The sequence below is a fragment of the Sulfitobacter sp. THAF37 genome, from assembly GCF_009363555.1.
GTDB lineage: Bacteria > Pseudomonadota > Alphaproteobacteria > Rhodobacterales > Rhodobacteraceae > Sulfitobacter.
Genome location: NZ_CP045372.1, coordinates 1065905 through 1122086 on the forward strand (window position 1 = coordinate 1065905; position 56182 = coordinate 1122086).

General features: G+C 60.9%; 57 protein-coding genes (2 of these 57 cut by a window edge). 23 read left to right on the plus strand and 34 right to left on the minus strand.

The features are described from left to right. Both pcaH and pcaC read right to left on the minus strand, forming a co-directional pair. Nucleotides 1-96 carry the 5' end (the start) of a protocatechuate 3,4-dioxygenase subunit beta gene (gene pcaH / locus FIU94_RS05290; protein ID WP_152464782.1) on the minus strand. Its footprint begins 648 nt before the window's first position, so 96 of the gene's 744 nt are visible here — the first part of the coding sequence; its start codon is at nucleotides 94-96; its stop codon lies off the left edge, out of view. Next, a complete protein-coding gene (gene pcaC, locus FIU94_RS05295) occupies nucleotides 93-473 on the minus strand; it encodes a 4-carboxymuconolactone decarboxylase (protein WP_152464783.1) in 381 nt (126 codons plus the stop codon). The genes pcaH and pcaC overlap by 4 nt, the downstream gene beginning before the upstream one ends. Before the next feature lie 82 nt (nucleotides 474-555). On the opposite strand from pcaC, the gene pcaQ reads away from it, so the two are divergent. Together pcaQ and msrA are read left to right on the plus strand one after the other, a co-directional pair. Then, the gene (gene pcaQ, locus FIU94_RS05300; protein WP_152464784.1) at nucleotides 556-1521 is read left to right on the plus strand and encodes a pca operon transcription factor PcaQ; all 966 of its coding nucleotides are present in this window, start codon (nucleotides 556-558) and stop codon (nucleotides 1519-1521) included. Nucleotides 1522-1598: 77 nt separating this feature from the next. Next, a complete protein-coding gene (gene msrA / locus FIU94_RS05305) occupies nucleotides 1599-2264 on the plus strand; it encodes a peptide-methionine (S)-S-oxide reductase MsrA (protein ID WP_152464785.1) in 666 nt (221 codons plus the stop codon). Here msrA and FIU94_RS05310 read toward each other — a convergent pair. The 3 genes from FIU94_RS05310 to FIU94_RS05320 form a co-directional block, all read right to left on the minus strand. Then, nucleotides 2261-3142 (minus strand): ribokinase, encoded by an 882-nt coding sequence (locus tag FIU94_RS05310; RefSeq protein WP_152464786.1) that lies wholly within the window; start codon nucleotides 3140-3142, stop codon nucleotides 2261-2263. The genes msrA and FIU94_RS05310 overlap by 4 nt on opposite strands. Beyond that, the gene (locus FIU94_RS05315) at nucleotides 3139-5397 is read right to left on the minus strand and encodes an NADP-dependent malic enzyme (protein WP_152464787.1); all 2259 of its coding nucleotides are present in this window, start codon (nucleotides 5395-5397) and stop codon (nucleotides 3139-3141) included. Before FIU94_RS05315 ends, FIU94_RS05310 begins: the two co-directional genes overlap by 4 nt. 76 nt (nucleotides 5398-5473) lie before the next feature. Then, complete coding sequence (locus tag FIU94_RS05320; RefSeq protein ID WP_152464788.1) at nucleotides 5474-7228, minus strand: glycosyltransferase 61 family protein; 1755 nt, start codon at nucleotides 7226-7228, stop codon at nucleotides 5474-5476. A gap of 140 nt (nucleotides 7229-7368) precedes the next feature. Here FIU94_RS05320 and mutS point away from each other — a divergent pair, with 140 nt between their 5' ends. Further along, the gene (gene mutS / locus FIU94_RS05325) at nucleotides 7369-9990 is read left to right on the plus strand and encodes a DNA mismatch repair protein MutS (protein ID WP_152466954.1); all 2622 of its coding nucleotides are present in this window, start codon (nucleotides 7369-7371) and stop codon (nucleotides 9988-9990) included. 47 nt (nucleotides 9991-10037) lie between these two features. Here the strand turns inward: mutS and FIU94_RS05330 are convergent, their stop codons facing one another. Together FIU94_RS05330 and hrcA are read right to left on the minus strand one after the other, a co-directional pair. After that, nucleotides 10038-10601, minus strand: a complete 564-nt coding sequence (locus FIU94_RS05330) for a nucleotide exchange factor GrpE (protein WP_152464789.1) — start codon at nucleotides 10599-10601, stop codon at nucleotides 10038-10040. 9 nt (nucleotides 10602-10610) lie between these two features. Continuing rightward, nucleotides 10611-11675: a heat-inducible transcriptional repressor HrcA gene (hrcA, locus tag FIU94_RS05335; protein ID WP_152464790.1), complete on the minus strand. Its 1065-nt coding sequence runs from the start codon at nucleotides 11673-11675 to the stop codon at nucleotides 10611-10613. A gap of 96 nt (nucleotides 11676-11771) precedes the next feature. Between hrcA and rph the strand changes: the two genes are divergently transcribed. From rph to hemW, 3 genes are read left to right on the plus strand one after another with little or no spacing between them, the layout of a single operon-like run. After that, a complete protein-coding gene (gene rph, locus FIU94_RS05340; RefSeq protein WP_152464791.1) occupies nucleotides 11772-12485 on the plus strand; it encodes a ribonuclease PH in 714 nt (237 codons plus the stop codon). Next, nucleotides 12482-13093: an RdgB/HAM1 family non-canonical purine NTP pyrophosphatase gene (gene rdgB / locus FIU94_RS05345; RefSeq protein ID WP_152464792.1), complete on the plus strand. Its 612-nt coding sequence runs from the start codon at nucleotides 12482-12484 to the stop codon at nucleotides 13091-13093. The genes rph and rdgB overlap by 4 nt, the downstream gene beginning before the upstream one ends. Further along, a complete protein-coding gene (gene hemW, locus FIU94_RS05350) occupies nucleotides 13086-14243 on the plus strand; it encodes a radical SAM family heme chaperone HemW (RefSeq protein WP_152464793.1) in 1158 nt (385 codons plus the stop codon). Before rdgB ends, hemW begins: the two co-directional genes overlap by 8 nt. Here the strand turns inward: hemW and FIU94_RS05355 are convergent. The 7 genes from FIU94_RS05355 to FIU94_RS05385 form a co-directional block, all read right to left on the minus strand. After that, complete coding sequence (locus FIU94_RS05355) at nucleotides 14240-15139, minus strand: ParB/RepB/Spo0J family partition protein (RefSeq protein WP_152464794.1); 900 nt, start codon at nucleotides 15137-15139, stop codon at nucleotides 14240-14242. The genes hemW and FIU94_RS05355 overlap by 4 nt on opposite strands. Nucleotides 15140-15148: 9 nt before the next feature. Continuing rightward, nucleotides 15149-15949: a ParA family protein gene (locus tag FIU94_RS05360; protein WP_152464795.1), complete on the minus strand. Its 801-nt coding sequence runs from the start codon at nucleotides 15947-15949 to the stop codon at nucleotides 15149-15151. Further along, nucleotides 15942-16550 carry a 16S rRNA (guanine(527)-N(7))-methyltransferase RsmG gene (gene rsmG / locus FIU94_RS05365; RefSeq protein ID WP_152464796.1) on the minus strand — a complete coding sequence of 203 codons (609 nt, stop codon included), beginning with the start codon at nucleotides 16548-16550 and terminating at the stop codon, nucleotides 15942-15944. Before rsmG ends, FIU94_RS05360 begins: the two co-directional genes overlap by 8 nt. Beyond that, nucleotides 16547-18409 (minus strand): tRNA uridine-5-carboxymethylaminomethyl(34) synthesis enzyme MnmG, encoded by a 1863-nt coding sequence (gene mnmG / locus FIU94_RS05370; RefSeq protein ID WP_152464797.1) that lies wholly within the window; start codon nucleotides 18407-18409, stop codon nucleotides 16547-16549. Before mnmG ends, rsmG begins: the two co-directional genes overlap by 4 nt. A gap of 13 nt (nucleotides 18410-18422) precedes the next feature. Next, the gene (mnmE, locus tag FIU94_RS05375; protein ID WP_152464798.1) at nucleotides 18423-19709 is read right to left on the minus strand and encodes a tRNA uridine-5-carboxymethylaminomethyl(34) synthesis GTPase MnmE; all 1287 of its coding nucleotides are present in this window, start codon (nucleotides 19707-19709) and stop codon (nucleotides 18423-18425) included. Between the two features lie 31 nt (nucleotides 19710-19740). Next, a complete protein-coding gene (gene rho / locus FIU94_RS05380) occupies nucleotides 19741-21012 on the minus strand; it encodes a transcription termination factor Rho (protein WP_152464799.1) in 1272 nt (423 codons plus the stop codon). A gap of 128 nt (nucleotides 21013-21140) precedes the next feature. Then, nucleotides 21141-21590: a CopD family protein gene (locus tag FIU94_RS05385; RefSeq protein WP_152464800.1), complete on the minus strand. Its 450-nt coding sequence runs from the start codon at nucleotides 21588-21590 to the stop codon at nucleotides 21141-21143. Between the two features lie 404 nt (nucleotides 21591-21994). Here FIU94_RS05385 and FIU94_RS05390 point away from each other — a divergent pair, with 404 nt between their 5' ends. Genes FIU94_RS05390 through dnaQ form a run of 4 tightly spaced genes read left to right on the plus strand, consistent with a single transcriptional unit; the run spans nucleotide 21995 to nucleotide 24693 of the window. Continuing rightward, entirely contained in the window at nucleotides 21995-22594 is a 600-nt protein-coding gene (locus FIU94_RS05390; RefSeq protein ID WP_152464801.1) for a nucleoside triphosphate pyrophosphatase, read from the plus strand. Further along, a complete protein-coding gene (locus FIU94_RS05395; protein ID WP_152464802.1) occupies nucleotides 22591-23424 on the plus strand; it encodes a shikimate dehydrogenase in 834 nt (277 codons plus the stop codon). Before FIU94_RS05390 ends, FIU94_RS05395 begins: the two co-directional genes overlap by 4 nt. Next, the gene (coaE, locus tag FIU94_RS05400) at nucleotides 23424-24014 is read left to right on the plus strand and encodes a dephospho-CoA kinase (protein WP_152464803.1); all 591 of its coding nucleotides are present in this window, start codon (nucleotides 23424-23426) and stop codon (nucleotides 24012-24014) included. The genes FIU94_RS05395 and coaE overlap by 1 nt, the downstream gene beginning before the upstream one ends. Beyond that, nucleotides 24007-24693: a DNA polymerase III subunit epsilon gene (gene dnaQ / locus FIU94_RS05405; RefSeq protein WP_152464804.1), complete on the plus strand. Its 687-nt coding sequence runs from the start codon at nucleotides 24007-24009 to the stop codon at nucleotides 24691-24693. Before coaE ends, dnaQ begins: the two co-directional genes overlap by 8 nt. Here dnaQ and secB read toward each other — a convergent pair. After that, a complete protein-coding gene (gene secB, locus FIU94_RS05410; protein WP_152464805.1) occupies nucleotides 24690-25175 on the minus strand; it encodes a protein-export chaperone SecB in 486 nt (161 codons plus the stop codon). The two genes, dnaQ and secB, sit on opposite strands and share 4 nt — an antisense overlap. Before the next feature lie 73 nt (nucleotides 25176-25248). Beyond that, on the minus strand, nucleotides 25249-25758 hold the full coding sequence (locus FIU94_RS05415; protein ID WP_152464806.1) for an FxsA family protein: 510 nt from the start codon (nucleotides 25756-25758) through the stop codon (nucleotides 25249-25251). Nucleotides 25759-25862: 104 nt separating this feature from the next. Here FIU94_RS05415 and FIU94_RS05420 point away from each other — a divergent pair, with 104 nt between their 5' ends. From FIU94_RS05420 to FIU94_RS05430, 3 genes are all read left to right on the plus strand, one after another. Next, on the plus strand, nucleotides 25863-26522 hold the full coding sequence (locus FIU94_RS05420) for a Tim44/TimA family putative adaptor protein (protein WP_152464807.1): 660 nt from the start codon (nucleotides 25863-25865) through the stop codon (nucleotides 26520-26522). Nucleotides 26523-26602: 80 nt separating this feature from the next. After that, entirely contained in the window at nucleotides 26603-27556 is a 954-nt protein-coding gene (locus FIU94_RS05425) for a murein transglycosylase A (protein ID WP_152466955.1), read from the plus strand. Continuing rightward, nucleotides 27553-28146, plus strand: coding sequence for a Smr/MutS family protein (locus FIU94_RS05430; protein WP_152464808.1), 594 nt, complete (start codon nucleotides 27553-27555; stop codon nucleotides 28144-28146). Before FIU94_RS05425 ends, FIU94_RS05430 begins: the two co-directional genes overlap by 4 nt. Here the strand turns inward: FIU94_RS05430 and FIU94_RS05435 are convergent. The 3 genes from FIU94_RS05435 to hslV all read right to left on the minus strand — a co-directional run bounded on the left by FIU94_RS05435 (nucleotide 28143) and on the right by hslV (nucleotide 31508). Continuing rightward, the gene (locus FIU94_RS05435; RefSeq protein ID WP_152464809.1) at nucleotides 28143-29360 is read right to left on the minus strand and encodes an MFS transporter; all 1218 of its coding nucleotides are present in this window, start codon (nucleotides 29358-29360) and stop codon (nucleotides 28143-28145) included. The two genes, FIU94_RS05430 and FIU94_RS05435, sit on opposite strands and share 4 nt — an antisense overlap. A gap of 48 nt (nucleotides 29361-29408) precedes the next feature. Next, nucleotides 29409-30716 carry an ATP-dependent protease ATPase subunit HslU gene (gene hslU, locus FIU94_RS05440; RefSeq protein WP_152464810.1) on the minus strand — a complete coding sequence of 436 codons (1308 nt, stop codon included), beginning with the start codon at nucleotides 30714-30716 and terminating at the stop codon, nucleotides 29409-29411. Nucleotides 30717-30950: 234 nt separating this feature from the next. Further along, nucleotides 30951-31508 carry an ATP-dependent protease subunit HslV gene (hslV, locus tag FIU94_RS05445; protein ID WP_152464811.1) on the minus strand — a complete coding sequence of 186 codons (558 nt, stop codon included), beginning with the start codon at nucleotides 31506-31508 and terminating at the stop codon, nucleotides 30951-30953. 105 nt (nucleotides 31509-31613) lie between these two features. Here hslV and FIU94_RS05450 point away from each other — a divergent pair, with 105 nt between their 5' ends. Continuing rightward, nucleotides 31614-32519 carry a hypothetical protein gene (locus tag FIU94_RS05450; RefSeq protein WP_152464812.1) on the plus strand — a complete coding sequence of 302 codons (906 nt, stop codon included), beginning with the start codon at nucleotides 31614-31616 and terminating at the stop codon, nucleotides 32517-32519. Nucleotides 32520-32566: 47 nt separating this feature from the next. On the opposite strand, the gene trxA is transcribed toward FIU94_RS05450, so the two are convergent. The 8 genes from trxA to regB form a co-directional block, all read right to left on the minus strand. Beyond that, nucleotides 32567-32887 carry a thioredoxin gene (gene trxA, locus FIU94_RS05455; protein ID WP_152464813.1) on the minus strand — a complete coding sequence of 107 codons (321 nt, stop codon included), beginning with the start codon at nucleotides 32885-32887 and terminating at the stop codon, nucleotides 32567-32569. Between the two features lie 50 nt (nucleotides 32888-32937). Next, a complete protein-coding gene (gene addA, locus FIU94_RS05460; protein WP_152464814.1) occupies nucleotides 32938-36306 on the minus strand; it encodes a double-strand break repair helicase AddA in 3369 nt (1122 codons plus the stop codon). After that, nucleotides 36303-39260: a double-strand break repair protein AddB gene (addB, locus tag FIU94_RS05465; protein WP_152464815.1), complete on the minus strand. Its 2958-nt coding sequence runs from the start codon at nucleotides 39258-39260 to the stop codon at nucleotides 36303-36305. The genes addA and addB overlap by 4 nt, the downstream gene beginning before the upstream one ends. Continuing rightward, nucleotides 39253-39939: a nucleotidyltransferase family protein gene (locus tag FIU94_RS05470; protein ID WP_152464816.1), complete on the minus strand. Its 687-nt coding sequence runs from the start codon at nucleotides 39937-39939 to the stop codon at nucleotides 39253-39255. The genes addB and FIU94_RS05470 overlap by 8 nt, the downstream gene beginning before the upstream one ends. After that, a complete protein-coding gene (locus FIU94_RS05475; protein ID WP_254702619.1) occupies nucleotides 39936-40952 on the minus strand; it encodes an aminoglycoside phosphotransferase family protein in 1017 nt (338 codons plus the stop codon). The genes FIU94_RS05470 and FIU94_RS05475 overlap by 4 nt, the downstream gene beginning before the upstream one ends. Next, on the minus strand, nucleotides 40925-41392 hold the full coding sequence (gene tsaE / locus FIU94_RS05480; protein WP_152464817.1) for a tRNA (adenosine(37)-N6)-threonylcarbamoyltransferase complex ATPase subunit type 1 TsaE: 468 nt from the start codon (nucleotides 41390-41392) through the stop codon (nucleotides 40925-40927). The genes FIU94_RS05475 and tsaE overlap by 28 nt, the downstream gene beginning before the upstream one ends. Nucleotides 41393-41438: 46 nt before the next feature. Next, a complete protein-coding gene (locus tag FIU94_RS05485; protein WP_152464818.1) occupies nucleotides 41439-42920 on the minus strand; it encodes a PAS-domain containing protein in 1482 nt (493 codons plus the stop codon). Nucleotides 42921-43022: 102 nt separating this feature from the next. Beyond that, nucleotides 43023-44396 (minus strand): sensor histidine kinase RegB, encoded by a 1374-nt coding sequence (regB, locus tag FIU94_RS05490; protein WP_152464819.1) that lies wholly within the window; start codon nucleotides 44394-44396, stop codon nucleotides 43023-43025. A 99-nt stretch (nucleotides 44397-44495) separates the two neighbouring features. Here regB and FIU94_RS05495 point away from each other — a divergent pair, with 99 nt between their 5' ends. Together FIU94_RS05495 and FIU94_RS05500 are read left to right on the plus strand one after the other, a co-directional pair. Next, a complete protein-coding gene (locus FIU94_RS05495) occupies nucleotides 44496-45107 on the plus strand; it encodes an SCO family protein (RefSeq protein WP_152464820.1) in 612 nt (203 codons plus the stop codon). A 62-nt stretch (nucleotides 45108-45169) separates the two neighbouring features. After that, complete coding sequence (locus FIU94_RS05500; protein ID WP_152464821.1) at nucleotides 45170-45721, plus strand: ActR/PrrA/RegA family redox response regulator transcription factor; 552 nt, start codon at nucleotides 45170-45172, stop codon at nucleotides 45719-45721. Nucleotides 45722-45767: 46 nt separating this feature from the next. Here the strand turns inward: FIU94_RS05500 and FIU94_RS05505 are convergent, their stop codons facing one another. Further along, on the minus strand, nucleotides 45768-46253 hold the full coding sequence (locus FIU94_RS05505) for a GNAT family N-acetyltransferase (protein ID WP_152464822.1): 486 nt from the start codon (nucleotides 46251-46253) through the stop codon (nucleotides 45768-45770). Further along, complete coding sequence (locus FIU94_RS05510) at nucleotides 46250-46846, minus strand: HD domain-containing protein (RefSeq protein ID WP_152464823.1); 597 nt, start codon at nucleotides 46844-46846, stop codon at nucleotides 46250-46252. Before FIU94_RS05510 ends, FIU94_RS05505 begins: the two co-directional genes overlap by 4 nt. Before the next feature lie 76 nt (nucleotides 46847-46922). Here FIU94_RS05510 and FIU94_RS05515 point away from each other — a divergent pair, with 76 nt between their 5' ends. From FIU94_RS05515 to FIU94_RS05530, 4 genes are all read left to right on the plus strand, one after another. Continuing rightward, on the plus strand, nucleotides 46923-47240 hold the full coding sequence (locus FIU94_RS05515; protein ID WP_254702620.1) for an S-adenosyl-L-homocysteine hydrolase: 318 nt from the start codon (nucleotides 46923-46925) through the stop codon (nucleotides 47238-47240). Nucleotides 47241-47317: 77 nt separating this feature from the next. Beyond that, a complete protein-coding gene (gene ahcY, locus FIU94_RS05520; RefSeq protein WP_152464824.1) occupies nucleotides 47318-48706 on the plus strand; it encodes an adenosylhomocysteinase in 1389 nt (462 codons plus the stop codon). A 155-nt stretch (nucleotides 48707-48861) separates the two neighbouring features. Beyond that, a complete protein-coding gene (locus tag FIU94_RS05525) occupies nucleotides 48862-49566 on the plus strand; it encodes a PRC-barrel domain-containing protein (protein ID WP_152464825.1) in 705 nt (234 codons plus the stop codon). Between the two features lie 169 nt (nucleotides 49567-49735). Then, a complete protein-coding gene (locus FIU94_RS05530; protein ID WP_152464826.1) occupies nucleotides 49736-50077 on the plus strand; it encodes a DUF2853 family protein in 342 nt (113 codons plus the stop codon). Between the two features lie 233 nt (nucleotides 50078-50310). Here the strand turns inward: FIU94_RS05530 and FIU94_RS05535 are convergent, their stop codons facing one another. From FIU94_RS05535 to tsaD, 5 genes are read right to left on the minus strand one after another with little or no spacing between them, the layout of a single operon-like run. Further along, nucleotides 50311-50706 carry a DUF1761 domain-containing protein gene (locus FIU94_RS05535; RefSeq protein WP_152464827.1) on the minus strand — a complete coding sequence of 132 codons (396 nt, stop codon included), beginning with the start codon at nucleotides 50704-50706 and terminating at the stop codon, nucleotides 50311-50313. 37 nt (nucleotides 50707-50743) lie between these two features. Further along, complete coding sequence (locus tag FIU94_RS05540; RefSeq protein ID WP_152464828.1) at nucleotides 50744-51163, minus strand: EVE domain-containing protein; 420 nt, start codon at nucleotides 51161-51163, stop codon at nucleotides 50744-50746. Further along, entirely contained in the window at nucleotides 51163-51435 is a 273-nt protein-coding gene (locus FIU94_RS05545) for a YciI family protein (protein WP_152464829.1), read from the minus strand. The genes FIU94_RS05540 and FIU94_RS05545 overlap by 1 nt, the downstream gene beginning before the upstream one ends. 1 nt (nucleotide 51436) lies before the next feature. Then, complete coding sequence (locus FIU94_RS05550; protein ID WP_152464830.1) at nucleotides 51437-52390, minus strand: NAD(P)H-dependent glycerol-3-phosphate dehydrogenase; 954 nt, start codon at nucleotides 52388-52390, stop codon at nucleotides 51437-51439. Continuing rightward, complete coding sequence (gene tsaD / locus FIU94_RS05555; protein ID WP_152464831.1) at nucleotides 52387-53475, minus strand: tRNA (adenosine(37)-N6)-threonylcarbamoyltransferase complex transferase subunit TsaD; 1089 nt, start codon at nucleotides 53473-53475, stop codon at nucleotides 52387-52389. The genes FIU94_RS05550 and tsaD overlap by 4 nt, the downstream gene beginning before the upstream one ends. 72 nt (nucleotides 53476-53547) lie before the next feature. Here tsaD and FIU94_RS05560 point away from each other — a divergent pair, with 72 nt between their 5' ends. The 3 genes from FIU94_RS05560 to FIU94_RS05570 all read left to right on the plus strand — a co-directional run. Next, on the plus strand, nucleotides 53548-54252 hold the full coding sequence (locus FIU94_RS05560) for a uroporphyrinogen-III synthase (protein WP_172975855.1): 705 nt from the start codon (nucleotides 53548-53550) through the stop codon (nucleotides 54250-54252). 207 nt (nucleotides 54253-54459) lie between these two features. Beyond that, nucleotides 54460-55695: a COG4223 family protein gene (locus FIU94_RS05565; protein ID WP_152464833.1), complete on the plus strand. Its 1236-nt coding sequence runs from the start codon at nucleotides 54460-54462 to the stop codon at nucleotides 55693-55695. A 13-nt stretch (nucleotides 55696-55708) separates the two neighbouring features. Beyond that, on the plus strand, nucleotides 55709-56182 hold the 5' end (the start) of the coding sequence (locus FIU94_RS05570; RefSeq protein ID WP_152464834.1) for a heme biosynthesis protein HemY. It continues 1020 nt past the right edge of the window; 474 of the gene's 1494 nt are visible here — the first part of the coding sequence; it begins with the start codon at nucleotides 55709-55711; the stop codon falls past the right edge of the window.

Sequence of the window (56182 nt, forward strand, 5' to 3'; positions counted from 1 at the left end):
CACGCTGGTCTTGTAGGCCGGTGTCAGCGCGTCTGGCTGCCAGCTGCGGTCGCGGGGGACAAAACCGCCGGTGGTGGGCTTGCGTCCGGTGTTCATAGGTCGACTCCCAGTTCGGCGTAGGTCTGCTTGGCCAGCTTGATGGCATGGTTTGCCTTGGGCACGCCAGCATAGATCGCCACGTGCATGAACGCCTGCAGAACATCACGCGGTTCTGCACCGGTGTTGCGGCTGGCGCGGATATGCATCGGGATCTCCTCGAAATTGCCCATCGCCGCCAGCAGCGCCAGTGTCAGCATCGACCGCTCTCTGTGGGTAATCGTATCGTCCGCCCAGACCGTGCCCCAGGCCCCTTCGGTAATCAGCGTCTGAAACGGCGCGTCGAAATCGACCTTGGCCGCCTCTGCCCGGTCCACATGCGCATCGCCCAACACCTGGCGGCGTGTCTTCATACCGGTTTCGTGTCTGTCTTGCATGGTCTTCTCCAACTCTTCACCAGCGGTATAGACTGCCAAAAGACGCATTCAAAATGATAAAACTGGCGTTATACTTTCCATTATGGAACTTAACCGCACCCGACAGATCAAGATGCGCCACCTCGCGGCGTTTGTAGAAACGGTGCGCTGCGGCAGCCTCAAGGCCGCGGCGGAACGGATGTTCCTGACCCAGTCAACCTTGTCCAAGACCCTCGCCGATCTTGAAAACATATTGGGCACCACCCTCATGCACCGGGGACGCGGAGGCATCTCCCTGACCCGGGAGGGGGCCGTGTTCCGTCAGTTCGCAGAGCAGGGGCTGGCAGCCGTCAGTCATGGGCTGACCAGCCTCGATGCGCTCAGCGCGGGGCGCGCGGCCCCGCTGCGAATCGGCACGCTGCCCTCTGTTTCCGCAGACTTGCTGCCGGATGTGATCCTGCGGTTCGAAACCCTGGCCCCCTCCACGCCCGTTACCGTGGTCGAAGGACCCGTGACCACCCTGACCGATGGGTTGCGCGCCGCGGATTTCGACCTCGTGATCGGGCGCATGGGGCCTACTGACCGGATGACCGGTCTCAACTTCACGCATCTCTACTCGGAACGCGTGATATTTGCCGCGGCCACCGGTCATCCGGCAGCCGAGATAAACGACGCCGGGGCACTGGCGGCGTATCGCGTGCTTTACCCGCCGCCAAACGCCGCAATCCGGCCTCTGGTCGACCGCTTCATGATAGAACGGGGCATAGGGATCTTTCCGCGTTATATAGAGACTGTTTCAACTGCCTTCGCCCGCGCCATGACGCTGGGTTCGGCGCAGGCGGTCTGGATCATCAGCCAAGGGGTTGTTGCGCGTGACATCGCGGCGGGGCGAATGACGGCCCTGCCCATCGAAACCGACAGCATGTCCGGACCCGTCGGCATCATGACCCGGTCAGAGGAGGACCCGGCACCGGCACTGCGGTTGTTCCGACAGGCGCTTTTCGAAACCACCACAGACACCCGCGAGGGTGCAAAAACGCCAGCCTCACGCGCTTTCACCACACCGTGACATTGACCGATCCCTGCTTGTACTCGTCCCGGTGCGGGTCCAGCATCGTTTCAACACGATGGACGAGGGAGATGACCATGAAGCGACTGACACAGCTGAAGGCACTGGCGCTTGGCGCATTGATCGCCGTCGGCCTGGTGGTGCAATCCGGCACGGCCCGGGCCGCCGAGACCCGGACACTGACCGTCGCGGGCGGCTGTTTCTGGTGCGTCGAGGCCGATTTTGAATCGGTGCGCGGTGTGAAAGAAGCAATCTCGGGCTTTGCGGGCGGCACGGTTGAGAATCCCACCTACGAACAGGTCACTGCCGGCGGCACCGGTCACTACGAAGCCGTGCAGATCAGGTTCGACCCTGACGTGGTGAGCGTGGACAGCCTGCTGAACCTGTTCTTCCGCTCCATCGACCCGACAGATGCGGGCGGTCAGTTCTGCGATCGCGGCAACAGTTACCGCACCGCAATCTTTGCTGACGGGCCACAGCAAAAGGCAGCGGCGGAGAAAGCCAAGGCCGAAGCGCAAGCCGCGTTGGGTCAGAATGTTGTGACACCGGTGCTCGGTGACGTGCCCTTCTATCCTGCCGGGGACTACCATCAGGACTATTACAAGAGCAGCGACCGGCTGGCCTTCAGCAGCGTCGGCATCGGCGTCAAGAAATCCGTCGCCTACAAACGCTATCGCAACGGCTGCGGCAGGGACCAGCGGGTAAAGGAACTCTGGGGCAGCAACGCGCCTTTCGTCGGCTAGGCGCCCTGCCCGAAATCGTGATCCAGGACATCCTTTAGATCTGGGATCACGTCGGCGGTGCCCTGCCGTGCGACCATCAGTGCACCGGCCTTTTGCGCCAGTTCTATCGCCTCCGGCATCTTCATCCCGCGGTCCAACCCCGCGACGAGGTATCCGGTGAAAGTGTCCCCCGCGCCTGTGGTGTCCACCACATCGCTCCGGAAAGCGGCAAAGCTGCGCTCGGCCTCATTGGTTGCCGAAATCCAGCGGCATCCATCCGCGCCAAGGGTTACGACGATATCTGCAATCGGCAGATCGCCCAGAGCTATTCCCGTGGCGTCCTCCAGCTGTTGTGCCTCCACCGCGTTCAGAATCAACAGGTCGACCTTGTCCATCAGCCGGGTCACGCTGTCGGCTCGGAAGGGCGCCGCAGCATAGGCGACGCGCATTCCCAGAAGCTTGGCGGTTTCGGCGGCAAAGGGTTGGCCCAAAGTTTCGTTCTGCATCAACAGGAAATCCCCCGGCGACGCCTCGGCCAGGGCCGCGCCGATCATCTGGTCTGTGACCATGTGATTGGCACCGGGAAACAGAACGATGTTGTTCTCTCCATCCGCATCAATGTGAATATTCGCATGACCCGTCGTCGTGTCGATCACGGTGATATGCGCGGTTTCCACACCGTATTCCAGCAACCGCTGCAGCGCCCAGGTCCCGTCCTGCCCCACGGCGCCGATGTGCATCACCCGCGCCGCCGCCCGCGCGGCCGCCACGGACATGTTCGCGCCCTTGCCGCCCAGGCCCTGACGAAGGTCGGTCGCAGCGATCGTCTCACCTGGTCCGGGCAGATGCGGCAGACGGTAGAAGTTGTCTGCATTGATCGACCCGAGGTTCCAGATCATTCGCCAACCTTGCAGGCCGCGAGGATCGCCATGTTCAGGATGTCATTTGCCGTGGAAGTGGTCGAGCAGATCTGAATGCTCTTGTCCAAGCCTGTCAGGATCGGCCCGATCACCGTGGCGCCTGCCATCTCCTGCATCAGCTTGACCGAGATACTGGCCGAATGGCGCGCAGGCACGATCAGGATGTTCGCAGGGCCGGTCAGACGCGAAAACGGATATTGCTTTTGAGCGTTGGCGTTCAGCGCGACATCGACGGTCATCTCGCCTTCGTACTCGAAATCGACACCCCGCGCGTCCAGGATCTCGGGGGCGAGGTGCATCTTTTCCGCCCTTTCAGAGACCGGATAGCCGAAGGTCGAGAAGCTGACAAAGGCCACCCGAGGCTCCAGCCCCATGTGCCGCGCCACCGTTGCACCGCTTTCCGCGATATTGGCAAGGTCGGTCTCGTCCGGCCATTCGTGGACCAGCGTGTCGGCAATGAAAACAATCCGTCCCTTGTGCAGCAGCGCGGTAAAACCGGCGGCGCCGTGTTCGGCGTTTGCCTCGAACACGTGGTTCAGACGTTCAAGCACATGCGCCGATTTTCGGGTAACGCCAGTGACCAGCCCGTCGCCGTGCCCATGCGCCAGCATCAGCGCGCCGAATACGTGACGATCCCGCGCCGCGAGCCGGTGAATGTCCTTGTTGTCGAATCCCCGGCGCTGCAGCCGCTGGTAAAGGAAATCCTTGTAGGTATCCAAATGCTGCGTATTGGCCGCGTTCACGACTTCCAGTTCGCGCACCGCGTCCTCCATGCCCGCCGCCTGCAGCTTGGCCTTGACGTCGGCCTCCCGGCCCACGACCAGCGCCTTGCCCAGTCCGGCGCGCTGGTACATCACTGCCGCCCGCAGCACCCGCGGGTCGTCGCCTTCGGCAAAGATCATCCGCGCCTGGTTGTTGCGTGCCCGCGCATTGATGCCCCTCAGTATGTTCGCCGTCGGGTCCATCCGGGATTTGAGGTTCAACTCGTAGGCGTCCATGTCGATGATGGGCCGCCGCGCTGCGCCGGTATCCATTCCGGCCCGCGCGACAGCAGGCGGGATCCGGTGGATCAGACGCGGATCGAAGGGTGTCGGAATGATGTAGTCGCGGCCAAAGGTCAGCGTCTTGCCATAGGCGACCGCCACTTCATCGGGCACGTCCTCGCGGGCGAGGTTGGCCAGCGCATGGGCGCAGGCGATCTTCATCTCGTCGTTGATGGCGCGGGCGTGAATGTCCAGCGCCCCTCGAAACAGGTAGGGAAAGCCAAGGACGTTGTTCACCTGGTTCGGATAATCGCTCCGGCCCGTGGCCACGATGGCATCCATACGCACGGCGTGGGCTTCTTCCGGCGTGATCTCGGGATCAGGGTTGGCCATGGCAAAGATCACCGGGTTGTCCGCCATGCTTTCGACCATCGCGGGCGTCACGGCACCCTTGACGCTGACGCCCAGGAAAACGTCCGCACCTTTCATGGCTTCTTCCAGCGTGCGCAGCTCGGTATTGGCGGCATGGGCCGATTTCCACTGGTTCATGCCTTCGGTGCGGCCCTGATAGATGACGCCCTTCGTATCGCACATGATGCAGTTGTTGTGCCGCGCACCCATCGACTTGAGCAGTTCAAGGCAGGCGATCCCGGCGGCCCCGGCCCCGTTCAGCACGATCCGCACGTCCTCGATCTTTTTCCCCGACAGATGCAGCGCGTTGATCAATCCTGCGGCGCAGATCACCGCAGTTCCATGCTGGTCGTCATGGAAGACCGGGATGTCCATCTCTTCCTTGAGGCGCTGTTCGATAATGAAACACTCGGGCGCCTTGATGTCCTCAAGGTTGATCCCGCCAAAGGTCGGCCCCATCAGGCGCACCGCGTTTATGAACGCTTCGGTGTCCTCCGTGTCCAGTTCGATGTCGATGGAGTTCACATCCGCGAACCGCTTGAACAGAACCGACTTCCCCTCCATCACCGGTTTCGATGCCAGTGCGCCGAGGTTTCCAAGGCCCAGCACCGCCGTCCCGTTCGAGACCACGGCAACGAGGTTCCCCTTGTTGGTGTAGTCATAGGCCGTCTCGGGGTTTTGCGCGATCGCCTCGCAGGGCACAGCCACACCAGGAGAATACGCCAGGCTCAGGTCCCGCTGGGATGTCATCGGAACGGTCGCGGTAATCTCGAACTTGCCCGGGCTCGGCTCAAGATGGAACGCAAGTGCTTCTTCGGAGGTGATACGGTTGCTTGACACTGAAAGGGCCCTTTGGAGTTTTCACGACTAATAGACATGAAACGTTCCGCGCACAATCGCGCGGCACGCGACGGAATCACGCGACGTAGCGCACCCATTCGTGATTTTTGACAAAGGCGTCATGCCGTTCGGGGAAATCGGACTTCAACCGCGACAGCGCCCAACGGATGACCTGCGGACGTTCGACGCGGTTGGCGCACCAGATGATGCGGATCAGGGTCCGCCAGCGCGCCGTATCAGCTTTGAACGCCTTGTCGAGCGCGACAAGCTCTGACTTGGGCTCGTCCAGTTCCTTATGGCAATCTGCCTGCAACAGACACAGCTCCACATCCTCGATCACCAGCTTCGCATGTTTCTCCAGCACGGCCACCGCCCGATCCGCCGCCCCCGCCTGCAGAAGTTCGCGGGCAAGTCGGCCGACGGCATCGACGGATTTCAGTTCGGGCACATGGCCCAGGACACTGACGACAAAGGCCATGATCTGCGCCACGGCCCGTTCGGACAAAGCAACGGGGACGATCCCGTCCTTCGAGAAATGCGGCTCTGACAAAGGGTCTTCGGTATTGAAATCAGCGAAAAAGTTGATGTACCGACACTGCGACGCATGCGCCAATGGCCAAAAATCGCCCCACCGGAACTGTGCGGTCTGCAACGTCCCGATTTCGATGACATATGCGCCGGGATCGGCAAAGAGCATATTGGCAAACCCGGCACCATGGTACGAGATCATGACCTCGGCACGGGCCATCAGCGCGATCTGCTCGATCGGATGCAGGTTCTCGAAAACGACATATTCGAAACCGAACAGGCTCAGGTGCTCGAACAGCAGATCTTCGCCTGCCATATGCCTTTCGCGGCTTTGCCGACTGTCTCGGCCCACGAAGAACCTTTTGGGCAGATGCGGAAACTCTTCGCCTTCGATTGCGGCCAGCGCCCGGCTGCGCAACGCCAGCAACATGCTGCTGACAGAGTTCATGGCGAGGGTCGCGTTATGGCGGGTGTTCAGCCAGTCTTCATCCTCTACCAGACCCGGCGGAGCGAAGGACATGATACCGTCCAGCATCTTTTCCGGCATCTGCGCATGACCGCCGTTGAAATCATAGGCGGTGAGAACCCGCGCGTATTCCTTGGGTGCCCTCTCGAAAAAGACGCGCCCGGCATATTCGGGAAACAACGCCTCGACGAAAGCTTCGGTGAAGGGGCGGTGCTTTTCTTCGGAATTCGGAAAGTGAAAATAGATGTCGCCCTGAAACGCCAAACCGTCCAGCACGGTCAGCTGCGGCAGCGCCTCGGTCAGGAAGTGATAGAAATTGAACGTGTTACGGCATTCGACCGCAAAAGGCATTTCAGGATCCAACACGTCCGAAATTACCGGAAGCTGGCGCGCTTCATTGGCCTCTCGGCAGCCCGCCAGAAAGGCTTCCAAAGTGATGTCCACCGCGGGATCGGCATCCTCGTTTTCCCAACGATAGCGATTGATCAGCCGGGTTCCCGCCGCACCACTCAGCAGCAGACGGTCCGACGCCATGACATAGGATTTGCGAAAACTCGCCTGTTCCAGCAGGGCCGGTACCGCATTGAATTCCAGCGCCTCGCGAAACACTTTCTGCTTCTTCGTCACCGACAGGAACGACGTGATCTTGCGGTTGATCTCCTCGTGCGCGCTGGCGGCAAAGCCTTCGATCACCGCGCGCGGCATCGGCCGCCAGATGAACTCCGGCTGCCACAGAACGCTGAACCCCGGATCGGCCCAGGGGTTCAGGAACAAGGCGTCCGGGGGAAGCTGTAGTTCGATCTTGTTGCGCAAGGGATCGACTTCTTTCTGCCACATGAGTGTCGACGTCTTTTTTAGCACGCCAGATCAACCCGTCTAGCGTGAAGGCCCACACCGGCCCTTTCGCTGTGCGACCTGTTTTTGTACAGACACACAATCAGGGGAGAGTTCCGGTGAGCAGCGAAAAAACAACGCCGATGATGGCGCAATACCTTGAGTTGAAGGCGGATTACGCCGATGCCCTGCTGTTCTACCGCATGGGCGACTTCTACGAGATGTTTTTTGACGACGCCGTCGCCGCCGCAGAGGCGCTGGATATCGCGCTTACAAAGCGCGGCAAACACGGCGGCGACGACATCCCGATGTGCGGCGTGCCCGTTCATGCCGCAGAGGGCTATCTGCTGAACCTGATCCGCAAAGGATTCCGCGTGGCTGTTTGCGAACAGATGGAAAGCCCCGCAGAAGCGAAGAAACGCGGCCATAAATCGGTTGTGAAACGCGACGTGGTACGGCTGGTGACACCCGGCACATTGACCGAGGAAACACTGCTGGAAGCGCGGCGGCACAACTACCTCGCCGCCTTTGCCGAGGTCCGGGACGAGGCTGCGCTGGCCTGGGTCGATATCTCGACTGGATTTTTTCACGTGATGGTCCTGCCCGCGATCCGCCTGGGCCCGGAACTGGCCCGTCTGGCCCCGGCAGAGCTGATCGTGTCCGAAGCGCGAGAACCCGAACACCGCCATCTCGAAGCGGAGTTCGGGGTTGCCCTGACCGGGGTCGCGCGGTCCGCCTTCGACAGCACAAACGCCGAAAAACGCATCTGCGCGCTGTACGAGGTCGGCACGCTGGAAGCCTTTGGCAGCTTCACCCGTGCTGAAATTTCCGCCATGGGCGCATTGATCGACTATCTGGAAATCACGCAGAAAGGAAAACTGCCGCTTCTGCGCCCCCCTCAGAAAGAGAACGAAGCCCGCCATGTTCAGATCGACGCGGCAACGCGGCGCAATCTTGAATTGACGCACGGATTGAACGCTGGCCGCGCCGGTTCCCTGCTGGCCATCATGGACCGGACCTGCACTGCTGGCGGCGCGCGCCTGCTGGAACGCCGCATTTCGAGCCCCTCGCGCGTGTTAGAGACGATTCAGCGTCGTCTGGATGCGGTATCGTTCGGCTATGACGACATGCGTATCAACCGTGAGGTCAGGGATATACTGCGCAAGGTGTCCGATCTGGACCGCGCGCTCTCGCGCCTCTCGCTCGACAGGGGCGGCCCGCGCGACCTTGCTACCATCCGAAACAGTCTCTCCCAGGGCGCGATGCTCTCCCAGACGCTCGGAAAACAGACGCTGCCCCCGCTCCTGGCAGATGCGGTCAGCGGGCTGGACGGCCACGACGATTTGACCGATCTGCTGGATCAGGCCCTGATCGCCGAACCGCCGCTATTGGCGCGCGATGGCGGCTTCATCGCTTCGGGCTACAACGACGATCTCGACGAGGCGCGCAAGCTACGCGACGAAGGGCGCAGCGTGATCGCGGCCATGCAGCAGCAATACGTCTCTGACACCGGGATTTCCTCACTCAAGATCAAGCACAACAACGTGCTGGGCTATTTCATCGAAACGACCGCAACCCACGCGGAACGAATGTTATCGGCACCGCTGTCCGAGAAATTCATTCACCGTCAAACCACCGCCAATCAGGTCAGGTTCACCACTGTTGAGCTGTCGGAACTGGAGACCAAGATCCTCAACGCCGGCAATCACGCGCTGGAGATCGAGAAGCGTCTGTTCGCGGAACTCAGGCAAACGGTGCTGGATCACGCCGCCCGGATCGGTGTCGCCGCGTCCGGATTGGCGGAAATCGACCTGGCATTCGGGCTGGCCGACCTGGCGCAGGCCGAGAACTGGATCAGGCCGACGGTGGACGAAAGCCGCGCCTTCGATATCCGCGGCGGTCGGCACCCCGTGGTCGAACGGGCTTTGCGACAGCTATCCGGCGATCCTTTCGTTGCCAACGACTGCGACCTCAGCATCGACGGAAACGGCGCGCACATCTGGTTGCTGACCGGTCCGAACATGGCCGGTAAATCGACATTCCTACGCCAGAACGCCCTGATCGCCCTGATGGCGCAGATGGGCAGTTTTGTTCCCGCAGACAGCGCACACATTGGCCTGATCAGCCAGCTGTTCAGCCGCGTCGGTGCCTCTGACGACCTGGCGCGCGGGCGCTCCACCTTCATGGTCGAGATGGTGGAAACCGCCGCCATCCTGAACCAGGCCGACGACCGGGCGATGGTGATCCTCGACGAGATTGGCCGCGGTACCGCCACCTACGACGGGCTTTCCATCGCCTGGGCGACGCTGGAATACCTGCATGACGTGAACCGTTGCCGTGCCCTTTTTGCCACCCACTACCACGAGATGACCGCCCTTTCCAACAAGCTGGAGGGTGCGGACAATGCCACGGTCGCCGTGAAGGAATGGGAAGGCACGGTCGTTTTCCTGCATGAGGTCCGAAAGGGCGCGGCGGACCGGTCCTACGGCGTGCAGGTCGCCCAACTTGCCGGGCTGCCGGAAACCGTCATCGCCCGCGCACGGGTTGTGCTTGATGCGCTGGAAAAGGGCGAACGCGAAGGGGGTGCGACGCAAAAGACCCTGATCGACGATTTGCCACTCTTCTCGGTCAGCCCGACACCCGCCCCAAAACCGCAACAGAAATCCGTCGTGGACGAACAGCTCGCCACGATAATCCCGGACGAACTGACACCGCGCGAGGCGCTCGACCTGCTGTACAAATTGAAAGAGGCGGCCAAGAACTGACCGCCTCTTCATTGTTCACTAAATACACGAAAGCAACGATTGCCAGCCTAACCGCCCGTCATGGATGACACGCCGACCTGCGCCGGACGCAACAGGCGATCGTGCAGCATGAAACCTTCGGCAGCGACCTGAATGATGTCGCCCGCCTTGGTCTCCGGCACCGGCGCTTCGAACATGGCCTGATGCAGTTTCGGATCGAACCGGTCGCCGACTTCGGGTGCGATGATCTCGATCCCGTGTTTCTTGAAGACGTTCAGCAGCTCGCGCATCGTCAGTTCGACACCTTCCAGAAGCGGGCCGGAAACCTCTCTCTGTTCGTCCGTGGCGGCTTCAAGTGCGCGTTTCATGTTGTCGTACACCGGCAGCATGTCCCGGGCCAGCTTGGAGCCACCATAATTCTCGGCCTCGCGACGATCCTTGTCGGACCGCTTGCGCGCGTTCTCCGCATCGGCGAGCGCCCGCATGAAGCGATCCTTCAGCTGGTCGCGTTCCGCCCGCAACTGATCCAGTTCCAGCGCCTCGTCGTCGATTTCCGCAATGGTATCCGCGTATTCATCTTCTTCCGCCGCATCAATATCGTCGAGAAAATCATCGTTCTTTGGCTCAGCCATTTTTCCCCTCTAGCTCCGGTCGGAAATCAACTTACCGACCAGTTGCGCAGTGTAGTTTACAATCGGCACAATACGACCGTAGTTCAATCGGGTGGGACCGATCACACCGACGGCCCCGATCACCTTTCGATCAGCGTTCATATAAGGGGAAACGACGAGAGAGGAACCCGAAAGTGAGAAAAGTTTGTTCTCTGAGCCGATAAAAATGCGTACGCCCTCGCCCGCCTGGGCCAGTTCCAGGAATTCGGCGATGTCACGCTTGCGTTCCAGGTCATCGAACAGGGATCGAATACGCGCCAGGTCCTCTTCCTCTGCATCCGTTCCCAGCAAATGCGACCGTCCTCTGACGATCAACCGTTCGGAATTCTCGTCGTCCCCCGTCCACAAGGCCAGCCCGCTCTCCACCAGTTGCTGGGCCAACACGTCTATTTCCTGTCGGCGCGCCGCAATGGTCTGCGCGATGCTCCGTTGCAGTTCGCTCAGCGTCTTGCCCTCCACCAGGGCATTCAGAAAGTTCGCCGCCTCCCGCATGGAACTCGGCGTCTGACCGGGAGGCGGGGCGAACAGACGGTTCTCCACGTGCCCGTCGGAGAACACCAGAACCACGAGCGCGCGATCGTTCGACAGCGAAACGAATTCGATATGTTTGATCGGCGCTTCGTGCTTGGGCGTAAGTACCAGTGAAGCGCCCTGTGTAACGCCGGACAACGCCGACCCCACGCGGTCGAGCAGCCCGCTGACATCCGATGCATTGTCACCAAGCGTGGCGTCGATCTTTTCGCGGTCGGTCTCTGTCGGGTCGCCAAGCTCTATCATGCCGTCCACGAACATCCGCAGCCCCAACTGCGTGGGTATTCGACCGGCGCTGACGTGCGGGGACCCCAGAACGCCCATGTATTCCAGATCCTGCATGACATTCCGAATCGTCGCGGCGCTGACCTTTTCGCTGAAATCGCGGGTCAGCGTGCGGGATCCGACGGGGTCGCCACTGGCAAGATAACCTTCAACGACCCGGCGAAACACCTCGCGGGATCGTTCGTTCATCTCTTTCAGAAGATCCGAAGTCTCGTTCATGCCCCTAATAAAGGTAGGCTTTGGGCAAACGTCAATCGGGGTTGCATCCAGCGGCACCACGACGCTATGCCGAAGGCAGTTCAAAAAGGATGATACATGCGACCCTCTGGCCGGAAACTCGATGAAATGCGCGCTGTCTCTGTTGATGTCGGCTTTACCAAACATGCGGAAGGTTCCGCGCTGATCAAGGTGGGCGATACCCATGTGCTGTGCACCGCCACGATCGAGGATCGGGTGCCGCCTTTCATCAAGGGCTCGGGGCTCGGCTGGGTCACAGCTGAATACGGCATGCTGCCCCGCGCGACGAACACGCGGATGCGCCGCGAATCCGCCACGGGCAAGCAAGGGGGCCGGACAGTCGAAATCCAGCGTCTGATCGGCCGTGCCCTGCGCGCCGGAGTGGACCGTGTCGCGCTGGGCGAACGCCAGATCACCATCGACTGCGATGTGCTTCAGGCCGATGGCGGCACGCGCTGTGCCTCGATCACCGGGGGCTGGATCGCCCTGCGGCTTGCCGTCAACAAACTGATGAAGGCTGGCGATGTCGTCTCCGACCCGCTGGTCGATCCGGTTGCGGCGGTCAGCTGCGGGATCTATGCGGGCCAGCCAGTGCTGGATCTGGATTACCCCGAGGATTCCGAAGCCGGTGTGGACGGCAACTTTATCATCACAGGCTCGGGCAAGCTGATCGAGGTTCAGATGAGCGCCGAAGGATCGACCTATTCCCGTGACCAGATGAACCAGCTTCTGGACCTCGCTGAAAAAGGCGTGTCCGAACTGGTAGCGATCCAGAAATCCGTGACGGCATGACCCGCAAGTTCACAGAGGATCGCATCCTCTTTGCCACGCATAACGCGGGCAAGCTGGAGGAACTGCAACAGCTGTTTGCGCCCCACGGCGTCAGCGTTGTCGGCGCGGCAGAAATGAACCTGCCCGAACCGGAAGAGACCGAAAATACCTTTGTCGGCAATGCCCGCATCAAGGCGCATGCCGCAACCAAAGCCACAGGCATCCCCGCGCTTTCGGACGATTCCGGGATCGAGGTCGAGGCGCTGGACAACGCGCCTGGCGTCTATACCGCCGACTGGGCCGAGACACCCAAGGGTCGCGACTTCATGATGGCGATGCAAAAGACGCAGGATCTGCTTGAAGAGGTACAGGCCCCCCACCCTCGCCGCGCGCGTTTCCGCGCCACAATGGTTCTGGCCTGGCCTGACGGTCATGACGAGGTTTTCGAGGGCAAGGTCAAAGGCACGCTGGTCTGGCCGGTCCGCGGCGCCCTCGGTCACGGCTACGACCCGATGTTTCAGCCGGACGGGCATGAACAGACATTCGCGGAGATGACCGCCGAGCAGAAGAACGCGATCAGTCATCGGGCCGATGTTTTCGCCAAACTGCTCAGCGGCTGCTTTGACTGAAGACTGGCAAAACGGCGGGTTCGGCCTCTACATCCACTGGCCGTTCTGCGAAGCGAAGTGCCCGTACTGTGACTTCAACAGCCATGTAAGCCGCAGCATTGACCAAACCGCCTGGCGGAACGCGTATCTTGCCGAACTGGAACGCGCCGCAGGGGAAACGCAAGGTCGGGTGCTGAATGCCGTTTTCTTCGGCGGCGGAACCCCGAGCCTGATGGCGCCTGAAACGGTGGCCGCTATCATCGCCGCAATTCGGCATCATTGGCCCACCGCGAACGATCTCGAAATCACGCTAGAGGCGAACCCCGGATCGGTCGAAGCCGGACGGTTCGCCGCCTTCCGACAAGCCGGGGTCAATCGCGTCTCGATGGGGATTCAGGCGCTGAACGATCCGGACCTGCGGCGACTTGGCCGTTTGCACAGCGTGTCCGAGGCGCTGACCGCGTTCGACATCGCCCGTAACCAGTTTGAGCGTGTCAGTTTCGATTTGATATATGCCCGACAAGATCAGACATTGGAAGCTTGGCGGAAGGAACTCAATCAGGCACTGTCCCTCGCGATAGATCATCTTTCGCTATACCAGCTGACGATCGAGGGGGGCACCGCGTTTGCTGATCGCTATGCGCGCGGCAAACTCCGTGGGCTGCCAGACGAGGATCTCGGCGCGGACCTGTATGCCCTGACGCAGGATATTTGCGAAGACAGGGGTATGCCGGCCTATGAGGTTTCGAACCATGCCCGTGACGGTGCCCAGTCTCGGCACAACCTGATATATTGGCGCTACGGTGATAATGTCGGCATTGGTCCGGGTGCGCATGGACGCCTGACCATCTCGGGCCGCAAATGGTCGACGGAATGCTATGGACAACCCGATCGCTGGCTGAACGGCGTCCGGGATGGCACCGCCGAGAAACCCCGCGCCGCTCTGTCCCGCGCGGATCAGGCTGCTGAGTTTCTATTGATGGGTCTTCGCCTGAAAGAAGGGATAGACCCGGATCGGTACGCGACGCTGGCTGGCGCGCCGCTCGATCCGGGGACACTTGATCATCTGTCGGACATTGGCATGATCAACGCTACCAGAGATAGAATTACCGTTACAGATCAAGGGTTTATGGTTCTAAATGCGGTAATTGAGGCGCTGTTGTCGGATTAATTTCCACCCAGGATCCGGCAAAGCTCATCCAGCTGGTCGAGCGACTCATACCTCACCGTCAATTGCCCTGATTCCTGACCAGGCTTGTGGTCCAAGCTGACTTTCATGCCCAGAGATGCGGACAGGTCCCCTTCCAACGCTTTGGTGTCGGCGTCTTTCTCCTGTTTGGTTGACCTGGCCGCCGGGGCCTTTGTCGTGTCGCTTCCCTGCTGCTGCTCTTTCTTCACCAGGGCCTCAGTCGCACGAACGGACAGGCCACCTTTTACGATGGCTTGTGCCAGCTTCAATGGATCGGATGCCGGGATCAGTGCCCGCGCATGTCCAGCGCTCAGATCGCCCGACCGCACCATTTCGATAACCCCTTCGGGCAGGCTGAGCAAGCGCAGCAGGTTGGCAATATGGCTACGGCTTTTTCCCAGAGCTTCGGCCATCTTTTCCTGAGTGTGGCCGAATTTATCCATCAATTGTCTGTAGCCTGCCGCCTCTTCAATGGCATTCAGATCGGCGCGCTGGATATTCTCAATGATCGCGACTTCCAGAACTTCCACGTCGGAGAATTGCCGCACAATCACAGGAAGTTCGTGCAGCTGGGCAAGCTGGGCGGCCCGCCAACGACGCTCACCCGCGACGATCTCGAAACTATCGTCGTCTCGCGCCCGCACGATCAAGGGCTGGATGACGCCTTTTTCCTTTATCGACGATGCCAGATCGTCGAGATCGGACTGCGCAAACCGCTTCCTTGGTTGCTCCGGGTTCGGCGAAATCTGCTCGATCGGAACAAACCGTTCCGCGGCCTCGATCCCCTGGGCTGCCACGCGCTCTGTTTCCGTGACATCCGACATCAGGGCAGATAGCCCACGCCCCAACCCACGCTTGCGTTCCTGTTTATCCGACATGCCGTACCCTCATATTGAATTGTTCTTTATCAGCTCTTTCGCCAACGCCCTGTAGGCGGATGCGCCCTTGGACGTGGTATCATAAGACAATACGGGCATCGCAAAACTGGGCGCCTCGCTGACTCGGACGTTCCTGGGAATGACCGTTTCGAACACGAGATCACCCAGATTGCTGCGGGCATCGTTCTCAACCTGTTGGGAGAGGTTATTCCTGCGATCATACATTGTCAGGACGATGCCCTCGATGCGAAGATCCTTGTTTCCACTTTGCCGTACCTCACGGATCGTCAGCATGAGTTGGGACAGACCTTCCAACGCGAAAAACTCGCTTTGCAGCGGCACGAGGATCGAATGGGCCGCAATCATCGCGTTGACCGTCAGAAGGTTCAGTGACGGGGGACAGTCGATCAGGATATAGTCCAGGGCGAATGCATCCATCGCTGTCTGGCGCAGTGCATCATGCAGGAGAAAGCTGCGTTTCTCGTTCGAGATCAACTCAATATCCGCCGAGCTCAGATCGACTGTGGCCGGGACAATGAAAAGGCCGTCGAACGCTGTTCTTTGGACAACATCATCCAGCTCGATGTCTTCGAGCAACAGCTCGTAGGTCGTGTATTCCCGGTCGTTACTTTCAACGCCAAGCCCGGTCGATGCGTTTCCTTGGGGATCAAGATCCACCAACAGAACGCGCTTGCCTTGCTCTACCAGAGCGGCAGCGAGGTTAATGGACGTCGTCGTCTTGCCAACGCCCCCCTTCTGATTGGCTACAGCGATTATTTTCGGCCCTTCGGGACGGGACAAGTCAGACACGCTTAATATCCTTGATCAACAAAACGGCGGCGGCGGCGCTGGTTTTACTTTTAACGGGATCGAGGGAATATGACCATGTTTTGCGGGCCTCTTCATCCTCTTTCCGCCAGTTCTGCCCCTTGGGAAAAACAGCGGTACCGTGGTTGACCAGATGACGTTCTGCAAATGTCAGAAGCGTAGACAGATCAGATAGCGCGCGCGCAGACAAAGCATCCGCATTCAGCGGCGGCACTTTTTCAATACGCTCGGTCAGAACGATCGCGTTCAAATCCAGCTCTCTGATCGCCGTTTTCAAGAATATCCCCTTTCGTTGATCGCTTTCAACCAAAGTGATCTGGCCAGCCGGGTTTTGTTCTTTCGCCAAAATGGCCAAGACAATACCGGGAAGGCCACCACCGCTTCCGAGGTCCGCCCAATGATCAAAGGACGGCACCAGATCGAACAGCTGCGCCGAGTCAAGAATATGCCGTCGCCAAATATCGTCCAAGGTGCTCTTGGATATCAGATTGATTTTCACGGTCCAACGCGCAACGAGCGATGAGAACTGCTCAAGACGTTCCAATGTTTCACGTGAAACATTCAAATCTTCCAATGAACTCATGCCTTCAACCGGCTGCTCAAACGCCGCAACCGCGACAGAAGCAACGTGAGCGCCGCCGGTGTCATACCCTCGATCCTCGAGGCTTGCGCCAGGTTCGACGGTCTTGCGGCGATCAACTTGCTTTTGAGTTCGTTGGAAAGCCCGTCCAGACCGGCATAATCAAAATCATCCGGGATGGCGAAGCCCTCGTCCTTCCGAAGGGTATCAATATCCTTTTGCTGGCGCGCAAGATAGTTCGCGTAAAGCGCATCATATTGCACTTGGCGCTTAAGCGCAGGATCGAGCGCCTCAAGCTCTGGGAACAAGGGTGCGATGTCAGAGAATTCTGTTTTTGGAAAAGACAGGAGCTGTGTTCCCGTCTTGCGGCCGCCATCTTGGCTGGCGGTTATCCCGACCGCTTTGATCTCCTTCGGCGTAAATGACCGCGCGTCCAACATCGACCTCGCACTCTTCAGCGCAGCCAGCTTGCGGTTGAATATCTCGATCCGTTTCTCGGAAATGCAACCGATAGAAATGGCGCGCGGCGTCAGTCGTTGGTCCGCGTTATCCGCCCTGAGCGACAACCTGAATTCCGCCCGCGAGGTAAACATACGGTAGGGTTCCGTTACCCCCATCGTGGTCAAATCATCAATCATCACACCGATATAGCTTTCCGCGCGGCTAAACAGGATTTCCTCTTCTCTTCTGACCAGGCGCACGGCATTCAGGCCCGCGACCAAACCCTGTGCTGCGGCTTCCTCGTAACCCGTGGTCCCGTTGATCTGCCCCGCCAGGAAAAGCCCCCGAACATCCTTCAATTCAAGGGTCGGTTTTAATGACCGCGGATCAACGTAATCGTATTCGATAGCATACCCCGGTTGCAGAATAACCGCGTCTTCCAGTCCCTTTATGGAACGAACGTAAGCCTCCTGAACGTCTTCGGGCAAAGACGTAGAGATGCCATTCGGGTAGACTGTATGATCATCAACGCCTTCCGGCTCCAAGAAGATCTGATGCGAGGTCTTCTCGGCAAACCGAACGACCTTGTCTTCGATAGATGGGCAGTACCTGGGGCCTGTGCCGTCGATCATGCCACCGTACATCGCAGACCGATCCAGATTTCGCCGGATGATCTCGTGGGTGTTTTCATTTGTGTGCGCGATACCGCAGGCGATTTGCGGAGCGGTGGGACGATCCGAAAGAAAGGAAAACAGGACCGGATCATCATCACCCGGCTGCATCTGAAGCTCAGACCAATTGATTGTGCGCCCGTCCAAGCGCGGTGGCGTGCCGGTCTTCAGGCGGCCCATACGTAGCTGGAACTGGTCCAGGCGCTCAGCAAGTTTGACCGAAGGCCGATCCCCCATCCGCCCACCGGAGTAGGATACGTCACCGACATGAATGAGGCCCCGGAGAAATGTCCCGGAAGTAAGAATAACAGCGGCGGCCCCTAGCCTTTCGCCGTTGCCCAGCTCCACTCCGGTCACAGTCTGACCGTCCAGCAGCAAATCAACCACCTCCCCTTCGACGATGTCTAGGCTGGGCTGGTCCTCTGTCATTTTCAGCATGGCTTGCCGATACAGCTTTCTGTCAGCCTGGGTGCGCGGACCTTGCACAGCCGGTCCCTTCCGGCGATTCAGCAACCGGAATTGTATACCGGCCGCATCGGCGGCGCGGCCCATAACCCCGTCCATCGCATCAATTTCGCGGACAAGATGCCCTTTACCCAGTCCGCCAATGGCCGGATTGCAAGACATCACGCCGATATCTTCCCGGCGCATCGTGACCAGCGCGGTTGCGGCACCCATCCGGGCAGCTGCGTGCGCGGCTTCGGTACCAGCATGGCCGCCGCCAATGACAATCACATCAAAATGTTTCACGTGAAACACTCCATCATTTTCCGATGCAGAAGTTCGCAAAAATCTCATCGAGGAAATTCTCAACACCGACGCGACCAATCAGACTTTCCAACGCCTGAATCACCAACCGCAATTCCTCTGCTGCAAAATCATACTGGTCAGGACCGGCAGATGCCATGGCAATTGCGGAAATGAGGGATTCCCGCGCATGCAGTAAGGCTATGCGATGGCGTTCCTGTGTCGCAAGGCCAGCATCCTGTACGCGAACCGACAATATGCTCTGAATATCCCCGATCAATTGCGATACGCCCTCGCCCGTCTTTCCAGATACGGCGCCCGCTTTGTCCTTGCGCATGTCGGCCTTGGGCTTCAGATGAATGTCGCCAGGTTCCGGCGCCACGATCAGGTCCTCGCCCTCTTCCGACAGAAAGATACGAAGATCCGCTGCGCTGCTGCGTTCAACAGCGCGCTGTACGCCGATCTTTTCGATAGAATCCTCTGTTTCCCGCAGGCCCGCGGTATCCAGAAACGTCACCGGCAATCCGCCCAGATCCATGCGCACTTCAATCACATCACGAGTCGTACCCGCGACTTCAGAGGTGATCGCAGCATCCCGTCCCGCAAGCGCATTGAGCAGTGTCGACTTACCCGCATTTGCCGGTCCGATGATTGCAACTTCAAACCCGCTGCGAATGCGCTCTGCCGCGTTTACACCGGCCAGTTCCTCATCGACGCTCTTCAGCACACCGTTCAGAAGCTGTGCAACTTCAGGAGACACATCAACCGGCACGTCCTCGTCGGCAAAGTCGATCGTGACCGTCAGAAGAGAGGCGGCCCGTATCAGATCAGACCGCCATTGCTCCACCCGTTCAGTCAATTTACCGGACAAGCCACGCATCGCCTGCTTGCGCTGCGCCTCGGTCTCGGCCTCGATCAGATCACCTAGACCTTCGATCTGGACGAGGTCCATCCGACCGTTTTCAAGCGCCCGCCGGGAAAATTCACCAGGTTCGGCGAGACGGCATTCCGGAAATTCACCGATGTAGCGCAAGACGGCCCGAAGAACCGCGATGCTCCCATGCAGATGGAATTCGACGACGTCTTCACCTGTAAAGCTATGCGGTCCCTCAAAGCATAGAACCAATGCACGGTCGAGCAGAGCCCCCTCTGCATCGCGCAAGCTCCGAACCGCGGATTGCCGCGGCGCAGGCAGCGATCCTGCCAGGGACCGACCCACCTCAAAGGCCGCCGGACCGGACACGCGCACAACCGCCACGCCGGCCCGCCCCATGACTGTCGCCTGGGCAAAAATCGTGTCCATTTCACGTAACCTGTTGTTATTGTTTAATAACTTAGGTGTTCATCGAGTCGAAGAAGTCAGAGTTCGATTTGGTCTGCTTCAACTTGCCGATCAGGAACTCGATCGCGTCGGTGGTTCCCATCGGGTTCAGAATGCGGCGAAGGACAAAGGTCTTCTGAAGATCGGTTTTTTCGACCAGCAGGTCTTCCTTCCGCGTGCCCGACTTGAGGATGTCGATAGCTGGGAACACCCGCTTGTCCGCGATCTTACGGTCGAGCACGATCTCGGAGTTGCCGGTACCCTTGAACTCTTCAAAGATCACCTCGTCCATCCGGCTGCCGGTGTCGATCAAGGCGGTTGCGATAATGGTCAGCGATCCGCCTTCTTCGATATTCCGCGCGGCACCGAAAAACCGCTTGGGCCGTTGCAGCGCATTCGCATCCACACCACCGGTCAGCACCTTACCCGAGGACGGGACCACCGTGTTGAAGGCGCGGCCGAGGCGCGTGATGGAATCGAGCAGGATGACCACGTCACGCTTGTGTTCGACCAGCCGCTTTGCCTTTTCGATCACCATGTCGGACACCGCCACGTGCCGGGTTGCCGGTTCGTCAAAGGTCGAAGAAACGACTTCACCCTTCACCGACCGCTGCATGTCGGTCACTTCCTCCGGTCGTTCGTCGATCAGAAGAACGATCAGGTAGCACTCAGGGTGGTTCTTTTCGATCGAGTTGGCGATGTTCTGAAGCAGAACCGTCTTGCCGGTCCGTGGCGGCGCGACGATCAGCGACCGCTGCCCCTTGCCGATCGGCGACACCAGGTCGATGATGCGCGCCGACCGGTCCTTGACCGTGGGATCTTCGACTTCCATGGTCAGCCGTTCGTCCGGGTAAAGCGGCGTCAGGTTCTCGAAAGCCACCTTGTGGCGGGCTTTCTCGGGTTCTTCGAAGTTGATCTTGGTCACTTCGGTCAGGGCAAAGTACCGTTCGTTATCGTCCGGCGCCTTGATCAATCCCTCAATGGTGTCCCCGGTTCGCAAAGACCACTGCCGGATCATGTCGGGCGAGACATAGATGTCGTCCGGGCCGGGCAGATAGTTCGCCTCGGGCGAGCGGAGAAAGCCGAAACCGTCTTGCAGCACTTCCAATACACCGTCGCCGGAAATCTCCCATCCCTCGTCCGCGCGTTCCCGCAGGATCTGGAACATCATTTCGCCTTTGCGCATGGTCGAGGCGTTTTCAATTTCCAGTTCCTCGGCCATGGCCAGCAGGTTCTTGGGCGTCTGCGCCTTAAGGTCGGCGAGGTTCAGTGTGTCGGTTGTCATGGAAAATCCCGTGCAGCTGCGACGCATTGCGCGTCGGCCGGTCATCTTTGCAATGTTGAAGCTAGGCAATCACCCCGGACGGGGCGTTGCGACGGATATAGGCGGCAGCGCAGCCCAAGTCAATCGGATCAGAACTTCACGACCACGGATATGACGATCAGGATCATCAGAACAGTCGGCACCTCGTTCATCAGGCGGTAGTGCCGCCCGGTCAGGGAATTGCGACCTTGCCCGAAATCGCGCATGCGCACCACCAGCCATTCGTGAAAACCGGTCATGGCGATGACGCCAGCGGCCTTCGTATATGGCCAGATCGCCGACCAGTCGACGATCCCCGGCGTAAGGACCAGCGCAAGACCGAAAACCCATGTCCCGATCATCGCGGGGCGCATGATCACCGTTGCCAGCTTGTATTCCATCATCGTGAAAATATCGTGGGTGGCCCCGCTCAGACCTGCTTTTTCGGTATGATGAACGAAGAGCCGCGGCAGATAGAACAGCGCCGCCATCCAGGAGATCACAGAGATGATATGGAACGCCTTGATCCAGGGATAGGCGACAGAAAGAAGGTCAGACATGTTCTGCTCCGGTTTCGATGACCTTCTATTAATAATAAAAAAAAGAAGAAAGATGATGTTGTTTGTAGGGCCAGCCAAAACTGTGGATTACGGTGTTTTACCCTGTTTTGTCCCCAACCCGTATCAGGTCCTTCAGCCCTGTGCATAAGATCGGGTCAAGCCGAAAAATTCCGGTCGGAACCAGTGCAAGAACGGCTTTTCGCCCGATATGCCATGTGGATAGCCGGAGGGATAAGACCGTCAAAACTCGATTCCTCCCGGCTGGCGACTTGTTCTTTTGCACGCGTGTACTTCTGTGGCATATCACGGCGAAATTGTCGAAACTCGGAGATAGTTCCAGCGGGGTGTCCCTGCCGGGGAACAGTCCTTAATTACTCCGGAAGGTCCTGCACAGGTTTATCCCCATGTCCCAGCCGATCATTCTAGCGTCCGGATCGTCGATCCGCGCCAAACTGCTTCAACAGGCCGCCGTTCCTCACCGGGTCGAAGTCCCGAGGATCGACGAAGAGATGATCAAGAATGCCCTGATCGCCGAGGGTGCAAAGCCACGCGATATCGCGGACACCCTGGCCGAGATGAAGGCACGCCGGATCAGCGAAAAGAACCCCGAGGCATTGGTCATCGGCTGCGATCAGGTCCTGGATCACCAGGGCATGATGTTGTCGAAGCCGCAGGATGAACAAGACGCGCTTTCCCAGCTTTCTGCGCTGCGCGGCGATCGGCACGCGCTTTTGTCGGCGGCGGTGATTTACGAGAACGCCGAACCGGTCTGGCGCCATGTCGGGCAGGTCCGGTTGCGGATGCGCGATCTCTCGGATGGCTACCTGCAGGACTATGTCGCCCGAAACTGGGACAGCATCCGCCATGCCGTCGGCTGCTACAAGCTGGAGGAAGAAGGCGCACGCCTTTTCACCTCTATCGAAGGGGATTACTTTCACGTTCTGGGTATGCCACTTTTGGAACTGCTGAATTACCTGGCCCTGCGCGGAGACCTTGCCACATGACCTTGTCCAAAATCCCGCTGGCGGGGGTGATCGGATCGCCGATCGCACATTCCAAATCGCCCCAGTTGCAGGCGCATTGGCTCAGAACCTATGGTCTTGCGGGTTACTACATCCCTATGGATGTCGCACCGCAGGATCTGGAGACGGTGATACGCACCTTACCCAGCATGGGCTTTGTCGGCGTTAACGTCACAATTCCCCACAAGGAAGCGGTAATGTCTATCGCGGATCTAGTCACCGACCGGGCTATCCTGATCGGCGCGGCCAACACCTTGATCTTTCGCAAGGACGGTAAGATTCATGCAGACAATACAGATGGTTACGGCTTCATTGAGAACCTGAAAAGCGGTGCGCCGAACTGGAACCCGCGTTCCGGCCCTGCGGCGGTGCTGGGTGCGGGGGGCGCCGCGCGTGCGGTCATTGCCTCGTTGCTGGATGCCGGGGTGCCCGAGATCCTGCTGTCCAACCGAACAAGGGTCAGGTCCGACAAGTTGAAAACCGATTTCGGCAGCAGAATTCGGGTCTATGACTGGGTACAGGCAGGCAACATGCTGGATCATGCGCACCTGGTGGTGAATACGACATCGCTTGGCATGATTGGCAAAAGCGAGATGCGGGTTCCGCTGGACGGGCTCCAACCCGGTACCGTGGTGACGGATCTTGTCTACGCACCGCTCAAGACCCGTCTGCTGGAAACGGCGGAAGAGATGGGGTGCATCACGGTGGATGGTCTGGGCATGTTGTTGCACCAGGCTGTGCCGGGTTTCGAACGCTGGTTCGGCAAACGCCCCGAGGTTGACCGCGCGACCCGCGCGGCGGCGCTGCGCTGATGTTCAAACTGGGTTTGACCGGCTCCATCGGCATGGGGAAGTCCACAACAGCGGGCATGTTCGCGGAAGAAGGCTGCGCCGTTTGGGATGCCGATGCGGCAGTGCATCGGCTATACGATGTGGATGGTGCCGCAGTCATCCCGCTTGGCGCAGCCTTTCCCGAGGCGGTTCGCGGTGCTGCGATTTCACGCGAGGTGTTGAAGCGGATCATCGGGAACGATCCCGGGGCGTTGAAGATAATTGAATCCATCGTGCATCCCTTGGTTGGGGAAGACCGGGCAGATTTCCTGGCGAAAACAACCGCGGACATCGTTGTGCTGGACATCCCGCTGCTGTTTGAAACCGGCGGACAGAAAAGGATGGATGCAACCGTATGCGTCTACGTGGATGACGATACCCAGCGTGACCGCGTGCTGGCGCGGGGCACGATGACGCCCGCACAGTTCGAGGCGATCAAGGCCAAACAGATGCCCGCGGCGGAAAAATGCGGCCTTGCCGACTATGTGATCGAGACCGACACCATTGAACACGCGCGTGAACAGGTGCAGGACGTGGTGAGGACCATTCGGGAGACGTTGAAAAATGCGTGAAATCGTACTTGATACCGAAACCACCGGGTTCGACCCCGAAACCGGCGACCGGATCGTCGAGATCGGCGCGGTCGAACTGATGGGCCACGTCGCGACGGGCCGGACTTATCATCAGTACATCAACCCCGAACGGACCATGCCGGAAGAGGCATTCCAGGTACACGGGCTGGGGGACGAGTTTCTGCGTGACAAACCCAAGTTCGCCGAGATTGGTCAGGCCTTTCTCGACTTCATCGGTGACGCCAAGCTGGTGATCCACAACGCCGCGTTTGACATCAAGTTTCTCAACGCCGAACTCAAATGGATGAACCTGCCGCAAATTCCGTGGGAGCAGGCGATCGACACGCTGGCCATTGCGAAAAAGCGTTTTCCCGGCTCACCCGCCTCTTTGGACGCGTTGTGCCGCCGGTTCAATATCGACAACTCGTCGCGGACCTTGCACGGCGCGTTGCTGGACAGTGAAATTCTGGCCGAAGTCTATCTGGAGCTGATCGGCGGGCGGCAACCGGACTTTGCGCTGTCGGCGCAGCCGGAGCGCCGCGCGGATCAACCCCATGTCGAGTGGAGCCCAAAGCCGCGGCCCCGTCCCCTGCCCTCGCGCCTGTCCGAACAGGAATCCGCCGCCCACGCCGAATTCGTCGGCAAGCTGGGCGACGATGCCCTGTGGCGCCAGCTCTAGGCGTCGGCCTTCGGCGGGTTTTCCGCCTGCTGCCGACGGGCGACCTCGTTGCGATACATTGACATGAAGTCGATGTTTTCAAGGTTGAGAGGCGGGAAACCCCCATCGCGGGTGATGTCGCTGACGACACGGCGCAGGAATGGAAAGATCATGCGGGGGCATTCGATCAGCAGGAACGGGTGGATCTGGTCGTCCGGCACGTTCTCGACATGGAAAATACCGACATAGTCCAGCTCAAGAACGAACAGCGTCTGATCGCCGCCCTTGTTCTTGGACGTCACGTTCAGCTTGATGGACGTCTCGAACTGATGATCCGCCGGACGCTTCTTGGCATCCAGGTTGACCTGCACCTGAACGTCGGGCTGCACATCGGTCGGCGCGCCCTTCTGCGCCATGATGTTCTCGAACGACATGTCGCGGATGAACTGACCCAGCACGCGCATTGTCGGCGCTGTCGGTTGTGTCGGTGCCTCTTCGGCCATTGGATTTTCCTCGCAAATTCCTGTTGCCGAAGGACTTATCAGGTTGAAGGGCTGCCCTCAATGGGTCCCGCGCCTAATGACGCGTCCAGCCAGAGGGTTTGCCAGATGTCGGGCGATCGGCTTCGTCGATTTCGTGATACTCGCCCTCGATCACATCACCACCGCGGGTCTGTCCGCGGCCGCGCTGAGACTGGTACGGATCGGGACCGGGACCGGTCTGGGCGGAAAAGCTCTGGACATTGACGCGCGTGCGAAGGAATTCGAACGCGGCGCGGCGCACACCCGGCACCAGCAGGGAAAATCCGACCGCGTCCGTAAAGAACCCCGGCGTCAGCAGCAGCGCCCCGGCAAACAGGATCATCGCACCGTGGGCCAAAGGCTCCGTCGGGTCCCGCATGTCGGAAAAAGAGCTGCGCAACTGACCCATCGCAAGCGCCCCCTGCGACCGCGCGAGCGACGCGCCCAGAATGGCCGTGACCACCACGATGGCCAGCGTCCAGCCCAGGCCGATGGCACCGCCAATCTGGATGAATAGCGTGATCTCGATCAGCGGGATGGCAAGGAATGCAATCAATAGCCACATGTTCAAGCGTCCTTATCTGGGAGGCAGAGTGGACTCGCCCCGGTCAAGCACCTACATAAGTCCTCAACCAACGTGTTTCCATGTTTCACCCGCAAGAGGTTCCAATGAATTCACCCCTGATACAGCTTCTCGTTTTGGCCGGGATCGCCGTATTTCTGATCCTCCGGCTGAAAAACGTGCTGGGAACACGCGAAGGATTCGAGAAACCGACGGTCGCCGATCACAAGACCGAGCGGCGGACCGGCCCTGCGCTGGAAGTCATCGAGGGCGGGCCGGATCTGGACATCGCGGACCACCTGCCCGAGGACAGCGACGCGGGCAAGGCGCTCGCTCGGATGAAGCGGATCGAACCCTCTTTCGGCGTGAGCGATTTCCTGAGCGGCGCGCGCCATGCCTACGAGATGATCGTCATGGGGTACGAAAAGGGTGAATTGGACCAGATCCAGCCTTTCCTGAGTGAGGAAATCTATGAAAGCTTCGTCGATGGCGTGGCGGCGCGCGAGGATCAGGGTCTGACGATCGAGGCGCATTTCATTGGCGTGCGCGAAACCGAACTGGTCGATGCGACGCTCGACAACGACACAAACGAAGCGGAACTTACGATCCGCTTTGTCGCCGAACTCACCTCGGCGGTTCGCGACTCTGCCGGCGACATCGTCGAGGGCAGTACGAAGGAAATCAAGCGCCAGAAGGACACCTGGGTCTTTGCGCGCATCATGGGCTCGGATGATCCGAATTGGATGCTGGTTTCTACAGACGGCTGATCCATGTGGTCCTTGCATGGGCATGGGCGGGGGTTGCAACAGTGACCCCCGTTTCCGCAAACGATGTCTCGTACACGGTGATGTCATTCGACCAGCTGGACGGTTGGGAAAACGACGACCACGCCGCCGCACTTGAGACCTTTCTCAACACCTGCCGGGACATGGACGAGATCGACTGGAGTGCCGTCTGCCGTTTTGCCCAGACCGACCCCGATCCGCGCCAGTTCTTCGAACTCTTTTTTCGGCCTGTCTTGATCGAAGATGGTCAGGATGCCCTGTTTACAGGGTACTTCGAACCGGAACTTGACGGTGATCTCTATCGTTCCGACCGGTTTCGCTATCCGGTCTACCGGATGCCCGACGAGGCGCTGGCCCAGAACCCCTGGCTGACGCGCCGGGAAATACTGGATGGCGAGGTGTTGTCGGGCCGCGGTCTGGAAATCGCCTGGGTCGATGATCCTGTGGAATTGTTCTTTCTCCAGATCCAGGGGTCGGGGCGCATCCGGCTGCCCGATGGGCGCTACATTCGCGTCGGCTATCGCGGGGCCAATGGCCATCCCTACAAATCCGTCGGCGTGGAACTGGTGCGACGAGGTGTGTATCAACCCCATCAGGTCAGTGCGCAGGTGATCAAGAATTGGGTACGGCGCAATCCGATCGACGGGCAGGAACTGCTCTACCACAACCCATCTTACGTATTCTTTCGGGAAGTCAGTGAAGTCCCGGCAGACAAGGGTCCGCTGGGTGCAATGAACCGCAGCGTCACTGCGATGCGGTCCATCGCGGTCGATCCGTCCCACGTCAAGCTGGGCGCCCCGGTCTGGATCGAAAAGGACGGGGAGAACCCTCTGCGGCGTCTCATGATCGCGCAGGACACCGGGTCGGCCATCAAGGGGGCGCAGCGCGCCGACGTGTTCTTTGGTACCGGTGACAGGGCCGGTCTGGAGGCGGGCAAGCTGCGCGATCCGGGTCGCATGATGGTCCTGATGCCGATCCAGCGCGCCTATGCGCTGCTCCCCGAAAGCGCGATATGAAACGCGCAGCGGGAAAACCACGGCTGAACGACGACGACCTGGAATTGTGGCGCAAGGTCACGGAGCGGACGGAAAAGCTGGACCTGAAATCGCTGTTCACCCCCGAGATCGACACGCCCGCCGCCCCGCCCGACATCAAAAGGGCACGCTCCACGGTCGGGGGCAAACAACCCCCCAAATCGCGCCGCACCACCACGCATGACCTGGCCCCTTCCCTGCCGGAGCAGTTTCGCAGCGCACCGGTACAGATGGACCGAAAATCCTTTACCAGGATGAAGCGCGGCAAGTTGCGGCCCGAGGGTCGGATTGACCTGCATGGGATGACCCTTGACCGGGCACACCCTGCGTTGACAGGGTTCATTCTGTCATCTCATCGCGACGGCAAACGTCTGGTTTTGGTCATCACCGGCAAGGGTAAGGCCCGCGACGATGGTGGGCCGATCCCGGTACGGCATGGCGTCTTGCGCCACCAGGTGCCGCAATGGCTGGCAACGCCGCCGCTGGCCTCGGCCGTGTTGCAGGTGACGCCAGCCCACATAAGTCACGGCGGCGGTGGTGCCTATTACGTCTATCTCAGGCGGCGACGCTAACGGTCGAGCCTGGGAAAGTACCGGACGATCCCATAAGTCGCCATGGCTGCGGCGATCAGGTAGTAGAGCGAGATCGGCAGCATCTGGTCGGGAAAGTCGATCCCGAGGTCGATCAGCAGCCCAGTGATACCCGGGCCAATGGCCGATCCGAACACCATCAGCGCGGCGGCAACCGATTTGATCGAACCGATATGGCGGGTGCCGTAGTATTCTGCCCAGAAAGTCGATGTCGCGGTGCCCTGCATCCCCTGCCCCACACCAAAGATCACCAGCCCCACACCAGCCGCAAAGATCGTATCTGCAAAGGCCAGCACGGCAAAGGACACGGCAAAGGGCAGCATCTGAACAGGAACGACCCGACTGACGCCGAAACGGTCGATGGCCCATCCCGAGACAAAGGTCGTGGCAACCGATGACAGCGTATAGATTGGCATCAGCGCGACAAAAGCGACCAGTTCCCAACCTTTGACCTCGACCAGGTGAACCTGCTGGAAGAACAACGCCGTGCCCCATGCCGCAGGGCCGACAACCAGCGGGATCATCAGGAAGAACAGCCCCGACCGCAGCATCTGCGCCCGCGTCCAGTGTTCTCCGTTCATGCCGGCAACCTGCGCCTCGTCCGCCATGGACTGGGGCGTGCGCTCTTTTCTCAGCAACAGCATGATGACGGGAATTGTCAGCAGGATCAGCCCGGCTGCAAGCATCCACAAGCTGCGCCAGCCTGCCACGGCAAAAAGCCCGACAAAGACAACCGGCAAGATGGCCTGCCCTACGGCAAAGCCCATGGACGCAAGCGACAGCGCCTTGCCGCGAGAGGCCTCGAACCAGCGTACCATCGCCACCGCGCCCAATTGGGACATCATCCCCTGCCCGGTCAGCCGCAGCGCGTAGATGACGAAAATCAACAGCAACCACGACGTGTTGATCGCCATCAGGATACAGGCCCCCGCCAGCGCCAGCATCACCCCGAGCGCCAGCGCCCGAACCCGAAATCTGTCTGTCAGGACACCGGCCCAGATCATCGTGACGGCGGAAAGTGTGGTTCCGACCGTATAGATCCCGCCCCACTGCCCGTCACTGAGCGCGAAGTCGGTCTTTATATCACCCGCGAAGAGCGAGATGAAATAGGTCTGCCCATACGACGAGGTAAAGGTCAGCGAAAAACCCGCCAGCAGAAAAAGCCAGTTGAGGCGCAGAAAACTGAGATAGTTCATGCCCCTTCATCGGCGGGGCATGAAGAAATGAAAAGCCCTAAAACAACGTCAGAGCACGTAGCGGCTGAGGTCTGCGGACCGGGTCAGCTCCCCAAGGTTCTCCTCGACGAAATCGGCGTTCACCTCGATCTCTTCACCGGCGCGGTCGGGCGCATTGTAGGACAGTTCTTCGAACACCCGTTCCATCACGGTATAGAGCCTGCGGGCACCGATATTCTCGACGGACTGGTTCACATCCGCAGCAATCTTGGCCAATGCCGCGATACCCTCGGGGGTGAAGCTGACCTTGACGTCCTCAGTCCCCATCAGCGCGGTGTATTGCAGCGTCAGCGCGTTGTCGGTTTCCGTCAGGATGCGTACGAAATCTTCTTCGGTGAGGGCGCGCAGTTCGACGCGGATCGGCAGGCGGCCCTGCAGTTCCGGCAACAGATCAGAAGGTTTCGCAATGTGGAACGCGCCGGAGGCGATGAACAGGATATGATCCGTCTTGACCGGTCCGTACTTCGTGCTGACCGTGGTACCTTCGATCAGCGGTAACAGGTCACGCTGCACCCCTTCCCGGCTGACATCGCCGCCGCGGGCATCGGACCGCGCGCAAACCTTGTCGATCTCGTCGAGGAAGACGATGCCGTTCTGCTCGACCGCTTCAATCGCGTTGCGGGTGACGGCCTCGTCATCCAGCAGCTTGTCCGCCTCCTCACCGATCAGGATGTCATAGCTTTGCGCGACAGTCAGGCGTTTCTTGGTCTTGCGACCGCCCATCGCCTTGCCGAACAGATCACCGATGTTCATCATCCCGGCCCCACCGCCCGGCTGGCCCGGAATGTCCATCATCTGGAACGGGTTCGAGCTGTCGGTGACTTCCAGATCAATCACGGTATCGTCCAGTTCGCCGGACTTCAGCTTCTTGCGAAACATCTCGCGCGTGCCGTCACGCGCATCGGTCCCGGCAACGGCGTCGATCACACGGTCCTCGGCGGCCTGATGCGCGGCAGTTTTCACATCTTCACGCATGTATTCGCGGGTCATGGCGATGGAGGAATCCAAGAGGTCGCGGATGATCTGTTCCACGTCCCGCCCGACATACCCGACCTCGGTAAACTTGGTTGCTTCGACCTTGAGGAAAGGCGCACGGGCCAGTTTCGCCAGACGGCGGCTGATCTCTGTCTTGCCGACCCCTGTGGGCCCGATCATCAGGATGTTCTTGGGATAGACCTCGTCGCGCAGGTCGTCGCCAAGTTGCTTGCGCCGCCAGCGGTTGCGCAGCGCCACGGCCACAGCGCGCTTTGCGTCTTTCTGCCCGATGATGAAACGGTCGAGCTCGGAAACGATCTCGCGGGGAGTAAGGTCGGTCATTTTGGCTCCGTGACTGTGTTTCGTTGACATAGGTGTTCGGCCCGGCATTGAAAACCTCGGAGAGTGGATGATTTTTCAGCGGTGACTGCAACGGCGATGGTTATTCCGACGAGACCGGCGCACTCTTCCACGAGTGACCGGCGCCAGCGGCTAGCCATCCGTTTGGACCTGGATATGTCTCAAGGGCGCGGCGCGAAGCGGCATCATGTGACAGGGTGCTGCACGGATGATCCGTCAGCCGCCGATTGCCTCGACGGTGAGATTGCCGTTGGTATAGACACAAATGTCAGATGCGATGGCCATGGCGTCGCGGGCGATCTGCTCCGCATCGCGGTCTGTGTCGTAAAGACCGCGCGCCGCAGCGAGCGCATAGTTGCCGCCGGACCCGATGGCGGCAATGCTGTGCTCCGGTTCCAGCACGTCACCGGCACCGGTGATGACCAGCAGATCCTTGCCATCGGTGACGATCAGCATCGCCTCAAGCTTTTGCAGATACTTGTCCGTGCGCCAGTCCTTGGCCAGTTCAACGCTGGCGCGTTGAAGTTGTCCCGGCGTTGCTTCCAGCTTGGCTTCGAGCCGTTCCAGCAGGGCAAAGGCATCGGCGGTGGAACCCGCAAACCCAGCGACCACATCGAACCCGCCCGGCGACAGCCGACGCACTTTCCGAGCGGTACCCTTGATGACGGTCTGGCCAAGGCTGACCTGTCCGTCGCCCGCTACGACAACCTTGCCGTTCTTGCGCACACCGATAATCGTCGTACCGTGCCAGCCTGGAAATGAATCGTCTGCCATGTTCTTTGTCCTGCGCGTTGCCTTTGGCCTATATGGCCCCCATGAAACGGGCAGACAAGGGGCGGGGCGGCGCTGGGCCGGGTCCGGCCGGATTGGAGAACCCTGATGGCCGAGGACAGAACACTGGTGATCCGGCTTGAGCCGCCGCTGCTGCGCAGCGCGTTGGCGGGGGAGCACAATTTTATCAATCTCATCGCAAGAGTGGCAGAGAACGCCCGCTACAGGGTCGAATTCCGCGACATTCATGAAAAAACGGAACCGGGCTTTACGCACACATTGACCCATATGGCACCTCCGCCCGATGGGCGTGGCCTTGTGTTCAGGCGGGTGTATCAATATCCATTCTGGCAGATCGAAGCGACCGCGGAACGCTGGGACTGGGACGTGGCACGCGCGACGTTCGATCCCGATATGACCGCGCCGGATGCCAAGAGGTTCCATCGTTTCTGGGGCAGACGCCTGTTCGGTCAGGGCCCGGATCAGGCCCGCCGTTCCGGATACGTCTACGTCCCGCTGCAAGGACATCTGACGCGGCGGCGGTCCTTTCAGTCATGCTCCCCGTTCGAGATGATCCGCCACTGCCTGCACTATGACCGTCACCGGCCCGTCGTGGCGACCCTGCATCCAAAGGAAAGCTATTCCCCGCAGGAGCTTTCCCAACTGGAAGAACTGGAGCGTGCGCATCCACGGTTGACCATCGGGCATGGACAGATGGAAACCCACCTGCGGGACTGCGACTATGTCGTCACCCAAAATTCAAGTGCGGCTTTCTTCGGCTACTTCTTTCGAAAACCTGCCATGCTGTTCGGCAAGATAGACTTTCATCATATCGCCGTCCGGGCAGATATCGACAGACTGGAGCATTGTTTCGGTCGTGTCGCCAGCCACGCCCCGGCGTACGAGAAATACGTCTGGTGGTTCTGGCAAGACCGATCCATCAATGCAGGTCGCGAAGATGCAATGCTCAAGATCGAAAACCGGTTCAAACGCTTCGGATGGCCGATGCATTAAGGGCGCCCGAACCGGACGCCCTTTGCAGTTTGATTATCTGGCGTAATTCAGATGGATTCTTCGATCCAGCTTTGCAGTGCCGCCTTGGGGCGCGCACCTGCGATGTTGGACACCACTTCACCATCCTTGAAGATGAACAGCGCGGGGATACCGCGAACACCCATCTGCGCGGGCGAGTTCGGGTTCGAATCCACATCGACCTTCACGATCTTCACCTTGCCGTCCATCTCGGAAGAAAGCTCTTCGAGCGCGGGGCCGATCTGTTTGCAGGGACCGCACCATTCGGCCCAGAAATCCACCACTACCGGGATGGAGGAATTTTTCACTTCGGCGTCGAATGTATCGTCTGTGACCGCGACGGTTGCCATGCTGCTCTCCTGACAGGAATTCGTTTGGGAAATTGAACTGAGACCTGAACCTATGAACGCGGACCCGGCGCGTCAAGATAGGGCAAGCGGTCAAAGGCGGACAACACGATATTGTTTGGCAACCGCATTAGGGTTCTGTCTGCGGTCCAGAGTATGGCGGTTTCAATCTGCCGATCCGGGTAGATGGTGGCGAGCATCCGAACATACGCGCCCATCTGCTGCAGTAGCCCATCCGGGCAATCCTCGATGCTTTGGGGCACAACTCTGTTGGTCTTGTAATCCACCACCAGGACCCTGTCCGGCGACAGCACCAACCGGTCGATGATCCCGTTGAACCGCGCTTCTTCCACCGGCGCGGTCAGCTGGACTTCGGCCAGGGTACCGGGGGCAAAGACGGGGGCGAGCGCCGGGTCGTTCAGCACCGCCAGTGCCTCAGCCTGGGCTGCCTCGTGCATGCGCGGATTCAACCCGGCATGCAGCATTTCCGCCGCAGCGATCGGGCGGGCTTCGACCGACAGATCGACAAGCGTTTCGAGCATCCGGTGCACCAAGACCCCGTAGGCCAGCGCGGCCTCCTGATCCGCGCCAGCCTCGCCCGGCAGGGCCTTTGCGCCGCCAAGGTCGGAAGGCGACCAGACCAGAGGTGGATAGGCAAAGGTGTCGATGCCGCGCAGGAGGGTGGGATTAACCGGGGCCGTCTCGTCCCTGTTGTCGGGCATCGCGACAACCTCTGACCCATGCCAGTCGCCCTCTTCAAAGCGCAGGGTGCCATCGTCATCAACGGGCACCGCATTGACGTGGGACAGGGCCGCTTCGACGATCTGGTACCAGCTTGACCCGTCCTCGGGCAGATCGCCCGCTGCCGCGACCATCAGCCATTTCTCGGCACGTGTCATCGCCACGTAGAGCAGTCGCAGCCGTTCATCGAACTGGGCCTGTTTCATCTCTTCGATGGTCGCGCTCACCCGGTCCGGCATATCGGCGGCCGCGGGTTTCCATACCGGCACGCCGTCCAGAGCAATGATTTCGTCCTTGATGGAGATGGTCCGCTGGCCGGTGTCGGGCAGGATCACGATAGGTGCTTCCAAACCCTTGGAGCCATGGACGGTCATCACCCTGATCTGGTTCGATGCGGAATCGATCTGGCGTTTGATCTCAAGATCATCGGTCTGCATCCACTCGATAAATCCGGTCAGGCTTGGAATCTCGTTCCGCTCGTAAGCAAGCGCCTGGGTCAGCATGGCGTTGACCCCGTCCTCCGCCTCGGGACCCAGGCGGGACAACAGCCGTCTGCGCCCATCATGCCGGGTCAGAATCCGTTCGATCAGGTCATAGGGCCGCAGAAAGTCGATCTGCGCACGCAGGTCGCGCAGTATCTCTATAGTTGGGCTGTGGTCTTCTGTCCGGCCGCGCAGGGCCTGCCAAAGGCTTGGCGCGTTCCGTCGGTGGGCAAGGTCGAACAACGCCTGTTCCGACCAGCCGAACAGCGGCGACTTGAGCGCGGTGGCCAGAGACAGGTCATCGTCGGGCGTTGCCAAAAACGACAGGAGCGCGCCCAGATCCTTGACCGCAAGTTCGGCCCCGACCTTAAGCCGGTCCGCCCCGGCGATGGCCAAACCCTTGGCCTTGCACGCGCGGATGATCTCGGCAAACAAGGCCGAACGGCGCTGGACCAAGATCAGGAAGTCGCCCGGCTGGATGCGGCGGCGGAAATAGCGGCCTTTGTCATCATCCGGGATGTAATGTTCGTTGCGGGTCAGGTCGCTGATACGATCGGCGATTTTCTCTGCCAGTATCACGGTATGATGACGCGCACTGCGGCGGTCCACGGGGTCGGTCCAGGGCCGGTCTTCGTCTGCTTTGGCCTTCTCGACCAGCGGCCACAGGTCTACCCGGCCCGGCAGCGCGTCCTTGAAAGCCAGATGCGCGGTCGGATTGGCGAAACCAAAGGGCTGACGCGGGTCGAAAGCAGTGTCTACAAGGCGTAAAATGGCGCTGGAGGATCGAAAGGAATAGTCAAGGCTGCGGTGCTGAAACACCTTTCCCGCCGCATCGAAAGCCGCGCCGAAACTGGATCCCTTATGGTCGAATTCACGAGGGTCGGCACCCTGGAATGAATAGATCGACTGTTTCTTGTCGCCGACAACGAAAAGCGTGCGGTCCACATCGGGTCTGGCGCCCTGGCCGCTGTTGAATTCGTCCGCCAGTTTCTCGATCACTTCCCACTGGCGGGGGGATGTATCCTGTGCCTCGTCCACCAGAATATGGTCGATGCCGCCATCGATGCGGTACAGCACCCAGGCGGCAACGGCGGGATCGTTCAGCAATGCGCGCGCCTTGTCGATCAGGTCGTCGAAGTCGAGCCAGCCGCGCAGTTGTTTGGCGGTCTCGTAGCGGGTCAGGAATTCCCGCGCGAAGCGGTGCAGCACCTCGGACCGGTTGGCCAGTTCCAGCGCAAGGCGGGCAGGGCGGGCCGCCTCTACCCGCTGCATCAGATCGTCCAGCGCGGGCATATGTGCCGCGATGACCTCTTGGGTGGGCTTTGTCGGAAAGCTGCCGATCTTGGCGGTGAACGGGGATTTTCCGCTCTTTGTCAGCAGAACACCCTCCAGCGCGAGCAGCGCGGACAGGTCGAGGGTTTCAATCGCCCGCAAAGCTTCCCCGGCCTTGCCGTCGTTGCCGCCCTTGGCCAGAAGATACGGGATAATGTCCGATAACAGTGCCTGTTCACCGCCCAGAAAGACCGAAGATTCGATCCGCTCCTGGGTCAGGTCGGCGGGTTGGTCCAGCAGGTCCAGAAGCGTCTTCCGACTGATGTCGCCCCCGAACCGGTCACGCATGCCGACGATCCGGCGCGTCAGCCCGGCAAAGTCTTCGCCAGTGTAAAACCGCGCGACCGGTGCGATGTGATCCGATGCGCTGTCCGACGCCATGCGGTCCACGATCTCGGCCCGCAAGAGATCCGCCGCGCGGTCCTCGACTTCCTTGAACTGCGGGCTGACGCCCGCCTCCAGCGGAAACCGCCGCAACAGGGACGCACAGAAAGAGTGGATCGTCTGGATTTTCAGACCACCGGGCGTTTCGATTGCCAGCGCGAACAGCGTCCGCGCCTTGCGCAGGTCAACGGGGGTCAACGCCGTCTCGATCCCCAGCTGCGCCATGGCGCTACGCAGGTCATCGTCCTTCAGCATCGCCCATTCGCCCAGGCGCCGGAACAGCCGGTTCTGCATCTCTGACGCGGCGGCCTTGGTATAGGTCAGGCAGAGAATCTTGTCAGGTTGCACATTGTTCAGCAGCAACCGTGCGACGCGGTCGGTCAGCACGCGGGTCTTGCCCGACCCGGCATTCGCCGCCAGCCAGGTTGACGCATCGGGGCGTGCCGCATCGATCTGCGCGCGGGTGGCGTCGTCAAAGATCATGTCAGATCCTCGGCTGTCGATATTGTGGTGCCGTCCCATTCTCCGAAACGTGCCAGCTGGTCGTAATCTCCTGACGCATCATCGGTCTTGACCAGACGTCTGGAGGTATACCCCTGATTAGGGTCGAAGTAGTGCTGTATCAGCGACCGAAGCCCGGCCATCACCACGGCTGGCGGTTCGTCTTCCAGCGGTGCGGGCACCTCGACCGGTTTGCTGCCCAGCCCGATGAAGGCCGCCCGCGCAACCGGTGCGGCGCCGACTTTGGCAAATCCGCCCTCTTCGATCATTGCCGCTTCGATCAGCAGCTGCTTGTCAAAGTGGGTCTGCTCTTTCTTGCTGGGTGGCGTGCCGGTCTTGTAATCGTAGATCAACGCCTCTCCATTTGCGTTCATGTCGATCCGGTCGGCGTAGCCGGTTAGTGTGAAGCCCAGATCCTCGAACAGATGGACGCCCTTGGCTGCCTTCTCGAAACTGACCGGCGTGGCGTCTGCCTGACGCAGCCTTTCCTGCGCGATGAACCAGTCTGCGACCCGTTCGATTCGCGCCAGCCACATCGCCCGCGCAGCAGGCCAGGGCGCGGCTTCGGACAGAACGTCGCGCGAGGTTTCCAGCAACGCTGCCTTCGTCAGTCGGGCAGGATCGGCGCGCACCTGTTTGACGAACCGTTCCATAATCTCGTGAAGCGCGATACCGCGGACCGGGGCATCGGGCGACTGGACCAACGGATTGATGGGGCGCAGACGCAGGGTGTGTTTGGCGTAAATGGCGTAAGGATCGCGGATCAGTCGCTTGATCTCTGTCACCGACAGCGCGTGTGGCCGTGCGGCGGGCGGTGGCCGGGGCGAGGGGCGTACCGCGGGCGGAACCCGCTCTATCGCTTCCAGCGCAGTGACCTGTCCAAGCCAAACCGCGCCGCGGTTGCGCATGGCCTCCCACGCCTGCGGTCCGTTCTGCTCCGGGAGACCGCGCAGCAGATTTTCGAGCCGGTTCAGCCAGCGGGACGGCACGGTTTCAGCTTCGTCCGAACGGATCGACCGGCTGAGCCAGACCTCAGGCGCGGCGATGGCCTGCTGATAGTCATGCGCTGACAGCCCGATACGGCGCTCTGGCAGCAGCAGCCCGGCCTGCAGTCGCATCTGGCGGTTCAGCCAGGGGTCCGGGGCCGGAGATTCCGGCCAGGTGCCATCGTTCAGACCGCCGAGGATCACAAGGTCGGCCCCCTGCACACGCGCTTCCAGCGTGCCCCAGATCATCACACCGGGATAGGCGCCTTCGACATCCCGTACCTCCTGTTCCGACAGAAGCGCCGCGATCAGATCCGCATAGTCCCGCGCGGAAAGGCTACCGCCGTGGTCCGCCTCTGCCGCCAGACTGTCCATCAGCGCCCGGGCCGCGCGGCCTGCGGCCTGTTTCCACAGCTCGGACGCGGTGTCCGGCGACCTGCCAGCGGCAATACGCTCGGCCAATTTCACATGGGTTTCGGTCCAGTTGGCGAGGCTGCGGTCATCGCCGTCCTGACGGTTACAGAAGGTATCGCAGACCCATGCTGCCCAATCGCTGAAATCAGCCGGGTCGGACAGGCGGTCCGCGATCCTGCGTGTGACCACGGCCAGGCCGGCCGGATCGGGATAGGGCAGGCCGTCGCGTCTGATCTGCATTTCCAGTCGCTGGGTATGCAGTTGGTGGGTGTTTCGTCCTGCCGCGCTGTGGGTCAGGGGGTGCTTCAGCAGGGTAAGCAGCGCCGCCGCGTCCAGCTGCCGGACCATCAGATCGGCGACATGGCGCAGGAACCTGCCCGGAGGCGACAGTTGCAACGGCGTTCCGGCACTGTCGTCCGGCAGGATGTTCCACCGGTCCAGCGCGGATGTAACCTGACGGGTCAGCATCCGGTCCGGCGTGATCAAGGCTGCCGTCTTGCCCTCTTCCACGGCGACGCGCAGACGCGCTGCGATGGCCTGCGCCTCGATCCGGGGGGTCGGGGCCTCGATCAGGGTCATGTTTTCGGTCGGCGCGCGCAGGTCGCCCAGTGTCGGCCCCTCGGTCAGCCAGGCATGGGTGACAGGGGCCGGTCGCAGCGACAGCGAGACAAGCGCGTTACGGGCGGCGCTGGGCGGTGCGGTCCCGCACCAGGGATGGATGTCGCCGCGCGGCAGGTCGAGCGCGCGCATCAGGGCATGGAAACGGTATTGCGGATGATCCTCGGCGATGGTTTCGCGGTCCAGCTCCTGCCAGACCGCGGTCGGCATCTCAAAATCGAAACCCGGCAGCACAACGGCCCCCTGCGGCAGACGAGAGACGGCCTGCATCAGCATGGCAGTTGTCCCGCGGGAGCCTGTCGAACCGGCCAGGATCACGGGACCCTGCGGTGGTGCATCCTGCCACTTTCTGACAAGATCAATTACGATGCTCCTCTGCCGGGCCTCGGTGTCCGGCGTGCTCACGGTCTGGTCGAGGTATTGCTGTGCAAGCGCCAGAAATTGCTGCGCGCGGGCCCAGTGACCTGACTGGTCGCTGACGTCCAGTGCCGCGACGCTGCTGGCTGAAACCCCTTCGCCCTGCATCTCGTCCATCAGCGTGGCAAGGCTGTTGGCCAGATCGTAAAGCGAACTGCGGGGGGCAAGGGCCGGATCCGCGTCAAGCAGGCCCGAGACCAGATTTGTCAGCTCCAGCCGTTTCCGCAGGGGTGATATGATGGCTGGCGCGGCAAGGCCGGGCAGCAGGTGGCCAAGTTCCGTGATCAGCGAAATGCGGGGCAGGAACCCCGGCGGCCCGGCATCGAAAACCTCTTTCAACCGGTGCCGCGTCCGCTGGCTGTTCACGATCAGCGTGACCCTGGTGATCGCCTCGGGCGGCTGATCGGCCAGTCTTTCCCGGATGCCGGCAATCAGTCCGGCCGGAAAATCCACGCCGGGCGCCAACCCGAAAACGCGCGGTTTGTCCTCAGGCTCAAACACCGGCGGCGGCCAGCATATCTTCGGCCACGCCGATGCCGGCGGGATGGCCCACATCGCACCAGGAGCCGGGATAACGCAGCCCGAACAGCCGACCGCGTTCGTGCATCATATCCCACAGCCGGTTGAGCGAGAATACCCGCTCCGGGATCTGGGGCAGCAGGGTCGTCTTGACGATCTGGACGCCGCCAAACAGCAGGCCGGGACCACGGGTCAATCTGCCATCGGGTTCAAGCGTGAAATCCCCGGCACCGTCGTAGCCTCTGGCCTGTTGCAGCGGAATGGCGATTAGCAGGGCGTCCATCTGCTCAGGCTTCCAGGCCTGGCGCAAAAGGTTGATCGGGTTCGGACCTGCCCAGATCGCATCGGTGTTCATCGTGACCACGGTGTCCTGCCCCAGGGTAGGCCCGGCATTGCGCAGCCCACCGCCCGTGTCCAGAATATCGGGCTGCTCGCGCAGTGTGATTACTTCGGTGCCCGCCAGGTGGCGTTCCAGCTGTTCCGCCTTGTAGTGCAGGTTCGCAACGATGGGTGCGCATCCTGCGTCCCGACCCAGGGCAAGCGCGTGATCGACCAGCGGCTTTCCCGCCACTTGGATCAATGGCTTGGGCCTGTCGTCGGTCAGCGGTTTCATTCGCGTGCCGAAGCCTGCGGCGAACAACATCAGGGGCAGGGCGGTCATCTGGCTTTCAACTGCTCCAGGAAATCGGGTGTCGGGTCCGGCAGGGCCGCAAGCGCCCGCGCCACCGGTGCAAGGTCGGGGTGGGCGAGGTTGCGTTTCACATACTCCCAGACCCGCGGCACAAGATCAACATACGATGGCTTGCCGTCGCGCTTGGCCAGGCGGGCGAAGATGCCCAGAATGCGCAGGTTGCGCTGAAGCCCGAGAGCCGCGTAATCGCGTCTGAATTCAGCTTCATCGACATGGGTGCGGGACAGATAATACTCCAGCATTTCAGTCTTTGTTTCGGGCGAAACGTCCCGTCTTGCGTCTTGCAGGACTGACACGAGATCATAGGCGCGATGTCCGGACAGCGCATCCTGAAAATCCAGCAGACCAACCCGCGCGACGCCATGTCTGTCGGGTAGCCACAACAGGTTCTGGGCGTGGTAATCCCGCAGGATCGTCACCCGTGGGGCCGCGGCCACCAGTTCCGCACAGGGACGGAAAGCGGCGTGAAAGGCGGCGCGGTCGGTGGCGTCTTCCCGGTGCAGATACCATTCGAAAAACGGGTCGGTCATGTCGATCAGCCAATCGGCGTCACATGGCGGCAAAGGCAAAATGTCGGCGGCGTGGAGGGCAATCAGCACATCCACGGCCGCGCGGTAGAGCGGCGTCTCGGTCGTCGGATCCTGCTGCATCAACCGCGCAAACAGCCCGTCGCCCAGATCTTCGAGCAGGAGGAAACCGGTCGATTCATCGGCGGCCAGAACCTCCGGCGCACTCAGACCAATGCGGCGCAGGTGCGCCGCCACGTGGACAAAGGGGCGGGTGTCTTCTCCGGTCTCGGGAGGGGCATCCATCAGAATCGCTGTGCCGCCTTCTGCGCGCGTCAGCCTGTCATAGGCTCGGTTGGAAGCATCACCAGCGATGCGGACGCGAGAGGAATCTTGCCAGCCGCAGGAGGCGAGAAACCGGTCTGCCAACGTCTGGCGGGCGGGGGACGTCACCATGCCGTCAACCTGTCTGTCCATTTGTCGTCCTGCCATTCGGCGAGGATTGTTCGGGCATCTGGTGTCGGACCGGGCGTAATTTTCAACGACAGGGCCGATGGGGGCGCAAGGTTGCCCAGCCTGTCCGGCCATTCGACCAGGCAGATCGCGGTTTCGAAGGCGTCGATCAGACCCAGCTCTTCGACTTCCTGCACCGCGCCGAGCCGATAGAGGTCGGCGTGCCAGATCTCCGCGGCGGGGGTCTCGTAGGTCTGGACCAGGGTGAAGGTGGGCGAAGGCACGTCTTCGGGGAAGGGCAGCATGGATTGGATCGCAGCACGGGCGAAATGCGTTTTGCCGGTCCCGACCTCCCCGGTCAGCAGGATGACATCGCCGGGGGTCAAGCCGCGGGCCAGTCGCACGGCGTAGCGTGCGGTCTGTTCCGCGTTGGCAGGGGAAAGGCTGCGGGATCGGGTGGTCATGGTGCATGCATAACCAAGGCTTCATCGGCTGCAAGACAAAACGCTGTCAGGTGGTCGGGGCGCAGACCTTGTCCAGCCGCCGGAATTTGACCATCGTCGCACCCGATGCGATTGGCTCGGAAACGCAGGACAGTCTTTGGCCGTCGGTCATCGTGATGGTTCCGGCCTCGGAGCTGCGGTGCCTTCCGGCGTCCGGCAGATTCAGAAGATTTGACCAGGTCAGATCCGTCGTCGCCCCACGGCGCCAGAGTGCCACGCAGTCGGCGATGCTGATGTCGGCAAACGCCGTATCCGGGTTCTGATGCCACAACGCACGGTAGGCGCTGTTGCAATAGGTCAGCGTGCCCGAGGGCGAGAAGACCGCGATGCAGTCCTCGACGCGGTCAAGCAGGTGTTGGGTCAGCTCCAGCTCTGCGCGGAAGTTTCGTGTCAGGCTGACCTCTGCGCTGATGTCCTCGAACAAGAAGACGGTTGCGCCGTCCGGATGCGGCCGCCCCTGAACGGAGTAGGTCCGGCCATCTTCGAGCGACCAGGTTTCGTGATAGCGGCCATCGGCAGCGGCCAGGACAAGCTCCGCAATTTCCTGGCGCCAGTTTTCGTAGTTCTTCGGCTCGGGCATCCGTCTGTTTTCGCGCAGTTGGTCGAAAAAGGACAACAGGTTGGGCCGCGCGCTGAGAAACTCTGCCGGAAGGCCGGAAAGATCCAGCAGCGCGGGATTGAACAGGACAAGCTGTTCGTCCCGGTTGAAGATCGCCAGACCGATCGGCAGATGGGCAAAGGTCTTGGCCAGTGTCTGGACGAACCTGCGCTGCGCCTCTTCGGCCTCGACCAGGGCGTCGATTGAGGTCGCATGGTGAATGATGACGTCGTCATATTCCTGCGCGGTGACGTCGAACCATGCCGAGGCCGCACGCCCGGCGCCCGTCAGCGCCACCCGGCGGTTGTCCGACCCTTCCTTCGGGTCGAAAAGGTGATCGTCACGCCGGGGTTTCCTTCGGTGAATGTCCTTGAACAGACTTTCGTAAGCCGCGTTGTGCCATGTAACCTGACCTCTGCGGTTTGTCTGCCAACAGGCATGGGGCGTGCTTTCAACCGCGCGGCGCAATGCTGCGGTGCCGTGATCGGTCACTGCCCCGCCCGGCGGTCGACGGTCGATACAAGTCACCCAGCACAGCGACCCGCGCCAGGAAATCTCGACCTCGTGCAGATCGTCGTTTTCGTCCGCGCGAAGAGTAACGCGGCCCGCTTCGCCCGTGGCGGGGTGGTCGGGAAAGTCTGGAAACCGGTCCCTCAGCGTGTCACGCAGATCGTCCCAAAGGTGCGCGCCTGGCATCAACGCAAAACGCCGCAACGCTGTGGCCGTGGCGTGATGCAGGATGCCATCGTCAAACAGCATCGCCAGCGGTTCCTCGACGAAAACGTCGGGTGGCGTGTGGTTCCGCTGTGCCCGGCCCAGCCAATACACGGCCGCCAAAGCGGCGAAAGCGGCGATGGTGGCAACGAAAAGAATTTCGGCCGGAGACAGCACAACACGTTCCAGTCCGGTTATGAAAACATGCCGGAACTCTCGACCTGTTTGATTAACACTTGGTTAAGATCACGAAGGGCCGGCCCCTGTACTTTCAGGCTCTCAGGCTGTGATGCGCTGGTTCTCTCCCAGCGGTCCGGTCTGGGCGGGTGTCTTGATCACCAATTGGCTGACCGGCCAGATCACCTCCACCACCGCGCCTGTCAGCGGATGCTCCGGCCCATTGGCAAAGCGAAGCTGCGCGCCCGAGCGTTCCAGCAGGGTCTTGGCGATGAACAGGCCCAGACCCATCCCTTCGTATTCCGGTCGTGCCCCCATGATCCGGCTCACCTTGCGCTGGCGGACAAAGGGGTCGCCGATGCGTCCGATCACATCCGGTGGAAAACCGGGGCCGTCGTCGATGATCCGGACGGAAATGAAACGATCTGACCAGTCGGTCTCAATCCAGACTGTCTCACGGGCGAAATCGACGCCGTTCTGGATAAGGTTGCGCAGACCGTGGATGATCTCGGGCTTGCGCTGAATGGTCGGCTGATCGCGGGCGCCGTCATGGTGCGGCGCGTGTTGACGGATGACATTGATGCCGCGGTCCACATGCGGCTCTGCCGCCTCGGCCACCACGGCCTCCAGCGGGGCATGACGCAGGTGCAGGTCGTCCTTTCCGGCGCGGCCCATGTCGCGCAGGATATCCCGGCAGCGGTCGGCCTGATCCCGGATCAGCGCGGCATCCTCTGCCAGCTCCGGCTGATCCTTGAGGTCGTTCAGCAGCTCGGAACTGGTCAGTTTGATCGTCGCGAGCGGGGTGCCCAGCTCATGCGCTGCCGCGGCGACGACACCGCCGAGGTCGGTCAGCTTCTGCTCGCGAGCGAGCGCCATCTGGGTGGCGGCCAGCGCATCCCCCATCGAATGCACTTCCGAGGTGACACGCCGGGAATAGGCACTGGTGAAGATGATCGCGATGAGCAGCGCGGTCCACTGGCCAAAGATGAACAGCGCCGGAATTTTCAGAACCTCACCTTCACCGTTGATCAGGGGCAGGTAGCTGAAGCCAAGGACGCTGACCAGCACGATGGCGGTCGTGCACAGCAGCACGGTTGACCGCAGGCTGAGCGCCGTGGCCGAGATGGTGACTGGCCCCAGCAACAGCAGGGAGAAGGGATTGTTCAGCCCCCCGGTCAAGTACAGGAGGAAGGCGATCTGGAGCAGGTCGAACATGATCATGCCCAGGTTTTCCCGCTCTGTCAGGCGCTTGTTTTCGGGGAATACGAACGTCGCTATCAGGTTGCCGATGATCGAGACGCCAACGGCAAAGTAGCACAGGCTAAGCGCCAGTTGCAGGCCGAACATGACCTGCGCCACCGTGATCGCCACCAGTTGCCCGATGATCGCCACCCAGCGCAGCAAGATCATCGTGCGCAGACGGATCCAGTTTGCCCGGGTGCGCCCGGATATGGGGCGGATATTGGCCTGCGTCATCAGCGCACCTTTCGCTCATTGGGCGTTGCATGTCAGAAAATCTAGCGTAGGTCTGCAACCGGATCCGATCAAGGCGCCCGATTGGCGCAGGAGAACACGATGAAACGAACACTCGCACTCTCAGCTTTGGCCATTGCGGCGGTATTTCTGGGGGGGACCTATTGGCTGACGGCCCGCACGTCCGACGCGGATCGTTTCGCGCAATGCCGTAGCTCAACGGTGGCAGGCGAAATTGGCGGGCCCTTCGAACTGGTCAACGCCAGGGGAGAGACGGTCACAGACAAGGATGTGGTCACGGAACCCACGCTGATATACTTTGGCTACACCTTCTGCCCCGACGTCTGCCCGCTGGACGTGGACCGGAATGCTCAGGCGGTCGAAATTCTGGAGGACCGCGGCAAGATGGTCACGCCGGTCTTCATTTCCATCGACCCCGCGCGGGACACGCCGGATGTGGTGGGTGAGTTCGCAGAGGCGATGCACCCCCGGATGATCGGACTGACCGGGTCGGACACGCAGGTAAAACAGGCCAGCCAGGCGTACCGCACCTACTACAAGGCGCATCCGCCGGAGGATGGCACCTATCTCGTGGATCACTCGACTTTCAGCTATCTGGTGATGCCGGATGCGGGTTTCGTGGACTACTTCCGGCGCGAGCTGCGCCCCGAGGAACTGGCTGACAAGGTGCAGTGTTTCGTAGACAATGCCTGAGCGTTTGACCGTTTGACCAAACGGATCATATGGTGTGACAGAGCAAAGGCAGAGCGTGCTACATGACTGAAACCGATCACGATCTCGGCCCCGACCGGACGCTGCTTCTTGTCGACGATGATGAGCCGTTTCTGCGCCGTCTGGCCAAGGCCATGGAAAAGCGTGGTTTCGAGGTCGAGACGGCGGACAGCGTGGCAGGGGGCAAAGCAATCGTCACCGCAAGGCCGCCGGCCTATGCGGTCATCGACCTTCGGCTGGAGGACGGCAACGGGCTTGACGTGGTCGAGGCGCTGCGGGAGCGTCGTGAGGACGCGCGCGTCGTCGTGCTGACGGGATACGGTGCCATCGCCACCGCCGTCGCTGCGGTCAAGATCGGCGCCACGGACTATCTGTCGAAACCTGCCGATGCGAACGACATCACCCATGCCCTGCTGGCAACGGGCGACCACATGCCGCCACCCCCGGAAAACCCGATGAGCGCGGATCGCGTGCGGTGGGAACACATCCAGAGGGTTTATGAGCTGTGCGACCGCAACGTGTCTGAAACGGCGCGGCGGCTGAACATGCACCGGCGCACCTTGCAGCGTATTCTCGCAAAACGGTCACCGCGCTGAAAACCGGCCTGTGACCTCGCTGTTCCGACGGATGCGCCCTTGCTGGTCAAAGGTCGTAGCGTTTGAGTTTCTTGTCGACGACCTGTCCGTCCGACATTCGGTGGCCTTCTATGACGCCGTAATCCTGAAACCCACGGCTTTGATAGTAGATCAGCCCGCCTTCGTTGTCCGCACGGATATTGGCGTTGATCCAGAGATAGCCCAAGGCCCTGGCCGCTGTGCGGGTCGCCTCGAACAGGGCAGACCCTATTCCCAGACCGGTCTGGCCGATCTGGACGAAGGTTGCGATGTTGGCGGCTTCCGGCGGCAATGACGCATCGGGCTCGATCCATTGAAAGCCGACGATCCGCTCATCCGCGTCGACAGCGACGTGCCATGCGCTGCGCGGCGGATCGAAAGCGATCCATTCCGCGATGTCCTGTGCTGTCACCGGGCGGGCCAGCGCCGTTGTCCCACCGGCGGCGATGATCTGGTTCAGCAGCCGCGCCATATCGGCGGTATCCAGTGTGAGCGGCGGGCGCACCCTGATCATGACATCTGCTCCAGCAAGGCGGCATGGCGCGCCGTGAAGGCAACCCGGGTTTCGACGGCACTGCGCAGGACGATATCCAGCCCTTCGACGACGGACGGGTCGGGCTGGCCAAAGAACTTTTTCGCCTCAGCAGCCGAGAACCCGGCGATCTGCGTCGCCTCCATATAGGCGCTGATCTTGTCCGCCTTCTTGATCTGTTTCTTGACCGTGGCGGGCAGGGCCGCCGGCAGCCCGAACCGGATGCGGATGGCAGCGGTCAACCGTTCGTCCAGCGCGCCGTAACCCGGACCGACTGCTGCTTTGACCGGCGATATCATGTCGCCGATCACATATTCAGGCGCATCGTGAAGCAATGCGGCCAATCGCCATTTTGCCGGAGCCTGCGGATTGATCCTGCCGAACAATGTTTCGACCAGCAAGGAATGCTCTGCCACGGAATAGGCGTGATCACCCTGCGTCTGGCCGTTCCACCGGGCCACAAAAGCCAGTCCGTGAGCGATATCCTCAATCTCGACGTCCATCGGGGTCGGATCCAACAGATCGAGCCTGCGTCCGGAAAGCATGCGCTGCCATGCGCGGGGCTGTTGTGCCATTGGGCCGGTCTCCATCCATCTGACAGTGTTGGAACTTTCTGTTCGCCGGACGGTTCTATCCGCGAAGGAGACGATCATGAAACCCATTATTTCGACGCTTTTCATGGCAGCTGCTCTTGGGCTTGCCGCACAATCAGCAAGCGCGCAGAGCGAGGGCACTCAGGACGTTTGCATGCCCGCGGCCGAGATGAAGGCTTCGCTGGTCGACTGGTACGGTGAGCGGCCGGTGGCCGAACCTTCGCAGGACGGGGAACAGATGTGGGCCTCGGACCGGTCCGGGACATGGACGATGGTCAAGCTTCTGGCGGACGGCAATGCCTGTGTGATTGCCCAGGGAGAAAACTGGATGGCCGGAGTCGAAGCCCCCGAACAGCTGGCTTTGCTGGACGATTGAGCACTGCCACCGAAGCGTGTTGAGAAGCCCATGAAATGATGCTACTCGCCCTCTAAACAAGGTTTTAGAGGTGTTTCATGGCCAAAGACTATATCGTTAAGGACATAAATCTTGCGGCCTATGGCCGCAAGGAACTGGATATCGCGGAAACAGAAATGCCGGGCCTGATGGCCTGCCGCGAAGAATATGGTGAAAGCAAGCCGCTGAGCGGCGCGCGCATCGTCGGCTCGCTGCACATGACGATCCAGACCGCTGTTCTGATTGAAACGCTTGTGGCGCTGGGTGCGGATGTGCGCTGGGCGTCCTGCAACATCTTCTCCACTCAGGACCATGCTGCCGCAGCAATTGCCGAAGGCGGAACGCCGGTTTTCGCGATCAAGGGCCAGAGCCTCGAAGAGCATTGGGATTACCTCGACAAATCGTTCCTGTTCGATGACGGCCCGAACATGATCCTGGACGATGGTGGCGATGCGACGCTGTATGTTCTGCTGGGCGCGCGCGCCGAGGCGGGCGAGGACGTGATCCCGGTGCCGCAGTCCGAAGAAGAGGAAGTGATCAAGAAGCAGATCGCCAAGCGGATGAAGGAAAGCCCCGGCTGGTTCACCAAAGTGCGTGACCAGATCAAAGGCGTTTCCGAAGAGACCACGACAGGTGTTCATCGCCTTTATGATCTGCACAAGAAGGGTCAGCTGCCGTTCCCCGCGATCAACGTGAACGACAGTGTGACCAAATCGAAGTTCGACAACAAGTACGGCTGCAAGGAATCGCTGGTCGACGGCATCCGCCGCGCAACGGACACCATGATGGCGGGCAAGGTTGCCGTGGTCATGGGCTACGGCGATGTTGGCAAGGGGTCCGCCGCGTCGCTGGCGGGTGCCGGTGCCCGCGTGAAGGTGACTGAAGTCGATCCGATCTGTGCGCTGCAGGCCGCGATGGACGGTTTCGAAGTCACCACGCTGGAAGATGTGGTCGCCACCGCTGACATCTTTATCACCACCACCGGCAACAAGGATGTGATCCGCATCGAGCACATGCGCGAGATGAAGGACATGGCCATCGTCGGCAACATCGGCCACTTCGACAACGAGATCCAGGTCGCTGCCCTGAAGAACCACAAGTGGACCAACATCAAGGAACAGGTGGACATGATCGAGATGCCGAATGGCAATCGTCTGATCCTGCTGTCCGAAGGCCGTCTGCTCAACCTCGGCAACGCGACGGGCCATCCGTCCTTTGTGATGTCAGCATCCTTTACGAACCAGGTTCTGGCGCAGATTGAACTCTGGACCAAGGGCGACGAATACAAGCCCGGCGTTTATATCCTGCCCAAGCATCTGGACGAGAAGGTTGCGCGTCTGCACCTTGATCGGATCGGGGTCAAACTGAGCAAGCTGAGCCCCGATCAGGCCGCTTATATCGGCGTGACACCTGAGGGTCCGTTCAAGCCGGAACACTACCGGTACTAAGCTCCACCACCTTTACGCGACAGACAGCGCCGCCCCGCACACAGCAGGGCGGCGCTTTCTTGCTGGTTTGTCGTTACATTATTTTGGCATGGAACCATGCTTTCGCGGCAACGGTTTTGTCTTCAAATCAGACCTGCAACTTAAAGGAGACAGCCATGAAGCTTGTCACGCTGAGAACTACCGTCGCTGCAATTGCGATTACCTCCGCCGCTTCCGCATGGGCACAGTCGGACTTGAATGCCGACGCAAACGCAGACGCATCGGCCGATGTGGAAACGTCGACCACCGTGGACAACGCACTGGAAAACAGCGGTGACGCCATTGAGAGCACCGCTGACGCACTGGGCGATGCTATTGAGGACACGAGCCAGGCCATCGCGGATGGTGCCGAAGATGCCTATGAGGCAACGGAAGACACCGCAGAGGCGGCTACCGAAGACACGAATGCCGAAGCAGATGCGAATGTGACCGCCGAGACCGACACAGAGGTGACTGAAACAGACAGCACTGCCACGGCGGACGCGCAGTCCGAGCAGGTCGCGCCCGATGCCGAAATGGTCGACGGCTTTTCCGGCATGACCGTTGCCGATATCGTCGGCCAATCGGTTGTCGAAGCCAATGGTCGCACCGTCGGCGACGTGGACCATGTGATCAGGAATGGTGATGAGATCGCCGTCGTCATCGGCATGGGCGGTTTCCTCGGGATCGGACAGCATGATGTGGCTGTCCCGCTCAGCCAAGTGACGCAGGGTGCCGACGGCACACTTCAGCTGTCCGACACCACGGAAGAGGAACTGAACCTGATGCCGGAAGTGGACCTGGACGCCGCGACCGAACTTTCTGCAGATCAGTCGATCTGAACCGCAGAACAGAGCTGAAGCCTACGGAAAAGGAGGGTGCCGCAGGGCGCCCTCCTTGTTGCGTCGGGAACAGGGACGAAATTTTCACTTTGTCGGGTCCGGATATGCCGGTACGGTCGCCTTGGGTCGGTTACGACCGGAATTGAAGTCCAAGGTGGGAGAGATACGAATGGGAAAACGTGACGAATGGATCGCCAAATACGCGGATGATCTGAAGAACAAATGCGGCATGACACCTGACATGGATCTGCTCACGAAGGTGACGATCGGTTGCGGTCCGTCCATCTATGACGCGGACGCCCAGACTGTCGCCAGCAGCCAAGAAAGCGAGCTGGAGCTGGTGAAGAAGAACTTTCTCATGAAGAAGCTCGGCCTGCCGGATGGACCGAACCTGATGGAAGCCATTCATTCGGTTGTCGAAACCTATGGCAAATCCGAGCGGAACAAATACCGCGCCGTGATCTACTACATGCTGACCAAGCATTTCGGGAAAGAAGCGGTTTACGGCTGATTAGTGCCGATACAACAGAGACTTGACGCCCGCTTGGTTAAGCGGACGTTTCGTTTTTGCGCCGGATTGCGCGGTTGATTTTGTTGATCTGATCCATGTTTCAGGGTAGCTTCCAATCATCGGCCAGGACGGCCAGAACAGATTTCCATACGTGTGCCGGGGTAAGGGAGCGCACGGGGTGAGAAGGGTTCTGGCTTTCGTGTCGGAACCCTTTTTCTGTTTTGCACGCCGCCTCAGAACAGCGTCAGCACCAGCCCGATCACTGCACAGCCCAGCGTCGCATAGCCCCCGTCTATCAGCGTGAGCCGAAGAGGCCGCCCGGCATAGGCGTTATTGATCATGATCCAGGGGCTGATGAAGAACAGCCCGACACCAAGGCCGGACACCAGCCCTTCGCCGGGCAGGTGGATCCCGGACAGGGCAAAGATGTGCCGCATCATGCCCGCTACAAGCAGCATTGCGACAGCGGAAAGCACGAAAGGCAGGGCCGAGCCGTTGCCCTCGGGCTTGCCATCGGGCCCAACCTTGATGCCTGCTGCCGCCATCCACGGTTTCGCCAACAACATGTACCAGACCGCGCCAACGGCAAAACCTGCAGCGGCAGCGGCGATCACAGCCAGATAACCCATTGAACCCTCCTCTTGCCTGCGGTGCTCGCCGTTGTCTTCAGGGCGTCGTCTTGCCCAGCGCGCAGACGATGCGCCATTCCTCATCCGTTACCGGCTGTACAGACAACCGCGAGTTCCTGACCAATACCATGTCCGTAAGCCGTTCGTCTGCCTTGATCTCGTCCAGGGAGACGCTGCGTGTGAATGGCCTGACGGCCTTGATGTCCACGCATTCCCAGCGATCATCTTCGGTGGTGCTGTCCGGATGCGCCTCGTTGATGACCTCGACAATCCCGACGACCGATTTCTCTTTCAGGGAATGATAGAAAAACCCCCGGTCGCCCACCTTCATGTCGCGCATGAAGTTGCGCGCCTGGTAGTTGCGCACGCCGTCCCACTCTTCGCCCTTGTCTCCTTTGGCAACCTGATCGTCCCAGCCCCATGTGTTCGGCTCGGATTTGAAAAGCCAATGCGCCATCAGCCGATGACCCTGTTCCAGTGGGTCAGGCTCACGTCCGCGAAAAGCCCGGCCTTGGCATAGGGATCGTTGGCGGCCCAGGCCTCTGCTGCGGCCATGTCCGGCACATCGAGCACGATCAACGACCCGATCATTGCCTCATCTTCGTTCAGCAAAGGACCGGCCTGTGCGACCATGTCGGTGGATTTGAGGTATTCCAGGTGTGCCGGCCGGTTTTCGGCGCGAATATCCTGCGCTCCCGGCTTGTCTTTGGCGATGAGAACAACAAACATTCTATTCTTCCTTCAGTGATCGCGCCAGGAGGGACGCCATGGCGCTTGATACATCTTGCCTGTTCTCGATCAGACCGGCAACAACAGCCGTGATCGGTAGATCCAGACCGGCCTTCAGCGCGAGACGATGCACAGCCTTGGCGGTCGCGGCCCCTTCAACGGTCACGGCCCGGTCGAACGTGCCGCCCTCGCCGATGGATTGTCCCAAGCGGTAGTTCCGCGATTGGGGCGAGGTACAGGTCAGCACAAGATCGCCGAACCCGGACAGACCGGAGAGCGTTTCAGGCCGCGCGTCGAGATGTCGGGCGAGACGCTTCAGTTCGGCGAACCCGCGGGTCAGCAACGCAGCCCGCGCGCTTTCGCCCAGTCCGGCGCCCATCGCGGCACCGCAGGCAATGGCGATGACGTTCTTCAGGGCCCCGCCCAGTTCCGCCCCGATGGTATCGGTCGTGCGGTAAAGCCGCAGATTGTCCGTTGTCAGAGCCTGTTGAAGCGCCTTTGCCGCGTCTTCATCTGCGCAGCCAAGGGTCAAGGCGGTGGGCAGACCCCTGGCAATATCAGCGGCAAAGCTGGGACCGGTCAGAATGGCCGCGGTGGCATCGGGAACTTCCGCCGCGATTATCGACACCGGGCCCAGGCCGCTGCCGATCTCCATCCCCTTGCAACAGGCGACCAGCCGTTTGCCCCTCAGAACATCGGCATGAGCCCGCAGCACCTCACGGAGTTTCTGCAAAGGAACAGCGAGCAAGATCACGTCGGCCCCCACGGCCTCTGTCAGGTTATCCGTAACTTGCAAGTTGGGGGGAAAGGGACAATCCGGCAATCGTGCCGTGTTGACCCGCGTGGTTTCCATGTCCCCGGGCCGCCGCGCCCAGAGTGTCACCGGTCCGTTTCCGCAAAGCGAAATGGCCAGTGCGGTGCCAAACGCCCCCGCCCCGAGAACCGAGAAGCTCATGCCTTTGCACCCTTCTTGCCACTTCCCAGCATGGGGGCCTGCACCCGGTCCAGCGGCCAGCGGGGCCGCGCAGCGAGCGTCATGCCATCGGGCGCGCGGGTGCCTGCCTGTTCCGCCGCGGCGAATGCGATCATCGCGGCGTTGTCCGTACACAAGGCCAGCGGCGGCGCGACAAAGGAGGCGCCGAAAGCGTCGGAAACAGTCTCTAACGCCGATCCGATAGCCTGATTTGCGGCCACACCACCGGCAACGCAGAAACTGCGCACGCCCGCCGCCTCCGGCGCGGAGAGGGCGCGGCGGCTCTTTTCGGCCAGAACATCCACCACGGCTGCTTGGAATCCTGCTGCAAGATCGGCCTGATCCTGCCGGGTCAGTCCTCCCCGATCGGCGATCAGGCTGTCGCGGGTCCGCAGCACCGCGGTTTTGAGACCCGAAAAGGACATGTCGCAGCCGGCCCGATCCAGCAAGGGCCGTGGGAAGACAAAGCGTTCGGGGTCGCCCCCTTGCGCCGCGCCTTCAATCGCCGGACCGCCGGGTTGCGGCAGGCCGATCAGGCGGGCAATCTTGTCGAAAGCCTCGCCCGGTGCGTCGTCGATGGTACCTCCCAGGCGACTGAAGGCATCCGGGCCGGAGACCAGCAGGAACTGGCAGTGCCCTCCAGATACCAGCAGCATCAGATAGGGATAGGCGACGCCGTCCGTCAGCCTTGGGGTCAGCGCGTGCCCCGCCAGGTGGTTCACTCCATAAAGCGGCTTGCCTGTGGCCGCCGCCAGTCCCTTTGCGCACATTACGCCAGATAAGACGCCGCCAATCAGCCCCGGACCGGCAGTGACCGCGATGCCGTCAATCCGGGAAAACGTGGTTTGTGCCTTTGTCAGAGCCTGTTCGACACAGATATCCAGCTTTTCCGCATGGGCACGCGCGGCGATTTCGGGGACGACACCGCCGTAGGCTGCGTGCAGTTGTGCCTGTCCCAAGACCACCGATGACAACACCCGCGCGCCCTGCTCATCCACTCTAACGACCGCTGCCGCGGTATCATCGCAGCTGCTTTCCAGTCCGAGGATCGTCCGAGGGTGTGACATGGCCGTACCATTGCAGGGGCGTTTCACGGCAGGTAACACTGGTTCAATCTTCAAACAATGCCGGGATCGCGCATGAGCAAGCCAGTTCTGCTGTTGACCAGGCCCGAGGACAAGTCCCAGGCGTTTTTTGACGGCTTGACGCCTGATGTCACCGCGCGGGCAACGCTGATCGTTTCTCCGTTGCTCGACATCGTCCCGACCGGCGAAGTTCCGCGATTGGCCGATGCCTGGGGGGTGGTCTTTACCTCTGCGCAGGCGGTCAGACTTGCACCGGAGGGGCAGGGCCGACCTGCCTTCTGCGTCGGAGAGACCACGGCAGAAACGGCAGCGGCCCGCGGTTGGGAGGTCCGGCAAGTCAGCGCCACGGCGGACGACCTGCTTGCGGAGCTGGATGGGAGCCAGATCGGCGGACCGATGGTCCACTTGGGCGGTCGGCACCTGAGAGTCGATATCGCCAGGGCGCTTCGGGCACGGGGTGTCGAAGCGATTTCGCAAACATTGTATGATCAGAAGCTTCGCCCCCTGAGCGATGCGGCGCAATCCGCGCTGACAGGCGGCGCACCCGTGGTCGCACCCTTGTTTTCGCTCCGCACCGCAACACATCTTGTCGCGCAGGCGGCGGACCTCGGGCGGGTCCATGTCGCCGCGATCAGCCCTGCGGTGGCATCGGCTGTATCAGACAGGAATTGTGCTGCGGTCATGACGGTGGCCCGGCCGACTGCTGATGAAATGCGCCGCAGCGTTGAAAAGCTGTTGTCTGATGGCGGGTTGGCTTGAAGCTGGGCGGCGAAGACGGGTAAGGTTGTCGGGTCTAACTGGTCGGAAAGATCAGAATCGGAAAGGTGGGTCAGAGTGGCGAGCGGGAAGAAGACAGACGCGGAAGGCGGTCCTGAGAAGCAATCCTCGGACGGCGGGGCGGCCAAGCCCTCCACGACAAAGAGCACAGCGGCAAAGGCTTCAAGTTCCCGATCAAAGACAACCAAGGTGGCCAGCGACACCAAGGCTGATGCACCCGTGTCCAGCGCCAGCGCGGCGGCAAAGAAAGCTTCGGCCAAGCCAGATGCGAAAGAGACGAAAAAGGCCGACACCACCCCGCCGACAAAGGCAAGCAGCACTGCCGCCACGGCGCATAACCCGGCTGCCTCTGCGCCCGCCGCACCGACCGATGGCGCAAGAACGGCGGATATTGATCCGACCCGCAAAGATCCCAAGACGGCGTTTCAGCCGACCCGCCGGGTGATCGCCAAGAGCACCGACAGCATCGAAACGGCGTCTCCGACCAGGCCGCCGGAAGCGGCTTCGCACCAAAGCGGTCGGTCCGGCAGTATCTTCTGGCCGCTCGTTCTGGGCGGTGTGGTTGCTGCGGTGCTCGGCTTTGCTGCGTCGGAAGCGAACCTGCTGAACCTTCGCGGGGCGAATGACGCGGTCGAGGCCCGGCTCGACAGTCAGGCCCGGGACATCGCGGAGCTTCAAGGCGCGGCCCCCCCCGAGGCGGATCTCAGCGGCGTTGAAGAACAGATCGCACAGCTGTCGGAGACGGTCCAATCCTTCGAAACCCGTATCGCCGCGCTGGAAGACCGCCCCGCGAACGGGTCCGGTGACGGGTCCGCCGGTGCCGCGGATCTGCAAGAGATGCGCGCGGCGCTTGACCAGCAGAGGTCCGAGATCCAGCGCCTGCTGGAAAACGCACAGAGCATTGAAGATGCGACTGCGGCGGCGGCACGTGCGGCGGCCGTTCAGGCGGGTGTGAGCAAGATCACGGCGGCAATCAGCAGTGGTGCGGCTTTTGACAGTGCGGTGGATGACCTGAGGGATGCGGGCGTGGACGATCTGCCGCAGCCGCTGGTCGATGGCGCCGCCGAGGGGGTCGCCACCCTGAACAACCTGCAGAATCGCTTTCCCGACGCGGCGCGCGATGCCCTTTCAGCCGCCCGCGCCAGCGGACAGAGCGGTGAGGAAAACGGCGGCGTGACCGCGTTCCTGCGTCGGCAGTTGGATGCACGGTCTGTGCAGCCGCGAGAAGGGTCCGACCCGGATGCGGTCCTGTCGCGGGCCGAAGCGGCCCTGCGGGATGGCCGGGTGTCCGCCGCCCTAGAAGAAATAGAGACTCTGCCCGACGAGGCGAAGACCGCCATGTCTGACTGGATCACCGACGCACGCGCGCGCGCCGGTGCCGAAGCGGGGGTGGAAGACCTGTCGCAAAGCCTGACGGCAAACTAAGGATACCCTGAATATGCTGTGGTCGTTGATTAAGATTATCGTTTTCGTTGCCGTCGTCGGCGCCTTGGCCTGGGGTGCCGGGTACCTGCTGGAAAGTCAGGGTGGCGTGCAGGTCACGCTGATGGGAACGGAATACAGCTTTGGTCCGCTGCAATCCGTCATCGCGGTGCTGCTGCTGCTGCTGGCGGTCTGGTTGCTGCTCAAGATCCTGTCGTTGCTGTCCGCCACGCTGCACTTCCTGAACGGGGACGAGACCGCGTTGAGCCGCTATTTCGACAAGAACCGGGAACGCAAGGGGTTCGAAGCACTCTCGGACGGGTTGATGGCGCTGGCCAGCGGAGAGGGGAAGATCGCGATGGCGAAGGCCGCCAAGGCGGACAAATACCTGAACCGCCCCGCGCTGACCAACCTGCTGACCGCGCAGGCCGCCGAGTTGTCGGGCGATCGTCGCAAGGCGGAAGCGACCTACCGTAAACTTGTGGCCGAC

Bases quoted from the DNA above. Each gene is read 5' to 3' on its own strand.
- pcaC (WP_152464783.1), bottom strand. From the start codon at position 473: ATGCAAGACAGACACGAAACCGGTATGAAGACACGCCGCCAGGTGTTG.
- pcaQ (WP_152464784.1), top strand. From the start codon at position 556: ATGGAACTTAACCGCACCCGACAGATCAAGATGCGCCACCTCGCGGCG.
- msrA (WP_152464785.1), top strand. From the start codon at position 1,599: ATGAAGCGACTGACACAGCTGAAGGCACTGGCGCTTGGCGCATTGATC.
- FIU94_RS05310 (WP_152464786.1), bottom strand. From the start codon at position 3,142: ATGATCTGGAACCTCGGGTCGATCAATGCAGACAACTTCTACCGTCTG.
- FIU94_RS05320 (WP_152464788.1), bottom strand. From the start codon at position 7,228: ATGTGGCAGAAAGAAGTCGATCCCTTGCGCAACAAGATCGAACTACAG.
- mutS (WP_152466954.1), top strand. From the start codon at position 7,369: ATGATGGCGCAATACCTTGAGTTGAAGGCGGATTACGCCGATGCCCTG.
- FIU94_RS05330 (WP_152464789.1), bottom strand. From the start codon at position 10,601: ATGGCTGAGCCAAAGAACGATGATTTTCTCGACGATATTGATGCGGCG.
- hrcA (WP_152464790.1), bottom strand. From the start codon at position 11,675: ATGAACGAGACTTCGGATCTTCTGAAAGAGATGAACGAACGATCCCGC.
- rph (WP_152464791.1), top strand. From the start codon at position 11,772: ATGCGACCCTCTGGCCGGAAACTCGATGAAATGCGCGCTGTCTCTGTT.
- rdgB (WP_152464792.1), top strand. From the start codon at position 12,482: ATGACCCGCAAGTTCACAGAGGATCGCATCCTCTTTGCCACGCATAAC.
- FIU94_RS05355 (WP_152464794.1), bottom strand. From the start codon at position 15,139: ATGTCGGATAAACAGGAACGCAAGCGTGGGTTGGGGCGTGGGCTATCT.
- rsmG (WP_152464796.1), bottom strand. From the start codon at position 16,550: ATGAGTTCATTGGAAGATTTGAATGTTTCACGTGAAACATTGGAACGT.
- mnmE (WP_152464798.1), bottom strand. From the start codon at position 19,709: ATGGACACGATTTTTGCCCAGGCGACAGTCATGGGGCGGGCCGGCGTG.
- rho (WP_152464799.1), bottom strand. From the start codon at position 21,012: ATGACAACCGACACACTGAACCTCGCCGACCTTAAGGCGCAGACGCCC.
- FIU94_RS05385 (WP_152464800.1), bottom strand. From the start codon at position 21,590: ATGTCTGACCTTCTTTCTGTCGCCTATCCCTGGATCAAGGCGTTCCAT.
- FIU94_RS05390 (WP_152464801.1), top strand. From the start codon at position 21,995: ATGTCCCAGCCGATCATTCTAGCGTCCGGATCGTCGATCCGCGCCAAA.
- FIU94_RS05395 (WP_152464802.1), top strand. From the start codon at position 22,591: ATGACCTTGTCCAAAATCCCGCTGGCGGGGGTGATCGGATCGCCGATC.
- coaE (WP_152464803.1), top strand. From the start codon at position 23,424: ATGTTCAAACTGGGTTTGACCGGCTCCATCGGCATGGGGAAGTCCACA.
- dnaQ (WP_152464804.1), top strand. From the start codon at position 24,007: ATGCGTGAAATCGTACTTGATACCGAAACCACCGGGTTCGACCCCGAA.
- secB (WP_152464805.1), bottom strand. From the start codon at position 25,175: ATGGCCGAAGAGGCACCGACACAACCGACAGCGCCGACAATGCGCGTG.
- FIU94_RS05415 (WP_152464806.1), bottom strand. From the start codon at position 25,758: ATGTGGCTATTGATTGCATTCCTTGCCATCCCGCTGATCGAGATCACG.
- FIU94_RS05420 (WP_152464807.1), top strand. From the start codon at position 25,863: ATGAATTCACCCCTGATACAGCTTCTCGTTTTGGCCGGGATCGCCGTA.
- FIU94_RS05425 (WP_152466955.1), top strand. From the start codon at position 26,603: ATGTCATTCGACCAGCTGGACGGTTGGGAAAACGACGACCACGCCGCC.
- FIU94_RS05430 (WP_152464808.1), top strand. From the start codon at position 27,553: ATGAAACGCGCAGCGGGAAAACCACGGCTGAACGACGACGACCTGGAA.
- FIU94_RS05435 (WP_152464809.1), bottom strand. From the start codon at position 29,360: ATGAACTATCTCAGTTTTCTGCGCCTCAACTGGCTTTTTCTGCTGGCG.
- hslU (WP_152464810.1), bottom strand. From the start codon at position 30,716: ATGACCGACCTTACTCCCCGCGAGATCGTTTCCGAGCTCGACCGTTTC.
- hslV (WP_152464811.1), bottom strand. From the start codon at position 31,508: ATGGCAGACGATTCATTTCCAGGCTGGCACGGTACGACGATTATCGGT.
- FIU94_RS05450 (WP_152464812.1), top strand. From the start codon at position 31,614: ATGGCCGAGGACAGAACACTGGTGATCCGGCTTGAGCCGCCGCTGCTG.
- trxA (WP_152464813.1), bottom strand. From the start codon at position 32,887: ATGGCAACCGTCGCGGTCACAGACGATACATTCGACGCCGAAGTGAAA.
- addA (WP_152464814.1), bottom strand. From the start codon at position 36,306: ATGATCTTTGACGACGCCACCCGCGCGCAGATCGATGCGGCACGCCCC.
- FIU94_RS05470 (WP_152464816.1), bottom strand. From the start codon at position 39,939: ATGACCGCCCTGCCCCTGATGTTGTTCGCCGCAGGCTTCGGCACGCGA.
- FIU94_RS05475 (WP_254702619.1), bottom strand. From the start codon at position 40,952: ATGGACAGACAGGTTGACGGCATGGTGACGTCCCCCGCCCGCCAGACG.
- tsaE (WP_152464817.1), bottom strand. From the start codon at position 41,392: ATGACCACCCGATCCCGCAGCCTTTCCCCTGCCAACGCGGAACAGACC.
- regB (WP_152464819.1), bottom strand. From the start codon at position 44,396: ATGACGCAGGCCAATATCCGCCCCATATCCGGGCGCACCCGGGCAAAC.
- FIU94_RS05495 (WP_152464820.1), top strand. From the start codon at position 44,496: ATGAAACGAACACTCGCACTCTCAGCTTTGGCCATTGCGGCGGTATTT.
- FIU94_RS05500 (WP_152464821.1), top strand. From the start codon at position 45,170: ATGACTGAAACCGATCACGATCTCGGCCCCGACCGGACGCTGCTTCTT.
- FIU94_RS05505 (WP_152464822.1), bottom strand. From the start codon at position 46,253: ATGATCAGGGTGCGCCCGCCGCTCACACTGGATACCGCCGATATGGCG.
- FIU94_RS05510 (WP_152464823.1), bottom strand. From the start codon at position 46,846: ATGGCACAACAGCCCCGCGCATGGCAGCGCATGCTTTCCGGACGCAGG.
- FIU94_RS05515 (WP_254702620.1), top strand. From the start codon at position 46,923: ATGAAACCCATTATTTCGACGCTTTTCATGGCAGCTGCTCTTGGGCTT.
- ahcY (WP_152464824.1), top strand. From the start codon at position 47,318: ATGGCCAAAGACTATATCGTTAAGGACATAAATCTTGCGGCCTATGGC.
- FIU94_RS05525 (WP_152464825.1), top strand. From the start codon at position 48,862: ATGAAGCTTGTCACGCTGAGAACTACCGTCGCTGCAATTGCGATTACC.
- FIU94_RS05530 (WP_152464826.1), top strand. From the start codon at position 49,736: ATGGGAAAACGTGACGAATGGATCGCCAAATACGCGGATGATCTGAAG.
- FIU94_RS05535 (WP_152464827.1), bottom strand. From the start codon at position 50,706: ATGGGTTATCTGGCTGTGATCGCCGCTGCCGCTGCAGGTTTTGCCGTT.
- FIU94_RS05540 (WP_152464828.1), bottom strand. From the start codon at position 51,163: ATGGCGCATTGGCTTTTCAAATCCGAGCCGAACACATGGGGCTGGGAC.
- FIU94_RS05545 (WP_152464829.1), bottom strand. From the start codon at position 51,435: ATGTTTGTTGTTCTCATCGCCAAAGACAAGCCGGGAGCGCAGGATATT.
- FIU94_RS05550 (WP_152464830.1), bottom strand. From the start codon at position 52,390: ATGAGCTTCTCGGTTCTCGGGGCGGGGGCGTTTGGCACCGCACTGGCC.
- tsaD (WP_152464831.1), bottom strand. From the start codon at position 53,475: ATGTCACACCCTCGGACGATCCTCGGACTGGAAAGCAGCTGCGATGAT.
- FIU94_RS05560 (WP_172975855.1), top strand. From the start codon at position 53,548: ATGAGCAAGCCAGTTCTGCTGTTGACCAGGCCCGAGGACAAGTCCCAG.